Origin of the sequence: Zoogloea sp. (assembly GCF_030157465.1) — a bacterium.
In the GTDB taxonomy this organism is placed as follows: Bacteria; Pseudomonadota; Gammaproteobacteria; order Burkholderiales; family Rhodocyclaceae; genus Zoogloea.
This window is the reverse complement of the sequence record NZ_JAOAUU010000058.1, coordinates 111,063-167,168: the sequence shown is the minus strand read 5'-3', so window position 1 is coordinate 167,168 and position 56,106 is coordinate 111,063. Positions and strand designations below refer to the sequence as shown.

General features: G+C 68.1%; 47 protein-coding genes (2 of these 47 running past the window's edge). 14 read left to right on the top strand and 33 right to left on the bottom strand.

The annotated features are described in order from the left end of the window. On the top strand, positions 1 to 1,694 hold the 3' portion of the coding sequence (locus Q1W26_RS07370) for a nitric oxide reductase (protein WP_300437881.1). Its footprint begins 154 nt before the window's first position; 1,694 of the gene's 1,848 nt are visible here — the last part of the coding sequence; the start codon falls outside the window, past its left edge; its stop codon occupies positions 1,692 to 1,694. A 21-nt stretch (positions 1,695 to 1,715) separates the two neighbouring features. Here the strand turns inward: Q1W26_RS07370 and Q1W26_RS07365 are convergent, their stop codons facing one another. Beyond that, positions 1,716 to 2,564 carry a LysR family transcriptional regulator gene (locus Q1W26_RS07365; RefSeq protein WP_300437879.1) on the bottom strand — a complete coding sequence of 283 codons (849 nt, stop codon included), beginning with the start codon at positions 2,562 to 2,564 and terminating at the stop codon, positions 1,716 to 1,718. Between the two features lie 124 nt (positions 2,565 to 2,688). On the opposite strand from Q1W26_RS07365, the gene Q1W26_RS07360 reads away from it, so the two are divergent. Next, entirely contained in the window at positions 2,689 to 3,288 is a 600-nt protein-coding gene (locus Q1W26_RS07360; protein WP_300437876.1) for a cysteine hydrolase family protein, read from the top strand. A gap of 27 nt (positions 3,289 to 3,315) precedes the next feature. On the opposite strand, the gene Q1W26_RS07355 is transcribed toward Q1W26_RS07360, so the two are convergent. Both Q1W26_RS07355 and Q1W26_RS07350 read right to left on the bottom strand, forming a co-directional pair. Then, a complete protein-coding gene (locus Q1W26_RS07355; RefSeq protein ID WP_300437874.1) occupies positions 3,316 to 3,687 on the bottom strand; it encodes a hypothetical protein in 372 nt (123 codons plus the stop codon). Between the two features lie 23 nt (positions 3,688 to 3,710). Then, positions 3,711 to 4,043 carry a DUF1840 domain-containing protein gene (locus Q1W26_RS07350; RefSeq protein WP_300437872.1) on the bottom strand — a complete coding sequence of 111 codons (333 nt, stop codon included), beginning with the start codon at positions 4,041 to 4,043 and terminating at the stop codon, positions 3,711 to 3,713. A gap of 126 nt (positions 4,044 to 4,169) precedes the next feature. Between Q1W26_RS07350 and rarD the strand changes: the two genes are divergently transcribed. Genes rarD through Q1W26_RS07330 form a run of 4 tightly spaced genes read left to right on the top strand, consistent with a single transcriptional unit; the run spans position 4,170 to position 7,170 of the window. Continuing rightward, entirely contained in the window at positions 4,170 to 5,057 is an 888-nt protein-coding gene (rarD, locus tag Q1W26_RS07345; protein ID WP_300437870.1) for an EamA family transporter RarD, read from the top strand. 54 nt (positions 5,058 to 5,111) lie between these two features. Further along, positions 5,112 to 6,008 (top strand): ROK family protein, encoded by an 897-nt coding sequence (locus tag Q1W26_RS07340; RefSeq protein ID WP_300437868.1) that lies wholly within the window; start codon positions 5,112 to 5,114, stop codon positions 6,006 to 6,008. A 29-nt stretch (positions 6,009 to 6,037) separates the two neighbouring features. Further along, on the top strand, positions 6,038 to 6,691 hold the full coding sequence (locus Q1W26_RS07335; protein WP_300437867.1) for an MOSC domain-containing protein: 654 nt from the start codon (positions 6,038 to 6,040) through the stop codon (positions 6,689 to 6,691). 59 nt (positions 6,692 to 6,750) lie between these two features. Further along, positions 6,751 to 7,170, top strand: coding sequence for a hypothetical protein (locus Q1W26_RS07330; protein WP_300437865.1), 420 nt, complete (start codon positions 6,751 to 6,753; stop codon positions 7,168 to 7,170). Here the strand turns inward: Q1W26_RS07330 and Q1W26_RS07325 are convergent. The 6 genes from Q1W26_RS07325 to Q1W26_RS07300 form a co-directional block, all read right to left on the bottom strand. Further along, positions 7,154 to 7,483, bottom strand: coding sequence for a hypothetical protein (locus Q1W26_RS07325; RefSeq protein WP_300437862.1), 330 nt, complete (start codon positions 7,481 to 7,483; stop codon positions 7,154 to 7,156). The two genes, Q1W26_RS07330 and Q1W26_RS07325, sit on opposite strands and share 17 nt — an antisense overlap. Before the next feature lie 148 nt (positions 7,484 to 7,631). Next, the gene (locus Q1W26_RS07320; RefSeq protein ID WP_300437860.1) at positions 7,632 to 9,542 is read right to left on the bottom strand and encodes a PAS domain-containing hybrid sensor histidine kinase/response regulator; all 1,911 of its coding nucleotides are present in this window, start codon (positions 9,540 to 9,542) and stop codon (positions 7,632 to 7,634) included. Between the two features lie 34 nt (positions 9,543 to 9,576). Beyond that, the gene (locus tag Q1W26_RS07315; protein WP_300437858.1) at positions 9,577 to 10,875 is read right to left on the bottom strand and encodes an HD-GYP domain-containing protein; all 1,299 of its coding nucleotides are present in this window, start codon (positions 10,873 to 10,875) and stop codon (positions 9,577 to 9,579) included. A 72-nt stretch (positions 10,876 to 10,947) separates the two neighbouring features. Then, a complete protein-coding gene (locus tag Q1W26_RS07310; protein ID WP_300437855.1) occupies positions 10,948 to 11,586 on the bottom strand; it encodes a lactate utilization protein in 639 nt (212 codons plus the stop codon). A gap of 11 nt (positions 11,587 to 11,597) precedes the next feature. Continuing rightward, entirely contained in the window at positions 11,598 to 13,001 is a 1,404-nt protein-coding gene (locus tag Q1W26_RS07305) for a LutB/LldF family L-lactate oxidation iron-sulfur protein (protein WP_300437853.1), read from the bottom strand. Beyond that, complete coding sequence (locus tag Q1W26_RS07300; protein WP_300437850.1) at positions 12,998 to 13,780, bottom strand: (Fe-S)-binding protein; 783 nt, start codon at positions 13,778 to 13,780, stop codon at positions 12,998 to 13,000. The genes Q1W26_RS07305 and Q1W26_RS07300 overlap by 4 nt, the downstream gene beginning before the upstream one ends. 269 nt (positions 13,781 to 14,049) lie before the next feature. Between Q1W26_RS07300 and Q1W26_RS07295 the strand changes: the two genes are divergently transcribed. Further along, a complete protein-coding gene (locus Q1W26_RS07295) occupies positions 14,050 to 14,805 on the top strand; it encodes a sulfite exporter TauE/SafE family protein (protein ID WP_300437847.1) in 756 nt (251 codons plus the stop codon). A 6-nt stretch (positions 14,806 to 14,811) separates the two neighbouring features. Here the strand turns inward: Q1W26_RS07295 and Q1W26_RS07290 are convergent, their stop codons facing one another. From Q1W26_RS07290 to Q1W26_RS07190, 21 genes are all read right to left on the bottom strand, one after another. Further along, complete coding sequence (locus tag Q1W26_RS07290; RefSeq protein ID WP_300437845.1) at positions 14,812 to 16,458, bottom strand: diguanylate cyclase; 1,647 nt, start codon at positions 16,456 to 16,458, stop codon at positions 14,812 to 14,814. Beyond that, entirely contained in the window at positions 16,455 to 19,673 is a 3,219-nt protein-coding gene (locus tag Q1W26_RS07285; protein ID WP_300437842.1) for an ATP-binding protein, read from the bottom strand. Before Q1W26_RS07285 ends, Q1W26_RS07290 begins: the two co-directional genes overlap by 4 nt. Before the next feature lie 216 nt (positions 19,674 to 19,889). Further along, on the bottom strand, positions 19,890 to 23,267 hold the full coding sequence (locus Q1W26_RS07280) for a DUF4157 domain-containing protein (RefSeq protein ID WP_300437840.1): 3,378 nt from the start codon (positions 23,265 to 23,267) through the stop codon (positions 19,890 to 19,892). A gap of 13 nt (positions 23,268 to 23,280) precedes the next feature. Next, positions 23,281 to 24,675: an ATP-binding protein gene (locus tag Q1W26_RS07275; RefSeq protein ID WP_300437838.1), complete on the bottom strand. Its 1,395-nt coding sequence runs from the start codon at positions 24,673 to 24,675 to the stop codon at positions 23,281 to 23,283. Next, a complete protein-coding gene (locus tag Q1W26_RS07270) occupies positions 24,672 to 26,639 on the bottom strand; it encodes a contractile injection system tape measure protein (RefSeq protein WP_300437836.1) in 1,968 nt (655 codons plus the stop codon). Before Q1W26_RS07270 ends, Q1W26_RS07275 begins: the two co-directional genes overlap by 4 nt. 15 nt (positions 26,640 to 26,654) lie before the next feature. Further along, positions 26,655 to 29,408 carry a hypothetical protein gene (locus tag Q1W26_RS07265; protein WP_300437834.1) on the bottom strand — a complete coding sequence of 918 codons (2,754 nt, stop codon included), beginning with the start codon at positions 29,406 to 29,408 and terminating at the stop codon, positions 26,655 to 26,657. After that, the gene (locus tag Q1W26_RS07260; RefSeq protein WP_300437832.1) at positions 29,401 to 32,163 is read right to left on the bottom strand and encodes a hypothetical protein; all 2,763 of its coding nucleotides are present in this window, start codon (positions 32,161 to 32,163) and stop codon (positions 29,401 to 29,403) included. The genes Q1W26_RS07265 and Q1W26_RS07260 overlap by 8 nt, the downstream gene beginning before the upstream one ends. Then, positions 32,163 to 35,231, bottom strand: coding sequence for a baseplate J/gp47 family protein (locus Q1W26_RS07255; RefSeq protein ID WP_300437830.1), 3,069 nt, complete (start codon positions 35,229 to 35,231; stop codon positions 32,163 to 32,165). The genes Q1W26_RS07260 and Q1W26_RS07255 overlap by 1 nt, the downstream gene beginning before the upstream one ends. A 5-nt stretch (positions 35,232 to 35,236) precedes the next feature. Next, positions 35,237 to 35,662: a GPW/gp25 family protein gene (locus Q1W26_RS07250; RefSeq protein ID WP_300437827.1), complete on the bottom strand. Its 426-nt coding sequence runs from the start codon at positions 35,660 to 35,662 to the stop codon at positions 35,237 to 35,239. 7 nt (positions 35,663 to 35,669) lie between these two features. Further along, a complete protein-coding gene (locus tag Q1W26_RS07245) occupies positions 35,670 to 35,942 on the bottom strand; it encodes a PAAR domain-containing protein (protein ID WP_300437824.1) in 273 nt (90 codons plus the stop codon). Between the two features lie 12 nt (positions 35,943 to 35,954). Continuing rightward, positions 35,955 to 37,625 carry a type VI secretion system tip protein VgrG gene (vgrG, locus tag Q1W26_RS07240; protein ID WP_300437821.1) on the bottom strand — a complete coding sequence of 557 codons (1,671 nt, stop codon included), beginning with the start codon at positions 37,623 to 37,625 and terminating at the stop codon, positions 35,955 to 35,957. Between the two features lie 73 nt (positions 37,626 to 37,698). After that, positions 37,699 to 38,367 carry a hypothetical protein gene (locus Q1W26_RS07235; RefSeq protein ID WP_300437818.1) on the bottom strand — a complete coding sequence of 223 codons (669 nt, stop codon included), beginning with the start codon at positions 38,365 to 38,367 and terminating at the stop codon, positions 37,699 to 37,701. Between the two features lie 70 nt (positions 38,368 to 38,437). Then, positions 38,438 to 38,599 carry a DUF5908 family protein gene (locus tag Q1W26_RS07230; RefSeq protein WP_300437815.1) on the bottom strand — a complete coding sequence of 54 codons (162 nt, stop codon included), beginning with the start codon at positions 38,597 to 38,599 and terminating at the stop codon, positions 38,438 to 38,440. A 13-nt stretch (positions 38,600 to 38,612) separates the two neighbouring features. Continuing rightward, positions 38,613 to 39,056, bottom strand: a complete 444-nt coding sequence (locus Q1W26_RS07225) for a phage tail protein (protein WP_300437813.1) — start codon at positions 39,054 to 39,056, stop codon at positions 38,613 to 38,615. 17 nt (positions 39,057 to 39,073) lie between these two features. After that, on the bottom strand, positions 39,074 to 39,508 hold the full coding sequence (locus Q1W26_RS07220) for a phage tail protein (RefSeq protein WP_300437808.1): 435 nt from the start codon (positions 39,506 to 39,508) through the stop codon (positions 39,074 to 39,076). Positions 39,509 to 39,582: 74 nt separating this feature from the next. Next, complete coding sequence (locus Q1W26_RS07215; protein WP_300437805.1) at positions 39,583 to 41,541, bottom strand: phage tail sheath C-terminal domain-containing protein; 1,959 nt, start codon at positions 41,539 to 41,541, stop codon at positions 39,583 to 39,585. 22 nt (positions 41,542 to 41,563) lie between these two features. Continuing rightward, positions 41,564 to 42,571 (bottom strand): hypothetical protein, encoded by a 1,008-nt coding sequence (locus Q1W26_RS07210; protein WP_300437802.1) that lies wholly within the window; start codon positions 42,569 to 42,571, stop codon positions 41,564 to 41,566. Next, positions 42,568 to 43,137, bottom strand: coding sequence for a DUF4255 domain-containing protein (locus Q1W26_RS07205; protein ID WP_300437799.1), 570 nt, complete (start codon positions 43,135 to 43,137; stop codon positions 42,568 to 42,570). Before Q1W26_RS07205 ends, Q1W26_RS07210 begins: the two co-directional genes overlap by 4 nt. A 162-nt stretch (positions 43,138 to 43,299) precedes the next feature. Then, positions 43,300 to 43,854 carry a crossover junction endodeoxyribonuclease RuvC gene (gene ruvC, locus Q1W26_RS07200; RefSeq protein ID WP_300437797.1) on the bottom strand — a complete coding sequence of 185 codons (555 nt, stop codon included), beginning with the start codon at positions 43,852 to 43,854 and terminating at the stop codon, positions 43,300 to 43,302. Beyond that, on the bottom strand, positions 43,851 to 44,708 hold the full coding sequence (locus Q1W26_RS07195; RefSeq protein WP_300437794.1) for a DMT family transporter: 858 nt from the start codon (positions 44,706 to 44,708) through the stop codon (positions 43,851 to 43,853). Before Q1W26_RS07195 ends, ruvC begins: the two co-directional genes overlap by 4 nt. Before the next feature lie 44 nt (positions 44,709 to 44,752). Continuing rightward, the gene (locus tag Q1W26_RS07190; RefSeq protein WP_300437791.1) at positions 44,753 to 46,411 is read right to left on the bottom strand and encodes a mechanosensitive ion channel family protein; all 1,659 of its coding nucleotides are present in this window, start codon (positions 46,409 to 46,411) and stop codon (positions 44,753 to 44,755) included. A 191-nt stretch (positions 46,412 to 46,602) separates the two neighbouring features. Between Q1W26_RS07190 and Q1W26_RS07185 the strand changes: the two genes are divergently transcribed. Further along, on the top strand, positions 46,603 to 47,088 hold the full coding sequence (locus Q1W26_RS07185) for an EVE domain-containing protein (RefSeq protein ID WP_300437789.1): 486 nt from the start codon (positions 46,603 to 46,605) through the stop codon (positions 47,086 to 47,088). Next, the gene (locus tag Q1W26_RS07180; protein ID WP_300437787.1) at positions 47,085 to 47,897 is read left to right on the top strand and encodes a sulfite exporter TauE/SafE family protein; all 813 of its coding nucleotides are present in this window, start codon (positions 47,085 to 47,087) and stop codon (positions 47,895 to 47,897) included. Before Q1W26_RS07185 ends, Q1W26_RS07180 begins: the two co-directional genes overlap by 4 nt. Before the next feature lie 51 nt (positions 47,898 to 47,948). Here Q1W26_RS07180 and Q1W26_RS07175 read toward each other — a convergent pair whose 3' ends face one another. Then, on the bottom strand, positions 47,949 to 48,731 hold the full coding sequence (locus Q1W26_RS07175; RefSeq protein ID WP_300437784.1) for an enoyl-CoA hydratase-related protein: 783 nt from the start codon (positions 48,729 to 48,731) through the stop codon (positions 47,949 to 47,951). Between the two features lie 233 nt (positions 48,732 to 48,964). Here Q1W26_RS07175 and Q1W26_RS07170 point away from each other — a divergent pair, with 233 nt between their 5' ends. Next, positions 48,965 to 49,300 (top strand): DUF485 domain-containing protein, encoded by a 336-nt coding sequence (locus Q1W26_RS07170; protein WP_300437781.1) that lies wholly within the window; start codon positions 48,965 to 48,967, stop codon positions 49,298 to 49,300. Then, a complete protein-coding gene (locus Q1W26_RS07165; protein ID WP_300437779.1) occupies positions 49,300 to 50,964 on the top strand; it encodes a cation acetate symporter in 1,665 nt (554 codons plus the stop codon). Before Q1W26_RS07170 ends, Q1W26_RS07165 begins: the two co-directional genes overlap by 1 nt. A gap of 138 nt (positions 50,965 to 51,102) precedes the next feature. On the opposite strand, the gene Q1W26_RS07160 is transcribed toward Q1W26_RS07165, so the two are convergent. Further along, positions 51,103 to 51,642: a hemerythrin domain-containing protein gene (locus tag Q1W26_RS07160; protein WP_300437777.1), complete on the bottom strand. Its 540-nt coding sequence runs from the start codon at positions 51,640 to 51,642 to the stop codon at positions 51,103 to 51,105. Positions 51,643 to 51,822: 180 nt separating this feature from the next. Further along, positions 51,823 to 52,494, bottom strand: coding sequence for a GntR family transcriptional regulator (locus tag Q1W26_RS07155; protein WP_300437775.1), 672 nt, complete (start codon positions 52,492 to 52,494; stop codon positions 51,823 to 51,825). A gap of 279 nt (positions 52,495 to 52,773) precedes the next feature. On the opposite strand from Q1W26_RS07155, the gene scpA reads away from it, so the two are divergent. From scpA to Q1W26_RS07140, 3 genes are all read left to right on the top strand, one after another. Then, positions 52,774 to 54,936 carry a methylmalonyl-CoA mutase gene (scpA, locus tag Q1W26_RS07150; RefSeq protein ID WP_300437772.1) on the top strand — a complete coding sequence of 721 codons (2,163 nt, stop codon included), beginning with the start codon at positions 52,774 to 52,776 and terminating at the stop codon, positions 54,934 to 54,936. Positions 54,937 to 54,998: 62 nt separating this feature from the next. Further along, positions 54,999 to 55,997, top strand: coding sequence for a methylmalonyl Co-A mutase-associated GTPase MeaB (gene meaB / locus Q1W26_RS07145; RefSeq protein WP_300437770.1), 999 nt, complete (start codon positions 54,999 to 55,001; stop codon positions 55,995 to 55,997). A 34-nt stretch (positions 55,998 to 56,031) separates the two neighbouring features. Next, a protein-coding gene (locus Q1W26_RS07140) for an acyl-CoA carboxylase subunit beta (protein WP_300437768.1) crosses the window boundary here: on the top strand, positions 56,032 to 56,106 show its 5' portion. The gene runs 1,461 nt beyond the window's last position; only the first 75 of its 1,536 coding nucleotides appear in the window; its start codon is at positions 56,032 to 56,034; the stop codon falls past the right edge of the window.

Sequence of the window (56,106 nt, the reverse complement as noted above, 5' to 3'; positions counted from 1 at the left end):
CGGCGGCCGAAGTCGAGCACGGCGCCCGGCGCGGCTGGCTGGCGCGTATCGCCCACGCCGGTGAAAAGGTGGCCCAGTCGGCGCGGGATTCGGAAACCCTGCGCCTGCCGGCCGAGATCGCGCTGTTTCCCGAGCGCAGCCTCAACCGTGACCTGTATCTGTGGCTGATCGCCCAGGGCGCGGCGCTGCCGGCCGACGGGCTGACTGCCGACAACTGGATCGCCGCCAACCAGGAGGCCAGCGCCAAGACCCTGGCGGCGTTTCCAGGCTTTGCGTCGCGCTACCGGCGCCTGGTGGCGGCGGTGCTTGCCGAACGGCCCAACCCGGCCCGGCTGCCCGCCGACGAAGCCGCCGCCGAACAAGCCATTCGCCAGGCGCTGGCCGAGCCGGGCAGCGTGGCCAGCCTGCCCGCCGCGCGCAAGCCGCCCACGCCGGTGGCGCTGTGGCTCTACCCGGCCCCGGTGGCCATCGACCGCCGCGAGTCGCCGGCCACCCCCACGCCGGCCGAAAACCGCGAAGGCGCGGGTAAATCCACCGATGCCACCGACCGCCGCCGCCAGGCCCAGCGTGAAGACATGCCCGACGGCAGCAACGGGCTCAACCTGCCCTTCCGGGCCGAAAGCCTGCTGTCGTTTGCCGACTACGTGAAGGTGAACCGCGGCCACGACGACGATGCGGACGACAACCCGGCCCGCGCCGCCGCCGACATGGACCGCATCTCGGTGGCCCAGGACGGCACCGACACCGCGTCAAAAGTGCGCTTCGACCTCGACCTGCCCTCGGCCGCCCAGGACGATCGCCCGCTCGCAAGCGGTATCCTGCTCCCCGAGTGGGACTGGAAGAAGCAGGTGCTCAAGCGTGACGTGTGCAGCCTTACCGTGCTCGACCCGCGGGACGCCCCGCCCATCGCGCTGCCCTCGCGCCTGGTGCGGCCGGCGCGGCGCCTGCGCCACCAGCTCGAAGCCCTGACCCCGGCGCGGCGCTGGCTCAAGAACCAGCCCGACGGCCCCGAACTCGACATTGACGCCTGCGTACGCGCCTTTGCCGACCGGCGTACCGGGCATTCGGTGGGGGCCAGCGGCGGATACCTGTCGTGCGAACGTCGCGAGCGCGATCTGTGCTGCCTGGTGCTGGCCGACCTGTCGCTGTCCACCGACACCTGGGTGAGCGACGAGCAGCGCGTCATCGACGTGATCCGCGACAGCCTGTGGCTGTTCTCCGAGGCGCTCGGCGCCACCGGCGATCCGTTTGGCCTGTACGGCTTTTCGTCGAGGAAGCGCGAGCACATCCGCTTTCACCGCATCAAGGATTTCGACGAGCCCACCGACGACCGCATCCGTGGCCGCATCGGCGCGCTGAAGCCCGGCTTCTACACGCGCATGGGCGCCGCCATCCGCTACTCGACGCAGATTCTCGCCAAGCGGCCCGAATCCATGCGCCTGTTGATGATTCTTTCCGACGGCAAGCCCAACGACGTGGATCACTACGAAGGCCGTTACGGCATCGAGGACACTCGCATGAGCCTCAACGCGGCCCGCCAGCAGGGTGTGCGGCCGTTTTGCGTCACCATCGACAAGGAAGGCCAGGGCTATCTGCCCCATCTTTTCGGCCCGGCCGGCTACACCATCCTGCGCAACCCGGCCGAGCTGCCGGCCCGTTTGCCGCTGCTCTACGCCCAGCTCACCGGCGCCTGAACCCGTTTGCCCGCGGCGGCTTCAGCCGCGAAAGGCCAGCGCATCGGTGGCAAAGCATTCGCCCAGCCAGTCGGCAACGGCGGCGACGCGGGGCTGGCGGCGGGCGTCGGGATGAACCAGCAGCCACAGGTCGCGGCTGAGCACCGGTTGCGGCCCGCTGGTGCGGATCAGGCCGGGCGCCGAGTCGGCCAGAAAGCACGGCAGAACCGCCCGGCCGATGCCGCCGGCCACTGCCCGCAACAGCCCGGCGAGGCTGTTGGTGCGCAGCCGCACGCGCTGGCCGGCGAGCTGCGCGGCCAGCCAGCGCATCTCCGGCGTATGGGCCAGTTCGTCGTCGTAGGTCACCCAGTCATCGTGCTGGGCAGATGGAGCGGCATACACGGCAAAACCCACATCGGCCAGCTTGCGGATCAAAAAATCGCCGCTCTCGGGGCGGGCCAGCCGGATGGCGATGTCGGCCTCGCGGCGGGACACGTTGAGGTTGTCGTTGCTGGCGATCAGCTCGACGAGCAGCTCCGGGTGACGGGCGTAAAGGCCGTTCAGGCGCGGCACCAGGTAGTCGCTGGCGATGGCGCTGACCGAGGTGGTGCGCACCACGCCGCTCACCGTGCGGGTGCCGGTTTCGGCCAGTCGGGCCAGGCCGGCCACGTCCTCCTCGATGCGCGTAGCCCGTTCGAGCACGCTGGCGCCCACGGCCGTGGGGCGCCAATGCTTGTCGCTGCGCTCGAAGAGCGGCGTGCCGAGGGTGTCCTCCAGCGCCCGCAGGCGCCGTGCAACGGTGGTCTGGTCCACCTTCAGGCGGCGCGCCGCGGCAGCGAGGGTGCCTTCACGGCCAATCTCGACCAGAAAGCGCAGATCGTCCCAGTTCATGTGGGGTGTTCCGGTTTGAATGTGCTGCAATTTTGCAGGGTAGCGCTGCGCAGGTGTCGATTTACGCAGGGCTTCAGCAGGCTTAGTCTTGCCGTTCCGATTTCCATCCAGGAGTAAAACCGCCATGCCCGCATCCAAAACCCTGCGCGAACTGTCCGGCAAGCCCGCCGCGCCGGCGCCCTTGTCCGAATCCGTGCTGATCCTGGTCGATGCCCAGAACACCTATCGCAGCGGCGTCATGGAACTGGCTGGCATCGAGCCGGCCCTCGACGAATGCGCGCGGCTGCTCGGCCGGGCGCGGGCTCTGAAGGTGCCGGTGATCCACATCCAGCACGATTCCGGCCCCGGCTCGCCCTACGACATCACCGCCGAGATTGGCGCCATTGCCGACAAGCTGGCGCCGGTGGAAGGCGAGGCCGTGGTGGTCAAGCACTACCCGAATGCCTTCGTCGGCACCGATCTGGATGCGCGCCTGAAGGCGCTGGGGGCGACCCGGCTGGTGGTGGCCGGTTTCATGACCCACATGTGCATCAACTCCACCGCGCGGGGCGCCTTCAACCTGGGTTACGCGGTGAGCGTGCCGGCCAGTGCCACGGCCACCCGCGCGCTACCGGCGCCGGACGGTGGCACGGTGAGCGCCGCGGCGCTGCAGACGGCTGCCCTGGCCGCGCTGGCCGATCTGTTTGCGGTGGTGGTGCCAACGGCAGACGATATTCCCGATTGACGGGCGGGCGCTGCCTTCGGGTAGCGTTCAGGCGATGTGCCCGGTGGCCTGCTCGCGCCGCCGGGCGAGGTAGGTCGGGCCGAGCTGGCGGGTGAGCTTTTCGGCTTTCAGCCAGATTTCGGGATGGGGCCTGAAGCTGTCGCGCAGCTGCTTCCAGAGGGGCGAGGCCTTGTGCAGCAGTTCGTGGATCAGGGTGTCGAGCAGATCCAGCGCGTCGTCGTCCGACAGGCGGGCCAGGTAGCGCGGATTGAGGCGCAGGGTGTCGGAGTGCCAGCGGTACTGGCCGAACACCCGGCCGGCCGGCGACAGCTTGCGGGTGCACATGCGCCGGGGAATGCCCAGCTGGGGCAGGGATTCGCGCACCAGATCAAGGGCCAGGTCGATGTCGAGTTGGGTCATCGGATGCTCTCGCTGGACTGGCGTCAGACGCCCCAGGTCACCGGAACCTTGTCTTTCAGCGAGCGTTCGAGCAGCTCGAGGAGCGGCACCGCGCGCTGAAAGAAGCTCACGCCGCCGCCGGAGGGCTTGGCGTCGTTTTCGTCGGGGTCGGCGGCTTCGCTGGCCTGCTCGGCCAGCCGCGCCTTGTCGCTTTCGATGGCGGCCTTCACGGCGGCGATGGCGCCGGGCAGCTGTTCGACGGTCACGATTCCCTTTGCATCGGCCGGGTCCTTGCCGAGCACGCCCAGCATTTCCTTGCCGTTCTTTTCAAACATGATCACGTCGCCGCTGGCGGGAGATTTGAAGATGATCAGCATGATGCCTCGTCCTTGCAGTGGAATGTCGCCATTGTAATCTGCCGACGGCTTTCCACGGAAAACCCCAACAGCGTTGCAGGGTGGGCGGTGCTACTGTCGGCCTCCCGTCTTCCGTTAACGTCAATCGTGGATAAAGGCAAAACCCTCGCCGGCATCGGCTTTGGTCTGGGCGCCTATGGCATCTGGGGCTTCTTCCCGCTGTTCTTTCGCCAGCTCGGCCACGTCAGCCCGGCCGATGTGCTGTGCAACCGGGCCCTGTGGGGCTGCGTGCTGGTCAGCCTGATCCTCACCGTGCGGCGCGGCTGGCCCCAGGTGGGCAGTGCCGCGCGGCGGCCCGGTAACGTGCTGCGCCTGGCCTTTGCCGGGCTGCTGGTGGGGTCGAACTGGCTGGGCTTTCTGTGGGCGGTGGACCAGCGCCTGGTGATCGCCGGCAGCCTGGGTTATTTCCTCACCCCGCTGGTCAACGTGCTGCTCGGCATGCTGGTGCTCAAGGAGCGCCTCAACGGCAAGGAATGGGCGGCGGTGGGGCTGGCGGTGGCGGCCGTCGGCAACGAGTTCATCGCCCTGGGCAGCCTGCCCTGGGTGTCGCTGTTTCTGGGCGGCACCTTCGGGCTCTACGGCCTGGTGCGCAAGCAGGTGCCGGTGGATGCGGTGTCGGGGCTGTGGCTGGAAACCCTTTCGATGCTGCCGCTGGTGGGCCTGTACGCCCTGTGGCAGGGCAGCCAGGGGCACGCGGTATTCACCGGCCACGACGGCCTGACCGACTTTCTGCTGGCCATGTCCGGCGTGATGACGGCTTTGCCGCTGATGCTGTTTGCGGCGGCCACCCAGCGCCTCAACCTAGCCACGGTGGGCATGCTGATGTACATCAACCCGACCATGCAGCTCGTTACCGCGGTGTGGATCTTTGGCGAGGAACTGCAGCCGGCGCGGCTGGTGACTTTCGGGCTGATCTGGGCCGGGTTGCTGTGCTACAGCTGGGCCGGCTGGGAGAAATACCGGCAGGCCGCGTGAAACGGGGCGCTTTTCACGGCGCTATCATCCCTGTTTTTTGGTAGGGAGCGTCCCTTGCGCATCGGCATCGACCTTGGCGGCACCAAGATTGAAATCATCGCCCTTTCGGAGGGCGGGCAAACCCTGGCGCGGCGCCGCGTGGCCACGCCGCAGGGCGATTACGCCGCCACGCTGGCGGCGGTGGGCGGGCTGGTGGCGGCCGTCGAGGGCGAACTGGGCCGGCGCGGAACGGTCGGGGTCGGCATGCCGGGGGCCTTGTCCAAAGCCAGTGGCCTGGTCAAGAACGCCAATTCCACCTGTCTGATCGGCCGGCCGCTGCTGGCCGACCTGCAGCAGCAGCTGGGCCGCGACGTGCGCGTGGCCAACGACGCCAACTGCTTTGCCCTGTCCGAGGCCGTGGATGGCGCCGCGGCCGGGGCCGGGGTTGTGTTCGGAGTGATCATCGGCACCGGGGTGGGGGGCGGCATCGTGGTGCATGGGCGGGTGCTCGACGGCGCCAATGCAATTGCCGGCGAGTGGGGCCACAACCCGCTGCCGCTGCCTTCCGGCGCGGATCTGCCCCTGCCGGCGTGTTACTGCGGGCGCGCCGGCTGCGTCGAAACCTATTTGTCCGGCCCCGGCCTGGCGCGGGACCACGCCCAGGCCAGCGGCGCGGCGCTGACGCCGGAGGCCATCGTTGCCGCGGCGGCAGCGGGCGATACGCCTTGCGAGGCCAGCCTGCAGCGCTACGAGGCGCGCCTGGCGCGGGCGCTGGCGGGTGTCATCAACCTGCTCGATCCGGACGTGATCGTGCTGGGCGGCGGGCTGTCGAATCTCGGCCGGCTCTATGAGCGTGTGCCCGGCCTGTGGCAGCCCCATGTGTTTTCCGACCGGGTGCTGACGCGGCTGGTGAAAGCCGCGCACGGTGATTCGTCGGGGGTGCGCGGTGCGGCCTGGCTGTGGCCGGCCTGACAGCTGGGATTTCCGGATTGGGGATATGCATGAAGTCACGGATTGAAGCGGTGTTTGTCGGCGCGCTGCAGCCGCTGCCGCCCGAAGGCCAGCAGACCGGCATGTTCAAGCTGCCCGTGACGGGGCCGGTGGCGGTGGGGCGCGAGGGCCTGGCCGGCGACATGCAGGCCGACCTGCGGGTGCACGGTGGGCCCGAGAAGGCGGTGCATTACTACCCGGCCGAACACTACGCGGTGCTGGCGGCCCGGGTACCGGCGCTGGCCGGCGTGCTGATTCCCGGCGTGCTCGGCGAGAACCTGTCCGGCCGCGGCCTGACGGAAGATGCGGTGTGCATCGGCGACGTTTTCGCCATCGGCAGGTGTCGTTTGCAGGTCAGCCAGCCGCGTCAGCCGTGCTGGAAGATCAGCCATCGCCTCGGCCATGCGCCGATGTCGCGGGTGATCGCCGATGCGGGCCTGACCGGCTGGTATTTCCGGGTGCTGGAAGAGGGTGAGATTGCCGCCGGCGACGGGATTGAATGCGTCGAGCGTCCGGCGCCGGGCTTGACCCTGGCCCGGCTGTGGACCGCCCGCCTGGCCCATCGCCCCGATCCGGCCGAGCTGCGCTGCCTTGCCGCCGCCCCCGGCCTCAATCCGGACTGGGCGAAGCGCCTCGCCGAACGGGCCGTCTGGCTGGCGGGTTGACTCCCGTCCTTACTGGAGTAAAACGGGGTTTCGCCCTGTTTTTTCACGAGATCCAGACTATGCCGACGCCCACTCCTGCCGTGAATCCTGTTGTCCCCTTCTGCGAGCTGATCGGTCACCTGGGACTGGCCAGCATGGGGGTGTCCTTGCGTCTGCAATACCTCGTGTGCCGGCTGTCGATCGGCATCACGGAAAGCTGCGTTAAGAAGCAGCTCCTCAAAGTCGATCCTGTTGTGCACGCGGCGGATCATGCCGAACTCGAGGAGCGCGTCATGACTTTGCTTGCGGCCAGCGCCGAGGGGTGCGAGACGATCGTGCGCGGTTACATCGAAGAAATCACCCAGGCCCAGCACCGCTGCCTGCGCGCGGCTTTTGGCATGGAGGAGCGCGAGGCGCCGGCCCTCGGCCTGCCTTTCACGCCCGGTGTGGCGGTGCCCAGGGGGCGGGGCGCCGCCACAGTGGCTAGCGGAAGGGAATGACCAGCGGCCCGATGTCGATGGTGACGGCCGACTGGGCCGAGCGGGCCGGGTAGGCGTACACCGGCTGCGGGCTGTAAACCATCGGGCGTTCGTACACCACGCGCGGGGGTACTGCATAGACCGGCGGCGGGCTGTAGTAATACGCGCCCCGGTCGTGGTGGTGGCGGTGGTCGTGACGGGGGCGGTACTCGCCCCGATCGTAGCCGCCGTGTCGTCCATGACCATGTCCGTCGCCGGCGCTGGCGGGCAGGGACAGGCCCAGGGCTAGGCTGCCGATCAGGCTGGCGGCAATCAGGTGGCGAATATCAGACATGGTTTTTTCTCCTCGAAGGCCCGGTGTGGGTTCCGGTGGCCGCGAGGATAGCCGCAGCCAGGGTGGCCGGGCGTCGGGCATTTGTAAGCAAAAATAGGCGCTCCGGGCCGTTTTTCCGGCGGGGCCGCGGCGCGGCGGCCGCGGGTACTTACATTTTGTTGTCGTCGGCCGCCTTGGCGGCGATCAGGGTTTCGCGCCAGCGGCTGATGGCGGTGGCGATGGCGTCCTGGCTGATGGGCTTGGGCACGTAGTCGTTCATGCCGGACGCGAGCGCGGCGTCGCGCTCCTCGTTCATGGCATCGGCGCTCACGCCGATGATGTAGGCCGTGTTGCCCGCCGCGCGCAGTGCCCGGGTGGCGGCAAGGCCGTCCAGGCGCGGCATGCGGGCATCCATGAAAACCAGTTCGAAGGCGGTTTCGCTGCAGCGGGCGATGGCATCCTCGCCGTTGGCCGCAAAAACGATGTCGTGGGCGCCGAAGCGCTCAAGCATGCGGGCGATCACGGTGCAGTTGATCGGGTTGTCCTCGGCCACCAGGATGCGCGTGCTGCGGCGCAGGATGGGGCGCGTTGCCGGCGCCATTGCGCTGCTGTCGCTGGCGCTGGCTTCGAGCCTGACGGTGAACCAGAACTCCGAGCCGCGGCCTTCCTGGCTCTCCACGCCGATTTCGCCGTCCATCAGCCCGCACAGCATGCGGCAGATCGACAGGCCGAGGCCGGTGCCACCGTAGCGGCGGGTGGTGGACATGTCGGCCTGCTCGAAGGGCGTGAAGATGTGCCGGCATTTGTCCGGTGCAATGCCGATGCCGGTGTCGCTGACCGTACAGCGCAGGCCGATGTGCCCCGCGCTGCGCTCGCCCATGTCGATGCGCACGGCGATCTGCCCCTGGGCGGTGAACTTGAAGGCGTTGCTGACGAGGTTGACGAGGATCTGGCGCAGGCGGGTCGGGTCGCCGAGCAGCACGCGGGGGATCTCGTCGGCGACCTGCGTGGTGAAGCTCAGCGGCTGCCCGACGGTTTTCGGGCGGAACAGCTTGTCCACGTCCGACACCACCTGGCGCAGGTCGAAGCCGATTTTTTCGAGGCTCAGCTTGCGTGCTTCGATCTTCGAGTAGTCGAGGATGTCGTTGATGATGTGGAGCAGGGCTTCGCTGCTGCTCTGGATGGTGGTGATGTATTCGCGCTGCTCGGCGCTGTGCGGCGTCATCTCGAGCAACTGGGCCATGCCGATGATGCCGTTCATCGGGGTGCGGATTTCGTGGGACATCATGGCCAGAAAATCGCTCTTGGCCCTGCTGGCCGAGGTGGCGGCGTCGCGGGCGGCGATCAGGGCCTGTTCGGCCTTGTGGCGTTCGGTGACGTCGGTGATGCAGAACACCCGCCCGATCACTTCGTCGTCGTGGCGGGCGGGGCGCGAGCTGGCCTCGAAGATGCGCCCGTCGCACAGGGGCAGGGTGTCGAAGGTTTCGGAGAGATCCTGGCTGTGGTTGGTGAGCAGGCTCAGCAGCGCAGCGGGGTTTTCCACCGCGCGGCTCATGTGCTTGATGATGGCGTCGTCGTCGTGCTGGGCCAGCAGCTCTTCGGGCAGTGCCCACAGGCCGGCCAGACGGCGGTTCATATTGACGATGTGCCCGTCTCCGTCGAGCACCAGGATGCCGTCGGCGGTGGCTTCGAGGGTGGCCCGCAGGCGGGAGCTCATTTCGGCCAGTTCGTCCTCGGCGCGTTTCTGGGCGCCGATGTCGGTGGCCCGCACCAGCAAGCCTTCGGCGACGCGGCGCACCGTCTTGCGGGCGGCGAGCACTCTGCCGTCGGCACGCCGGTAGAGGCTTTCCATCGTCTGCTCGTCGGTGCCGCCGCCGCCACGCACTTCCTCCCAGAAGAACACGTCGGCCAGCGCGCATTCGATTTCGGTGACCGGCTGGCCGACGAGGCTGTCGCCCGGGTAGCCGAGCAGGCGCGAGGCGGCCGGGTTGGCGGCGAGGATGATGAGGCTGGCGGGGTCGACGAGAAGCAGGATTTCCTCGGCGCCGGCGAGCAGCGCGTTCTGGTAGCGGCCGGTCATGATGGCGTCCTGGTGCGTGCTGCCACGGGGCGGGTCATGGCGTGTGTCCCGGCCGCGAATCGGAGTCGAAGTAGTAGGTGACGCGCTTGCGCGGGCTCAGGTATTCATACACTTCGGGTGGCAGATGGATGGGGCGCAAGGCCTTGGCGATGTTGATGTCGGGCTCCTGCTCCAGGTCGAGCATGATCGCCTCGTCGCGGGGGATGCTCGGGTCGAACACGGTAACCCACGGGCGCAGCGGCCGCACCGGGTTGACCGACGACACCAGCGCCAGCGCGTCGTTGGACAGGCGCACCACCGAACCCGGCGGATACACGCCGAGGCTGCGGATCATCACCTGCAGCGCGCGGGCATCAAACTTGGCGCGGCGCTGGGCGAACATCAGCGACAGGGCTTCGTGGGGCGTCATGGCCTTGGCCAGATCGCTCGGGTTGCACAGGTTGTCGTAGTAATTGACGAGGGCGACGATGCGCGCCAGCGGGTCGATCTGGTCGCCCTTGAGGCGTTTGGGGTAGCCGCTGCCGTCGACCAGTTCGTGGTGCTGGGCGACGATGCGCAGCACCGCTTCGGGCAACCCGATCTGCTTGCCCAGGCGCACCCCGTATTCGCAGTGCAGCTCGCGCAGGTTGCGCTCGGGGGTGCTCAGTTCGTGGCGCGGGCGGGCGATGCGCTCGGGAATGTCGGCGAGGCCCATGTCGTGCAGCAGCGCCCCGACGCCCAGGATCTGGCTCTGGGGACGCGTGAAGCCGAGTTCCTTGGCCAGCATCATCGACAGGATGGACACGTTGAGACCGTGGAAATAGGTGTCCTCGCCGCCGGTGTGTTCGCCCATCACGTGCAGGGCCGCTTCCGGCTGATCGAGAAAGGCCGTGACCATCTGGTTCACCAGCTCATCCACCTCCTCGAGGCATTCCCTGGGGCGGGAGAACAGGTTCTTGTTGATGTTGCGCATCACGCCGGCGGCTTTCACGAAAGCCTTTTCCACTTCCACAACCTGGCGTTTTCGCTGGGCCAGGCGGGCGATGCGTTCGCGTTTGCAGGCCAGTGCCGCACAGGTGGCCGGGTCTTCGACGGGGGATTCGGGCGGCGCCGCAACGGGCGCCGGCCCCGCGGCCTGGCCCATGCCCCGCGGCTGCACGTCGGAGCGTTCGGGCTCGTAGCGGAAGTGCGTGACGCCCAGCTCGCGCAGGGTCTTGAGCTGATCAGCCGAGCGGATCTTGAAACTGTTGAAGCTGAACGGATGGCTGAACCACGGCAGGTCGATGTGCACGAACAGCCCGATGCAGAGCTGATCGGGCGTGACGACGAAATCCTGCGGTGATTTGGAAGGCATCGGAAGAGATGGCGAGAGCGAGTGTTTCTATTTCGGCCAGATCGCGCGGAAGTTTAGGCCGGTGCCTTGCCGTCAGGGCCGGACCAGAATCACCTGCACGCTGCGCGGGCCGTGGGCGCCGAGTTGCATCGTGAGCTCCACGTCGCCGGTGCGGGACGGGCCGGCGATGATATTGACCGTGCGCGGCAGGCCTTCCGGGCGGGCGCGCAGCCGGGCCCAGGCATCCTCGAAGTGGCGCACGATGTGCCCGGCGTGGAGCACCACGAGGTGGTGGTCGGGCACGAAGTTGAGGGTGGTCGGGCTGTCCGGGCCGGATGCCAGGATCACGCTGCCGATTTCGGCGATACCGGCGAGGCAGCCTGTGACCGACAGCGTTTCATCCTTGCCGGCGGGCCCCGGATGATGGGCGAAATCCGCCGGCCAGTTCAGCCCGGCGAGGGGCCGGGCCACCGCGGCGCGGGCCGGCAGGCCGTGCTGGCGGCGGTAGGCGGCCACGGCGTCGGGGATGGCGTGCAGGCCGTCAACCTGCACCACCGTGCCGGCGCGGCTTTCAAATTTTTCGATGAAGCGTTCGATCAGATCGCCATCGAAGCCGAGGCGGGTGTGCTGCGCGGCGCGGGCATCGAGCGCGGCGGCGGCGTCGGCACTCAGCGGGCCGCGCCCGAAGGCTGCGCGGATCTGGCCAAGAATGGCCTGGCGGGATTCGGACATGGGCGTTTTCCTTATTTTTTGCGGGCCTGCCACTGTTCGAGAAAAGTCTGGCCTTCCGGGGCCGGCAGGTCGCGCAGGTGGCTCCAGGCGGCGCCGCCGGGCAGATTGGCGATACGGCCTGCGCTGCCGCCCATCCTGTTCAGCAGCCGGGCGGCGAGGCGGTTGGCAAACTGGTACAGCCGCGGGCGTTCGGCCACGAAGCGCCAGGCACCGATGGCCCGGCCTTCGCCGGCGGGGCGCAGGCCCTGTTCGTGCTGCAGGTGGCGGATTTCGCGCAGCAGTTCAGGCAGCGGAATGCGCACCGGGCACACCGACTCGCAGCGGCCGTTGAGCGTGCACGCGTTGGGCAGGTCGCGGGTGCTGTCGAGGCCGACAAACAGCGGCGTGAGCACCGCGCCCATCGGGCCGGGATAGACCCAGCCGTAGGCGTGGCCGCCCACCGCGCCATACACCGGGCAGTGGTTCATGCAGGCGCCGCAGCGGATGCAGCGCAGCATGTCCTGGAAGGCGCCGCCGAGCATCTTGCTGCGGCCGTTATCCACCAGCACCACGTGGTATTCCTCGGGGCCGTCCACGTCGCCCGGCCGGCGCGGGCCGGTGGAGATCGTGGTGTAGGTTTCGGTTTCCTGGCCGGTGGCGCTGCGGGCCAGGATGCGCAAGAACAGCGCCACGTCGTCGAGCGTGGGGACGATGCGCTCGATGCCGCTGGTGACGATGTGCACCCGCGCCAGCGTTTGCGTGAGATCGCCGTTGCCTTCGTTGGTGACGATGATCGACGAGCCGGTTTCGGCCACCAGGTAGTTGCCGCCGGTGATCCCGACGTCGGCCTGAAAGTACTTTTCGCGCAGCACCTGGCGCGCTTCTGTGACCAGTTCGGCCACGCTGGTCTTGCGCGGGCCGCCGTGGGCCGCCTCGAACAGCTCGGCCACCTGGGCCTTGGTCTTGTGGATGGCCGGCGCGATGATGTGGGACGGCGGCTCGCCGGCGAGCTGGATGATGTATTCGCCCAGATCGGTTTCGACCACCTGGTAGCCCTCTGCTTCGAGGGCGTCGTTGAGGCCGATTTCCTCGGACACCATCGACTTGCCCTTGGTGATCACCCTGGCCTCCACCCGCTGGCAGATGCCGAGGATGATGCGCCGGGCGTCCTCGGAGTCCGCCGCCCAGTGCACGTGGCCGCCCGCCGCGGTGACGCTGGCCTCGAAGCGTTCGAGGTAATGGTCCAGGTTGGCCAGCACGTGGTTCTTCACGTCGCGGGCCTCGTCGCGCATCGCCTCGAATTCCGGCACGCCGGCCACCAGCGCCGCGCGGCCATTCACGAAGCCCTTGCGCGACTGGCCGAGGGCGTCGCGCAGGTTCGGGTCGGCCAGCGCCACGACAACTTTTTCCTTGAACTGCGGGCTGCTGACTTTCATTTTTGCGGCTCCTTGGCCCCGCCGATGCCCGCGCCATCGGCCATGCCGGCCAGCACTTCGGCGGTGTGGAAAACCTTCACCGGCGATCCGCAGCGCTGCATGCGCCCGGCCAGGTGCAGCAGGCAGCCCAGGTCGCCGCCCAGCAGCGTATCCGCGCCGGTTTCGGCCACGTGGGCGCGTTTGTCGTCGGCCATGCGCCCGGAGATTTCGGGGTAAGACACGCAAAAGCTGCCACCAAAGCCGCAGCACACCTCGGTGTCGGCCATCTCTGCGAGCTTAAGCCCGGTCACCGAGCCGAGCAGCAGGCGCGGCTGCGCCTTGATGCCCAGCCCGCGCAGGCCCGAGCAGGCATCGTGATAGGTGGCGGTGCCGGCGTAATCGGCCACCACCGCCTGCACGCCGCGCACGTCGGTGAGAAAGGAGATCAGCTCGAAACTCCTGGCTGCCAGCGCCTCGGCCCGGGGACTCCAGTCGGCGTCGTCGGCCAGCAGTCTGGGGTAGTCGTTGCGCAGCGTGGCCATGCACGACCCGGACGGCCCGACCACGTAGTCGAAGCCTTCGAAGGTGGCGATCACCTGCCTGGCCAGCGCCCGTGCGGCGTCGAAATCGCCTGCGTTGTAGCCCGGCTGGCCACAGCAGGTTTGCGCCTGCGGCACCTCCACCGTGCAGCCGGCGTCTTCGAGCAGTTTGACGGCAGCAAAGCCCACATTGGGGCGAAACAGGTTCATCAGGCAGGTGGCAAAAAGGCCGACCCGGGGGGCGTGTGATGCGGGGGGCATGCGGTTTCTCCAGCGCAGCGCCGGCACGGGCCGGCGCTCAAGCTCGGGATGCTAGGCGCGGTCGGGGATGGGGGCAAGCGGGCTGCTGCATTGCGCAACGCCTCGTTTTTCATGAGAGGGCCACAATCCGGTCATCAGCCATGTCGATTCAACAGGCAGCGCTGCGAGAGCCCTGAAGAAGGTGCCTGAAATTGGTGGCGAATCATCTACCATGCCTCGCCCTGTTATTCACGGACGCGCTCCACGCTGCGCGGCCCTCGGGAGATTCCATGGAAATGAACACCGCCGGCTGGCTCGTCACGGCGTTTGCAATTCTCGTCACCGGTATTTCAAAGTCGGGCCTGGGCGGTGCGCTGGGCGGGCTGGCCGTGCCTTTCATGTCGATGTGGCTGTCGCCGCGGGATGCCGTGGCGGTGATGTTGCCCATTCTCATTGCGATGGACATGTTCGGCATCCGGGCCTGGCGGGGCAAGGCCGACTGGGCCGACCTGCGCCTCTTGCTGCCGGCTGCGCTGGCGGGCATTGCGGCCGGCACCCTGGCTTTTGGCGTGATGCCGGATCGCATGGTCAAGGCGGTGGTGGGCTTTATCGCGGTGGCTTTTGCCCTCGATCGCCTGCTTCGACGGGGCAAACCGCTGGCGAGCAGCGGCCCGCTGCGCCACTTTGCGTGGCTGTGCGGCGCCGGCGCGGGTTTTACCAGCACCCTGGCCCATGCCGGTGGCCCGCCGGTGATGATCTACCTGCTCACCCGCGGCCTTCCGCGGGAAACCTTTGCGGCCACCTCGGTGTTCTTCTTTGCGGCCCTCAACCTGGCCAAGCTGCCCTTTTACGTGGGGCTCAACCTGTTTACCCGCGACACGCTGGTGATGTCGGCGCTGCTGCTGCCCCTGGTGCCGGTGGGCGTGTGGCTGGGCATGCGGATGCTCAAATGGATTCCCGAGCGCCCGTTCTACCTGATCGCCACGGCGGCGCTGGGCCTGTCGGGGGTCAAGCTGCTGTGGGACGGGGTGATGGCTGGCGCTTGAGCGCCCCTATGCACTGGCCGCCGGCTGCCCCTGAATGTCGCCGGAGTGGATGATGAAGCAGTTGCCGCCGCGTTTCTTGGCGCGGTACATGGCGTCGTCGGCGTGTTTGAAGAGCTTGAAGGAGTCGCCGGCGTCGGCGGGGTAGATGCTGACGCCGATGCTGGCGCTCAGTTTCATGCCGTTGCCGGCCCGGAAGCTGTCGGCGACGGCCTGCAGCACGCGGTTCATGATGTCTTCGAGCTGGCCGGTTTCGGTGAAGCCGTTGAGCAGCAGCACGAACTCGTCGCCGCCCCAGCGGGCCACGGTGTCGCCTTCGCGCAGCGAGTCCTCCAGCCGCCGGGCGACTTCCTGCAGGACTTCGTCGCCGGCCTTGTGGCCGAGGTGGTCGTTGATCGGCTTGAAGCCGTCGAGGTCGATGAGGCACAGGGCAACCCGGTTTCCGCTGCGCCGGGCCTGGGCGAGGGCCAGCGTGAGGCGGTCGTCCAGGAGGTTGCGGTTGGGCAGCCCGGTGAGGGCGTCGTGGTGGGCCATTTCGTGCAGTTGCCGGCGCGAGGCTTTCAGGTCGATGTTGAGGCGCCGGGTGCGGATGTAGAGCGTGCTGAGCGCGGCGAAGGCGAGCAACAGGCCGGAGAGGATCTGGGCAAGATACTGCTGGAAGATGAGTGTCAGGGAGATGGCTTCCGGCTTGTCGTAGGGGTAGATGCGGTGCCGGCGCATGATGTTCTGGACGCTCTGGTATTCCAGCGGCGTGGACCAGCGGTAGTAGCGGGCCGCGCGGGCGGCCGGGCTGTCGGGGGGCATCAGCAGCAGCGCCGCGGCAACCTGGTTGGCGATGTCGATCTGCACATGGGGCGCGGCGGCCAGCGGCCACTCGGGAAACAGCCCCGTGCTGATCAGGAAGGGAAAGTCGTGGCTGCGGGTCGGGTTGATGATGCGCAGCCGGGAGATGTCGATCTTGCCTTCGGCGCTCATGGCTTCGAGCACGCCGGTGCGCACGAAGCCCGCGTCGGCCTTGCCGTCGAGGACGGCGTTGACGCACAGATCCTGCGGGAAGCCGAGGAAGCGGACCTTGGCTTCGGTGTCGAGGTTGACGTTGTGTTGCTTGAGAAGATCGTATTGAAGCAGGAAGGCGGCGAAGGAGGTGTGGTCGACGGCGGCCACGTGCTTGCCCCTCAGGTCTTCGAGGCGGTTGATGTCCGGCCGGTCGCTGCGCGTGAAGATGACCCCGCCAAACTGGTTGACCAGCTTGCCGTCGGCGCTTTTGACCAGGGTGGCGAGCCGGGAGACGCCGTAGAGGCTCTCCATGATGATGTAGTGCTCGGGGTTGGTCAGCACGAAGTCGAGTTCCTTGCGGCCCAGCGCGAGCTGGAATTCGCCAAGGTTCATCGGCCTTGCCACGAAGCGCGAGCCGGGAATCTTCGAGGACAGGAAGTCCATCGTCGGTTGCCATTCGCGCGTGGTGACCGCCTTGTCGCGAAAGGCGGTGATGCCGACCTGGTAGACCGTTTCGCTGCGGGTGTCCGCCACCGCCGCGCCGGGCGCCACCGCGACCGTCAGCCACAGCAGCGCCATGCAGGCCGCCAGCCGGTGCAGCCACGACCACCCCGGGGTGGCCGGATCGCGCTGCGCGGGTGGGTGGCGGACGGGTTTCATGACGTTTTCTGTCGGGAGTCGTGCTGAAGCCAGCGCAGGATGGTGATGAAGAGCGTGTCGGGTGTGGCGGGCTTGGCGATGAAATCGTCCATGCCGGCCTCGGCACAGGCCCGGCGGTCTTCGTCGAAGGTGTTGGCGGTCATGGCAATGATGGGCACGTGGCCATGGGCGCCGGGCTGGGTGCGAATCGTGCGGGTGGCGGTGAGGCCGTCCATCACGGGCATCTGGATGTCCATCAGGATCAGGTCGTAGAGGGTTTCGCCGGCCATCTGCACGGCCTGTGCGCCATCGACCGCGAGGTCCACCTGCAGGCCGGCTTCGTCGCGCAGCAGTTCGAGGGTGACTTCCTGGTTCACCCAGTCGTCCTCGACCAGCAGGATGCGTTTATCGCGGCATTGGCTGCGCAGCCGTCGTTCGGCTTCTTCGCCGGAAACCTCGGAGGGCGCCTGCCCGGGGTCGCTGGTCAGCTTGCCGACCCGCACGGTGATGCGGAAGGTGCTGCCGAGGCCGGGGGTGCTGCTGACGCTGATGTCGCCGTCCATGAGGCGCATAAGGCGCTGGCAGATGGCGAGGCCGAGGCCGGTGCCGCCGAACTGTCGGGTGGTGGAGCTGTCGCCCTGCTCGAAGGGCTTGAAGATGCGTGCCAGGGCTTCGGCTTCAATGCCGACGCCACTGTCCTGAACCTCGATGGCCAGCAGCGCGCTGCCGCCGTCTTCTTCTTCCAGGCGGGTGCGTATCGAAATGCTGCCGCGCGTGGTGAACTTGATCGCGTTGTTGACGAGATGCTGCAGCACCTGCTCGATGCGCAGGGGGTCGCCGAGCAGGGTTTGGCCGCGGAGGCGCGAGTCCAGCTCGAGGAGGAGGCGCAGACCCTTGGCCTCGACGTTGGGCCTGACCAGTTCGCTGACCCGGCCGACCAGCGCCGGCAGCAGGAAGTCTGTCTGCTCGACGGGCAGCCTGTCGGCGTCGATGCGCGTCAGTTCGAGCACGTCGTTGAGCAGTTGCAGCAGGTGGCTGGCGGCGCTGGCAACCTTGCCCAGGCGCTCCTGCTGGGCCGGATCGGTGTTGTTGCGGCCGAGGATGTGGGTGATGCCGATGATGGCGTTCATCGGCGTGCGCAACTCGTGGCTCATGTTGGCCAGAAAGCTGGTCTTGGCCCGGTTGGCCGTTTCGGCGGCTTCCTTGGCTATCGACAGGTCGGCGGTTCGGGCGGCGACGAGTTCTTCGAGGTTGTGCCGGTGACGCTTGAGTTCGGCTTCGGCGAGCTTGCGATCGGTGATGTCGCGCACGCTGGCATAGACGTAGTCCTGGCCGTCGGCGCTGACGTGGCTGGCGGTGATGGCCACGGCGAGTTCGCGGCCGTCTTTCCTGCGGTGGATGGTTTCGAGTTTCTCGCCGCCGAGAGTGCCGACCCTGGCCTGGTGCGAATTCCAGGTGCTCATGGAGAACAGCGGGTCGATGTCGGGGACCGACAGCGCGGTCAGCTCTTCACGGGTGTAGCCGAGCATGTCGCAGGCGGCCTGGTTGACGCGCACGATGCGGGCGTCGGAGCGCATCCAGTAGGCGCCGTCGGCCGAGTTGTCGATGGAGATATTGGCCAGCGCCAGCTCGCGGTTCTTGGCGGCCAGGCTGGTGGTCTGGCGTTCGACCTGGCGTTCGATGAGGGCGGTGCGGCCGGTCATGCCGAGAATCAGGGTTTGCAAGAGGGTGGCAAAGAGCAGGCCGATGACGCCTACGGCCCAGCTGACCCACGGCCGGTTGGACTCCATGTAGGTGTCGTCGGCCCGCACGGTCAGCATCCATTCCCGGTCGCCAAAGACCAGCGAGCCCTCCCATCTGGAGCGTGCAGGTGCGCGGCTGGCCTGGCTTTCGGTGTCGTCGAGGTGCCGGGTTTCGCCGATGGCGTAGGGGTCGGTGAGTTCAACGTCGAGGCCCGGCGGAAGCTCCTTGCGGGTGGCCAGCTCGAGCAGCTGCCCCACCTTGATGATGGCCACCGCGAAGCCCTGGGTGGTGTGGTGGTCGCCCGGCCAGTGCGCCGGCGCGAGGGCCAGCACCGCGACCTTTTTTTCCTGGACCAGCCAGATCGGGGAGGTGACGGCGAAGCCGCCTTCCAGTTCCAGGCCGCGGTCGACGGCCTCGCGCCGCACCGATTCGGAGCGGATGTCGAAGCCGATGGCCGGCAGGTTGGCTTGGCGGGGGGCGATGTAGGTGACGACGAGATAGCTGTTGCGGCGCGCGGCGGGTTTCAGCCGGCCCTCGTCGTCCCTTTCGGAAATCCGGAATCCCGGCATCCCCAGCCGGCCGGCCATGTCCGCCTCGAAGGCGGCCCGTTCGGTATCGGCCACCTGGAGGTTGAAACCGAGGGCGGAGATGTCCGGGTTGTCATGCAGCGTGGACAGGGTGAAGTCTTCGAAGCGGCTGGCGTTGAGTTCAGGGCTGACCTCGATGAAGCGGCGCAGCGACAGAAGTGCTTCCCGATGGGCCAGCAGGCGGTCGGAGATGCGCTTGTGGATGAGCTCGGCATCGGTTTCGAGGCGACGCTGCTGGTCTTGTTGCTCCCAGCTTGCGGTGGCGAAGAAGGCGGCTCCGACGAACACCAGGGTCAGCGCCATCGGCAGCGCCAGGCGGCCCTTGCGGCTTTGCCACAGGGGGCTCTGCCGGATCAGGAAACACAGGCACAGCGGGGCGAAAGTGAGCACGCCCAGGGTGTCGCCGACGAACCAGTTCCACCATGCGAAGGCGCTGACCGGTTGGCCGATGACACCCATCAGGTGCAGGGTGAGGACGCCGACGCTCGCGGACACCAGGCAGGCCAGGGGCCCGCCCAGCAGCAGGAAGTAGATCACATCCCGCTCGTGTTCGAGGCTGGACCATGAATCGCCCCGGAAGCGCCGGATCAGGGCCTGGCCCACCCAGGCCTGGGCCGCCGCGCCGCTGGCAATACCCAGGGACACGACGACTGTCGTGGGCGACAGGTTGCCGTTCAGCCCGGCCAGTGAGAAATTGAGCGCCGCCGATCCCAGCCAGATGCCGGGCAGGGAGCCCGGGCCGAAGCACAGGCTTACCGCCAGGGCGAGGCCCGCCGCTGGAAAGATCGGGCTCGAATAGCCCTCGGCAATGGCGAAAGACAGCCCCAGTCCTCCAAGCACCAGATAGGCGAGGGCAATCAGCAGGTTGCGGGAGATAAGGGCAGATGTGTTTTTCGGCAGTGACATGGTCCGGTGTGGTGGTGCAGCGGATCGGATGGTGCCCGGACGGCGATGACGATTGTCCGGGCGAACTTACGAAGGGTATGTGCTGTTCACGGCTGAAAGGGCGAAAATCTTTATCACCCTGACGTAAAAGCGCGAGCCACTTTGCTTGTGGACCGAATGGTAACCCCTTGTGCGAAAAGCGCATGTGGCGCTCTGCCGGCGTAGCCAGGCTTTACATTACATGTGATTGTCGAAGGGTTGCGAAGCGGGTAGCGCGCTGCCCTCCGGTGCCTGCACCACTTCCAGGCTGACCCCGAAGCCGCGCGGGGTGAAATGCTGCAGCAGCGCGTCGCGGATTCGCCCCTGCCGGGCGGCGATCACGTCCGGGGCCACGCCGGGCAGCGCGCGGGCCAGGCTGGCGGCATCGAGGGGCGCATTCGCCTGGGCCAGCTCGAACAGGCGCCGCCCTGCGCCGGCCACCGGGGCCGGGCCCAGCAGCGTGGCGAGTTCGGCTTCCAGCCCGCCGGGTGAGCCGGGGTACTGGCAGCGGATGGCGTAGGTGACGATCCAGGGCGGAAAGTCGTCCCGCCGCAGCGCGGCCCGGAGCGCCGTTTCGAAGGCCACGATGCCGCCGCGCTGCAGGTTGGTGCCGCGGGACATCGGGGCAAAGTTGCGGGGGTCGGCGTTCGCGCCGCCCAGCGACGCGGCCAGCAGGTGCCCCCCGTGGTAGCCCGCGATGGCCGTGCCGGGCACGGTCAGGTCGGGGTCGGTGCTGCGCATGTGGGGCCGGGTGTTGAAGCTGAGGGTGGCCCGCATGCCCTGGGCCCGGCCGTAGGTCGTCAGCGCGTCGTAGGCCGGCGCGTGGGGCGGGGGCTCGCGGTAGTTGGAGACGCCCTCGACGCGCAGGATCTCGTAGCGTCGGCAGATGTCGCGCAGGCGGGCGGCGAGCCGGTTGATGGCCTCGTTCATGGCCTGGCTGCGGCCGCGCTCGGTGCGGCGGCGGTTGGCGTCCACGACAAAACGGGTGCCGTCCTGCGCCAGGGTGTCCAGTTCGGCGCCCAAGTTGCCTGCCGGGTGGTTGCGCCGCAGCGGCGCCCATTCGGTGCGGATGCGCTGGAGGCGATCCGAAAACTCCATCACCAGCTCGCTCGACATGCGCAGTGCCAGCCGGCCGCCCTGCACTTCGGTGCGGATCGAGTGCTGTTCGCGGCCGATGCCGAAGGGCACCAGCACGTTTTCGTTGCCGGCCGGGGCGGCGCCGGGCGTGGCGCTGCCGCCGCCGCCGGCAAGCAGGCGCCCGACGCGCCGGGCCATGCTGACGATCCAGCTCACCACCCGGTCGAGGGCCCGGTCGATGGGCGCGCGGATGCGGTTGATGATGTTGGTCACCGCGTCGCTGACCCGCCCGAGGCCGACCAGCCGGGCCAGGAAGCTGATCACCAGCGTGAGCAGCCCGGCCATGGTCTGCTCCACCCGGTTGGCGGCGGCGCCGAGGGCCCCGCTGGCAATGGCGGCGATCGAGTCGATCACCGCGCCGGCCACCTGGGCGATCTGGCGCATGCGTTCGATGAAGAACATCACCGTGTTGTAGATGGCGATGATGGCCTGGATGAAGGCGCCGGCCGGGTTGAGGCTGGATACCAGGCGGGTGATGGCGGCGGTGACGATGTTGTCGCGCACGAAAGTCATCACCTGCTCCATCACCATGTCGCGCAGGTTGCCGATGCCCTCCTGGATCTGCTGCCAGGCGGCGGCCGGGCCGTCGCGCACCAGGGTCACCACGATGTCGAAGCCGGTTTCGAGTGCCCCCACGGCGGGCTCGCCGATCACCCGCGCCAGCTTGCCGCGGATGTTCTGCCACGTCAGCCCCAGCACGCTGAGCACGAACTTGAGGATTTCGGTCAGGCTGAAGGCTTGCGGAATGTAGATGTTGGCGCCGCTCATCGCGCCGGTGAGCCAGCCGATCAGCGAGGCGCGCAGGTGGGTGAGGATGCGCCCCGCAAACTGGCGCAGGCCCTGCACGGCGGCGCGCACCAGGTTGCCGATGAAGCGGATCGGGTCGCCGATGATGGTGCGCAGGGCCCCGGCGGCGCGGCGCAGATAGGGCATCACGCTGGGCGCGACCACTTCGAAGATGATTTCGAGGAGGCGCATCACCTGCTGCCCGGCCCAACTGAAGAAGCTCAGCGCAAAGCTGCCGAACACGCCGGCAACGCGCGCAAAGGTTTGCGGCAGGCGCACCAGATCGCCAATGCCCAGGCTGCGCAGCACCGCCATGAATTGCCCCGGCAGCGCGGTGACAAAGCCCATCAGCCCGGCCAGCGTGCCCTGGAACCAGGCCCAGGCCCGGCCGACGGCGTTGCCGCGCTGGATGTTCTGCCACACCTCTTCCTGCCCGATCAGGCGCATGAAGCCGCCGATCAGGTTGGCCGCGCTGCGCGCCACCGGCTCGCCGGTAATCGGGTTGCGGCCAAGCACCGCGCACAGCAGATCCCAGCCGCGGGTGCGCGAGGCCAGCTGCGCCAGCGGGCGCAACACCGCGTCGCGGATGAACTGCAGGATGCCGGACACCAGATTGCCGACAAAACTGCGGATACGCGCGATGGGTTCGGTGACGATGCGCCGGGCGCGATCCCACACGTCGCCGAGCCGGAAGATGTCGCGCCAGCCCAGCGAATCGAGGAAGCGGTTGATGGCCTGGCGGATGCTGCCGCCCACCATGCCGAGGCTGGCCAGCTGTTGCTGAACCCAGCCGGCCACCCGGTCGATGATGCCGTGGTTGTCCAGCGCCTGGGTGATCAGCGCGCCGCCGGGCATCAGCTCGACCACCGCCCGCAAGAGGTTGCCGGCCGAGCGGTCGACGGGGCGCATGTTGATCGGATTGACGCCCAGCACCAGCGTGAACATCCGGAAGCCGGGCAGGAAGTTGGCGTGCTCGGCGAAATAGTCGATGGCGTCGCCAATGCCCAGGCGCTGCACGGCGGGCGCGCTGTGTTCGCTGATGGCCGGCAGCAGGCTGCGCCGGGCTTGCGGCGGCGCCTGGGGCGCGGCGCCCTGCTGCACGGTGTGGGTGAGCTCGTGGGCGATCAGCTCGCGGCCGGCGCTGCTTTCGGGCTGGTAGGCGCCGGCGCCGAAGAAGATCTGGTGGCCCACGGTGAAGGCCGCGGCGTTGAGCTGGCGGCTGGCCTGGGCGGCCTGCGGGCCGGTGTGGATGCGCACCGCCGAGAAGTCGGCGCCAAAGCGCGGCTCCATGAAATCACGCAGGGATTTGGGCAGCGGCTGGCCGCCGGTGGGCAGGCCGGCGATGGCGGGGCTGGCGCGGGCCGGGGCGGCGCTGCCCGGCACGGATCGCATTGCGCTGGCCGCGCGGGACGGCACCAGGCCGGCGAGCCGGGCGCTGCTGGCCGACACAGGTGCCGGCGGCAGGCTCACCACCTGGCGGGCAACACGGCTGGCCTCGTGCTCGGCGGCGTCGTGGGGGCTGGAAACCCTGAGCCCGCCCGGGGCCGCTGCGGCTGCGCGCATCGGCAAGACCGGCGTGCGCACGCGCACCGGGGCGGCGACGGCCTGGTGTTCCGGCGCGCGCAGGGCCTGACGACTGAGCGGGGCGTTCATGGCGATGCCGGCCTCAGCTGGCGCGGCCCTCCTTCAGCAGTTCGCGGCGAATGCCTTCGTCGACGGCGGCGGCGCTTACGCAGCCCGCGCCGTGGCCGATAGCCTGCAGGCAGGCGTAGCGCACCACGTCCATGATCGTGCCGCCGGAGAGTTCATGCTGGCGGGCCAGGCGTTCCAGGTCGAGGCCGGCTTCGAGGCGGGCCGCGGCGGGAAAGGCTTCGCGCCACAGGCGCAGGCGTTCGGCCGCGCGCGGCATGGGAAAAGCCACCACCGACTGGAAGCGCCGCAGAAAGGCGTCGTCGATGTTGTGGCGCAGGTTGGTGGCCAGGATCACCACGCCGGCAAAGGCCTCGATGCGCTGGAGCAGGTAGCTCACCTCCTGGTTGGCGTAGCGGTCGTGGGCGTCGGACACGCTGGTGCGCTTGCCGAACAGCGCGTCGGCTTCGTCGAAGAACAAAATCCAGCCGGTGTCCTCGGCGGCTTCAAAAAGGCGGGCGAGGTTCTTCTCGGTTTCGCCGATGTACTTGGAGGTGACCTGCGACAGGTCGACCCGCAGCACCTCGCGCCCGCAGCGCTGGCCGAGCAGGCAGGCGGACAGCGTCTTGCCGGTGCCGGAGGGGCCGTGAAAGAGCGACACGAAGCCCGGCGCGATGCGCCGCCCGAGGCCCCATTCGTGCATCAGCGTGGCGCCGTGGGTGAGCCACAGGCCAATGTCGTCGAGCTGGGCGAGGGTTTGTGCGGGCAGCACCAGATCGCCCCAGCCGAGCCCGCTGATCACCCGCCGGGCCGGAATGCCGGATTCCGGGCGGGTGGCGTGCGGCAGGCCGGGCAGGGCTTCGGCGAGAAAGCGCGGCGACAGGGTGAGCGCGCCGCTGAGCGGGGCATCGTCGCTGGCGGGCGTGGCCACGTGCAGCACGTCGGCGCGGGCCAGGCGGCCTTCGGGGGCCAGGCGGCGGATCGCCGCAAGGCGCGCGCCGAGTGCGTCACCGGCGAGCAGGAAGCAGGCGGTTTCTGCGCTGGGCACAAAGCTCGCGCCGTTGCTGGTGCCGCCGAATTCGGTGAAGGGGCGCTGGGTGGTTTCGTTGCGGGTGCACAGCACGTCGAGCAGTTGCGGGCGCAGCAGCGGGGCGAGGGCGAGGGCCACGACCAGCCGTTCGGCGGCGTCGAGCCCGTAGCGCGCGATGGCGGCGCTGTAGGGGCAGCCGGGCTGTGTGAGCGGCGGCGGGGCGATGTCGCCGGGCAGCGGGGGCGCCGCCGGTGGCTGGCCGAAGTAGCTGGCGAGGCGGGCCTGCAGGCAGCTCGCCAGCCATTCCAGCTCGGCTTCGAGGGCGGGCGCGGCGGCCTGGAGCAGGCTGTCGGCGAGTTCAAGCTCGTCGCTGACGGGCCAGGGGATGTCTTTGCCGCTCATGGCGTGGTCCATTCGGTGCACAGCGGCCGGCTCATCCACGGCAGGCGCACCAGGCCGATGCCCCAGGGCAGCAGGCCGAGGAGGATGTCGAAGGATTCGGGCTCGACGCGCAGCAGCCAGGTGTCGTCGCGTTTTTCCAGGTGCCCGCGGCGCTGCAGGAAGCTGGTGCGCAGGCCCGCCACGCTGGTGCCGCGCAGGGCCTGCCAGTGAATGATCACGGCGTCGAGCAAGGCGTCGGCTTCGGTGCGCTGGCTGTCGGTGAGGGGTGGCGGGGCGTGGGGCAGCGGGGTGTCGGGCGCGTGGCCGAGGAGCACCTTGATGAAGCCGAGTTCGAATTCGTGTGGCCTGCCCTGCCCGCTGGCGAGCCCGTGGAGCAGCGCGGCGGCGGCGGGAAGCGCCGCGTTGGCAAGCGGGCCACGGCTGCCGGCCGGGTAAAGGCCGGTGGCGTCGAGCAGGCGCGGCAGATAGGGGTGGAGCAGCACCAGCCCGGCAGCCGGCACGACGAAGCCGGCGGGGTCGGGGCGGGGCGGATGCGCGTCGAAGGCCGGCCGGGGCGGGGGCGCGGTGGCGCTGGCCGGTGCCCCGGCTGGCGGGGTGAGATGGGCCGATGCCGGCGCGGGCTGCGTGGCCGGCGGGTGGGCGCGGGCGGGCTGCGGGCGGTTTGGGCCAAGTTTGGAGTCTGGCGCTTCGGCATCGTCTGCGTGGGCTTCGGCAGGCGCGCGCAGCAGGGCGAGGACGGGCTGCCACGGGGCTGGTGTGGTGCTGCCGGCGAACAGGTTTTCGAGCCCGCCGAGCATGGCGTCGCACCACGCGGCGTGGGCTGCCGGGCTGTGCTCGGGTTCCATCGTCCAGGTGAGCCACAGGGCCAGGGCGTAATCGGCGTTTGGGGTGTGGGCCGCGAGCAGGCGGCGCAGCGCGGTGCTTAGCGGGCGGCGGGCGTTGGCCGGCGCCGGGGCGAGGGCGGCAAGCGGGCGGTATGCGTCGGGCGGCAGCAGGGCGAGCCAGCGGGCCAGGGCGCCGGGGCGGGCGGCGGACGGCAGCGCAAACAGGCAGGCCGGCAGGGCGCCGAGGCGGGCCCACACGAGGGCTGCGTCGCGCAGGATGGCCAGCACACGTTCGGGCGCCAGCCCGGCGAGGGTCCAGTCGAGGCTGCCGCTGTGCAGGTAAAGGGCCAGGCTGGCCTGGGCGTGGAGCGGGAGGGCGTCGGGGGCGGGGTTTGGTGCCGGGTTTGCCACTTCTGCCTTGCCGGCACGGGCCGGGCTGCCCGGATCAGCGGCGGGCCTGGCTGTGGGCGCAGGGCGCGCCGACGCGTGGCGGGGCGCGGGTTCGGCGGCGAGCGTGGCGGTGAGGTTGATGAAAAGCGAATGCAGGGTGGCCGGTGGCAGCAGCCAGCTTTGGTCGCGCAGGCGCAATTCGATGGGGGCGGCGATGGGCGCGGGGTGGGCGCCGGTGTCGATACCGGCCTGCTTCAGCGCGTTGGCGATGGCGGCGTGCAGTTCGGCCGGAGCGCTGCGGCAGAGGGCGTCGAGGGCCAGCGCGGCGGCCACGGGCAAGGGGGCGACGGCGTTTGAGGGCGGCGGTTGGCCGGGGATGTTTCGGGCGGGCGCGGAGGAGTATTCGGTGACAAACCCGGTGGCCACTCCCGTGGCGGGCTCGGCCGGCGGCGTGGTGGCCGTGTCCAGGTCGGCCAGCGCTGCGGCGATGGCTGCGGTGGCGGCGGCAAACACGCGCTCGGGCAGGTCGTCGGCGCTATCTGCCGGGTTGAGCCGCAGGTGCAGTTCGAGGCGCGGCAGGTGGATCAGCCGCGTGTCGGGTACCTGGGCCGAGAGGCTGCGTTCCAGCGCGGCCAGCACCGCGTCGCTGCCTTCACGCAGCAGGCTGCGCAGCGCGAAGGCGGCGTCGGGCGTGGGGGCCCGGGCCTGCCAGTGCAGGCGCCGGATGCGGTGGGGCAGCGGGGCGTTCATGCGTGTTACCCCGCTTCAGCGCTTGAGCCTGCCGAAGCTTTGCAGGTTGGTGATGAGCACGGTCTGGGTGCCGGTGCTGCCCGTTTTAAGGGTGTCGAGGCGGGTGCCTAGGGTGCTGGCGGCGGTGGTGTCGGTGACGTACATCGTGCCGGTGGCAAGGATGGAGGCGACGCCGGCCGTGGTGCCGGTGGTGGTATCCACGCCCTGCTTGACCACGTGCTCGGTGGTGTCGGCAACGGCGCTGCCGAGTTCGGCCTGGGCCTTGGTGAGCATGGCCTGGGCCTGGGTGCGCGAGGTTTCTGTGAGATCGCCCCGCGAGGTGAGTTCGACGAGGGTTTGCACCTGCTGGCGCTTGTAGTCCACGTCCCGGACCATCTGGTCGAGCACGGTGTCGCCGGTGGCGACGGTTTTGCCGGGCAGCACCACGTCGGAGCCGGTGGCGGCGCGGGTGCTGAACACGCCTTTCACCAGGCCTTCGACGCTGGCCGTCTGGTTGGCGAGCTGCTTGGTGACTTCGGCCTGGCCGGCCTTGACGGTGGCGTCGAGCTGCTGTCTGGCCACCTCGAAGCGGCTGGTGACGCTTTCGGTGACCAGCGAGCCGACCACCAGATCGACCGGCCGCACCACCTTGATCGGTTCGAGGATGGGGGGCGGGCGGCGCTGGGGCGGCCGTTTGAGGGGCGGCTCGACGGGTTCGGGCTCGTCGATTTCGGCGCAGGGGTAGGCCACGGTGAAGTCGCCCACGACGCGGGCGGTGTCGTCGTACACCAGGATGAAGGTGCCGCCGCGCCAGGCGCCGCCCAGGTGGTCGAGCCCGGGGTGGTCGGCGGCAAAGCGGGACAGCAGCAGCTTGTCGTCGGCCTTGTCGTCCTTGGCGACGATGAGATCGTCCAGCCAGTCCAGCCACAGCGGGTGGGTGGTCTGGATCAGCGAATCGAGGGGCGAGGCGAAGTCGCTGCGGGCGAGCTTGCCCAGGTCGGCGCGGGTGTTGCCCACCGAGCCGAGGGTTTCGGCGATGTCGGTGTTCCAGCGGGTTTCTTCGGTGCTGCTGCGGTAGGCGCTGTAGGTTTGCTTTTGCAGCGAGAGCTTGGCCTTGTCGTTGAGGTTGAGAACCGCCTTGCGGGCGGTGTCGGCCGAGCCGAGCACGTTGATGCCGGTGTCGGTGCTGGCCGGGATGTCCTTGCTGTCCACGGCTACCTTGAGGTTGGCGACGAACTTGTCGGCGTAGAGCTTGCTCTCGTCGAGGCGCAGGTCCACGTCCTGCCGCAGCAGGTAGTGAAAGCGGTGGAGGTCGGTGTAGCGGGTGCCGAGGCGCGGGATCAGGCGTTTTTTCTCGGTGTGGGCGAGCACGGTGTGCACTTCGAAGGGCAGGTTGCGCGCGGTGATCAGCTTTTGCAGTTCGGCTTTGACTTCGGCAACAGGGCGGCCGAGGTGGCCTTCGACGCGAAAGAAACTGTGGCCGGCGATGCTGCCGGCGAGGGGGTCGAGGGCGCGCGGGCTGCCGCCGTAGTCGATGGCGCGGTAGCCGAGGTTGTGGTGGGCGAGACGGCGCTCGGAGAGCCGGCGGTTCCAGCCGGCGTGGACGGCCGGCAGGTAATACCAGGGGATGGCCCGCTCGCCCAGGGGGCGGTCTTCGCCGTGGCTGGGGGTGACGCGGACCTGGGGCTCGAGGGGCGCGGCGTACTGGCTGATGAGCAGTGACATGCGGCGCATCAGGAAGCGGGCTTCGGCGGCGGCTTCGCGGGCGTGGGCGTCGCCGGCGGCCGGGTGGAAGGGCGTGCGGGCGGCTTCCGGGTCGGCGAGGGCGCCGGCCAGCAGGTGTTTGGGAAAGGCGCCGGGGGCGGGCAGCGGCACGCTGTTGTCGGCAAGCAGGGCCTGGCGCAGTTCGTTCCAGGTGGTGACGACATCTTTCAGGAAATCATGGCAGGGCTGGGCCGCCGCGGGCTCGGCGGCGGCGACGATGTCGGCGAGGCGCCGGGCCCAGGCGCCGGTGTGGTCGGCGCCAAAGACGTCGATGAGCAGATCCTGGAAGTTTTCGGAGAAGGCGGGAAGGGCGGCGTCGAGGCCCTTGAGAGTGCGCCGGGTGGCCTGGATGAAGTGCTTGGCGAGTTCGTCGGGGGAGGTGACGGCGGTGTCGATCTGCGGCCGGTAGGCCATCAGTTCGTCGAGCTTGGTGGCGGCGTCGGCGTGGCTGTTGAGGCTGCCGAGGGCGTCGGCCAGCTGGCGCGGGATCAGCAAAATGCGCAGGCGGTGCTGGCTTTCGCGGCCGAGGTTGTCGCAGTCGTCGCCGGTGCAGAGATCCGGGTCGCTGAGGGTGGATTCCATCAGCAGCAGCACGACGCGGCCATCGAGGGCGCCGGGCTGGGCGGCGATGGGCGTGCCGAGGGGGTCGTCGGGCGGCACGAGTTCGAGGATGTCGATGGGCGCGCCGGCGGTTAGCAGGGGCGCGTAAAGCGGGGCGGTGGCGTCGTAGGGGCGCACATGGCTGCGCTGCACGGCTTGGGGCAGGCGGATCAGGTCGCCGTCGGTGGTGATGCCGAGGCCGGCCGACACCGTAACCGAGCGGGCGTCGAAGGCCATTGACGCCTTGAGGCCGGTGGCAATGCCCGTGCCGAACAGGCTGGTGCGCGACAGGCGATCCTGCTGGTCGAGCCAGGTGCCCACTTCGTTGAGCTGGGTGTGGGTGAGAACCTGGTCTCGCTCGAATACCGCGTACTGGGTGGCGAGGGCGGAACCAAGACTGTAGATGACCTGTTTGGGATCAGCCATGGTCGGTCTCCTGGGGGGTGTCGTGATGATCGGGGGTGCTGCCCAGCGAAGTGCGGCCCAGCACGAAGGGCGGCGGCGGGGCCTGGTCGGGCTCGGGCAGGCAGTTGTAAAGGTGGCGCTGGGGATAGACGTTTTTGATGCCGGTGAGGGCGTCGATCATGGCCTGCAGCTTTTCGGGCCGGTTGGCGCGGGTGTGGCCGGCGTGGAGGCTGAGCCAGTCCCGATAGGCGCGCTCGAAGCGGGCCATGTCGTCGGCGTTCACCCAGCAGATCTTGGGCAGCAGGTGGGCGGGCACTTCGCTGCGGATGGTGTGCTCGACGAAGTGGCGGAAATCCAGGTTCTGGAAGCGTCCGGCGTAGGCCGGCAGCACAATTTGCAGGCGCCACGAATAGGGGTCGGCGTCGGCGCAATCGGTGCAGTCGCCATCGAGGCAGATGGGCATGAGCGGGTCGTCGGTGATGGCGTAGCTGCCGTCTTCGTTTTGTTGCAGGGCCGGGCGGAGCAGGATGTTCTCGAAAACGTAGAGCCCTTCGCCGCTGTAGTGCTCGCGCAGGTAAACCGTGAGGGCGGACATTTCGGTGCGGGCGGCATCCGCGCTGGCAAAGCCTTCGTTGCGGCGGGCGAGCACGTGGCCGTCGGCGGCGGTGACGCGGAAATAGGCCTTGCCGTCGCGGCCGTCGATGATCTGGTAGTGGTCGAGCTGCTGGCCGCGTTCGATGGCCTGGATCATCGCGGCGCGGGCGGTTTCGCGGCTGGGGTAGTGCACCGTGGATGAAAGCAGGATCTTGTTGTCGCCGGCGCGCAGCACGCGGAAGCGGTATTCGTCGTGGGGGTTGTCGCCGGGGCGGCTGTCCACTTCGGCGTAGGTGTCGTACGAAACCGCGCCGAGGTTGCGGCGGGTGAAATCGGCAATCCCGAGCAGGCGCGCCAGGCGCCGTTCGAGGCCGCTGACCTTGTCGGTGTTCCAGAGATCGGCCGGATCGTCCGGGCGCTGGGGGTAGGCCTGGGCGCGCCTGGCGGTGAGGCTGGCGGCTTCAGCCAGAAAGGCGCATTTGTCGGCGATGACTTTGGCGTCGCTGTGGTCGAAGGCCGAGGCCATTACGGCGGCGTATTCGGAGAAATCTTCGCCAAGGCGCGCCAGCAGGTGGTCGAGAAAGCGGTTTTGCTGGGCGATGGCTTCGTCGGCGCTTTGCTGGAGCACGCTGAGCGACTGGGGCGTGACGCCTTCCGGGTAGAGCCGGGCGTGGTCGGGCACGCTGTCGACGATGCGCGCGCTAAGGGTGCGGGCGCCGTGCAGCGGGTCGGCAAAGCGCTCGGCAACCCGCTGCAGATCGCCGGGGTGAACGGATAGCAGGTTGCGGCCGCGGGCGAGCTGGGCGAGATCGTTGGCGATCTGCTGGTCGAAGAGCAGCAGCCAGGCCTTGAACTGCAGCAGCTGGGCCTGGCGCTGGGCATCGGGCTGGCCGCCGAGGCCGGCTTCGCCGAGGCCGTAGAGGGCGGGAAAGTCCAGTTGCAGCGAACGGTAGGCCGCGAGATCACGCCAGCGGCCGTCGGGCAGGGGCAGGTCTTCGCGTTGCGGGGTTTCGACGGCGCGGCGGGCGTCTTCGCGCAGGGCGTCGAGGCGGGCGCGCACGCCGGGGGGCATGTCGGCGAGGTTCCAGCCGGCCACGGGCAGGCCGCGTTTTCTGAACACCAGCCGGCCGGCGGGGGTTTCGCCGTCGAAGTCGATGGCGAGGCGCGGCAGGTGGCCGGGCTGCACCGGCACGCGCCAGCGGTTGGCGAGGGTTTGCGGGTTGCCGGACGCATCAAGCGGGTTGAGGGTGATGTCGGTGATCGCATGCACGCCGGGCACGTCCATCAGCACGCCGATCAGATCAGACAGGCGCAGGGTGTCGGGCAGTTCGGAGCGCACGAGGTCGGCTTCGTCGATGAAGCCGTTGGTCAGCGCGGGGCCCTCGAAAATGTCGGCGATGCTGCGCGGCTGGCCGTTGGGGCCGGGGCGGGCGCGCATCTGGGCGAGGCTGTAGCTGGGCACCGGCGGCGCAATGGTCCGGGCGGCGTCGAAAAGTAGCTGGGCGGCCACTTCGGTGACGCTGGCGCTGGCGTCCAGGTCGAGTTCGGCGCACAGGGCGAAGCGCTGGGTGGGCACCGGGTCGATGGCGATGAAATCTTCGGCGAGGTTGCGGTGGGCTTCGAGGGCGGCGCGCACGCGGGAGAGCACGATGTCCTGCTCGGCCAGGGTGTTGTCGTCGTCCATGAAATCAATGGCGACGCGGTACAGGCCGCCAAGGCGGACTTCCTGGTAATGGGCGTGGGCCGGCGGGCTGCGGCCGAGCTTGCGCGCCAGCCGGTCGGCGTAGAGCGGCGGCGGGGTGACCGGCGTGATCCAGGCGTTCTTGACGCCTTCGAGGTCGATCAAGAGCTTGCGCCAGTCGAGGGCGGTGAGCGGCGCGCTGGGCAGCACGTCGCGGGCGCGGTGGAATTGCCCGCCGATGGCCGGGCCGGCGTCGGCCGGGGCGGCGAGCAGGTCGGTGAGCGGCAGCGCGGCCCGGTAGCCGAGTTCGGCCTGGGCCCAGGTGACGAGTTCGAGGGTGGTGATGCCCGGATCGTGGATGTTGTGGTCGGTCCAGGTCTGGCCGGCGAGGCGGCGCAGGTGTTCGAGGCCTTCGGTATAGAGCGCGGCGGCGTTCTGGCCGACGGGCTCGGGCGTGCGTGGCAGGGTGGCCGGCTGGAGCGGGCTGGAGGCGGTGGCCATCACCGGATCTCCTCGATCAGGTGTTCGGGTGCCGAGACGAGGATGGCGTCGGGGGCATCGGGGGCGAGTTCCGGGCTGTCACCGGCCGGGTGGGCGGCGAGGGTAAGGCGGAAGTCGGTGACGTAATCCACCCATTCGAGGCTTTCGACGAAATCGACCAGCGCCGAGCGGATCACCCGGCCGCCGAAATCCAGCGGAAAGGCGCTGTCGAAGGCCCACGGCGACAGGGCGCGCACCAGCGCGGCGTTGATGTCGCGGCGGTAGTAGCTGAAGGCGTAGCCGGGGCGCATGGCCACCTTGAAATCGAGCAGCACCGGGCGGTAGCCGGGGTTTTTTACCGTGAGGGTGGCCTCGGACAGGCCCATGGTCGCGCGGGCCAGGATGTGGCTGCGGATGCGTTCGAGGGTGTCGAGGTCGACCCGCGGCTGCAGCGGGTCGACGGCGTTGCGCTGGCGCAGGTCGGGCACCACGACGAGGGTGGTGTGGCCGGGGGCGAACCACGAATCGGGGCGGGCGTGGGGAATGCACTTGACCCGGTCGACGCCGGGAAAGGCCTGCAGCACCAGGCGTTCGAAATCCCGCGGGCTGATGGCGCGGCCCCGGTGGCGCAGGCGCTCGGTGGCGCGTCGGGCAAGGGCGGCGGCGTCTTCGCGCAGCGCCCCGCCGAAGGAGGCGTAGGGCTGGGCAAGGCCCTTGAGGCCGGCGGGCGGCACCAGAAAACGCGTGATGCTGCCGGCCGGCAGGGCGCTGGCCAGGTGGCTGGCGGCGTTGCCCCGGTGTTCAAAAGCCACCTCGACGGCGTTGGGATGCACGCCGACGAGCCGGCAGGCGGCCCCCGGCTGGGCCGGAATGGCGGCGCGCAGCCACACCAGCCCGGACGGCATGCGGGTGTTGTCGGTGGTGGTTTCGGCGGGCAGGTTGATGGCCACGATGCCGCTGGTGCGCAGCGAGCGGGTGGTGTCGAGGGTGAGTTCGGTGCCGCTGGCGAGGGGCCGCCAGGCGTTGTCGGCCAGCACCGACCAGGCGAGGGTCTGGCTCGCGGCCTGCGGGTCGGCGCTGCCGTCGGCCACCTGGAACAGCAGGCTCAGGGGCGCACCGGCGGCGCTGCCGGCGATACCGATCAGCAGTTCGCCGGCGGCCGGGTGGGGCGGCAGCAGGCTGGGGGTGCCCTGGTCGGCCCAGGGGCGGGCGCGGTTCAGCCACAGGTGTTCGCGGGCCACGCCGAAGGCATCCACATGGAAGAACTCGACGGCGGCGTCGCTGAAGGCGGCGGGGCGCTCGTCGTCCAGGTGGGCGGTGCCGGATTGGGCGGTGTAATTGAGGCTGATGGATTGCAGCTTGGGCGTCCACGGTTCGGCGAGCGCCGGCTGTTTGGCGATGAGCGCCGCCACGGCTTCGCTGCGCCAGGCCACGTGGAGCAGGTCGGTCTTGAGGCTGAGGGTGATGTAGCCGGCGCGGGGGTCGAGGGGCCGCGATTCGTCGTCGGGCTGCATCGGCTGCTGGTGCCGGGCGTAGCCGATCTTGCGGCGGGCGGCGGTGCTGTCGGCGCGCAGCATCTGGCGTTTGGCGGAGGGTTTGCGGGCGGTGTGGGCGTGAGCCGGGTCGAGGTTGGGGCCGAGGTCGATCTTGCCATCGCTGCCGGGTATCAGCGTGACCACGCGGCTGCGCGTGCTGCGCAGGTCGGCCCAGCCGGCGTCGGCCTTTACGCCGAAGGCGAGGCTGCTTTGGCCGCTGTAGCGGGCGTAGCGGGCGGTGAGATCGGCCTGGGTGGCGGGGGCGTTTTGCCAGACGAGTTGCAGCGACAGATCGGACAGCGGCTTGCCCAGCGCTTCGGGGCAGCCGATGTAGAAGCAGGTGCCGGGCGCCGCCTGCGGGCCGAAGGGCAGAAAGGCCTTGGTCGGGTCGAGCTTGCCGAGTTCGCTTTCGAGCTGCAGCCCGTGGATGCCCGATACGGTGACCTTGATGCTGGCCTGGCGCAGGCGCAGCCCGGCGGCGAGGTCGAAGCGGGCGCTGTCGTTGAGCAGCAGCTGGATGACCGGCAGCCCGGCCGGGAAGGGCTGGCCCAGGGCGGCGGGCTGCGCGTCGACAACCGCCGCGGTGCCGGCGGGAACGGTGACGCTGAAGTTCCAGGCGCCGCCGCTTACGCTGGAGGCGTCGAGCGTGAAGGGGCCGAGCCAGCCCTTGGGGCCGCTGAGGCGGGCGCTGAAGGCGGCGGCGAGGGCCGCGCCGGTGTGGATTTCGGGGTTGAGCCCGGCGAGGCCGAGGCTGAGCGTGATTTTGCGCTCGCCTTCGGCCAGGCGCAGCACGGCGGCGGCAAAGGCGAAACCGACCGGGGCGTCGGGCAGCATGGGCTGGCCGGCGGGGGTGAGGCCGAAGGGCGACCAGTCGGGGGCGTCGGCGGGCAGTTTTTCGCCCAGGCCGTTGGCGGAATCGGCCACCGGGGCAAAGCCGAGGCGGCCGGCGTGGTGCAGGGTGGCGCACAGGCGGGCGATGCTGGCCTGGCCGGCAACCACCGGGCGCACCGGGCGGTAGATGCGTTCGGTGTTGCTGGCGTCCTTGCCGGCGGAAAGGCTGTGTTCGGGGCGGATTTCGACGGGCGCGGCGCCTTTCTTGAGCTGGACCAGCACGTGGGCGTGGTCGGGCCGGGGCGGCCGGGCTTCAAAGCCGAGGGCGGTTTGAAGCTGGAATTCGAGGTGCCGGCGGGTGAAATCGTCCAGCAGCGCCCGCGGGTGGCGGGCTACGCGCAGCACCGCCAGCAGCAGGGCGAGGTGGGGGGCGAGGCTGCCGTCGGTGGTGTCGGCCAGCGCGGCGAGGCGGGCGCGGTAGTCGTCGGGGCGCTCGCCGGGTTGGGGCGCGGGAAAGAATTCGCTCCAGTTGCCGTCGGGCGTGTCGGGCGTGTGGCCGTAGTAGCGCAGCTGGCCGGCCAGCGCGCGGGCCGCCAGCAAGAGCGCGGTTTCGTCGCGGCCGTCCAGCGGGGCGTGGGCCGGGTCGAGCTGCGGCGGGTGGCGGTCGGCCTGGCGGGTGCCGGGGGCGGCGATCAGCGGGGCGAGGAGGGTGTGCCGGCTCATGGCGATTATCCGCGGCGGGTGGCGCGCAGGGCTTCGGTGGCTTCGCCGAGGTAGAAGGGGAAGACCAGGTTGAAGCGGGAGTTGGTGCTGCGGATCAGGTAGTCGAGCCGGATCGCGAGCACGCCGTCGAAGATGCGGCTGTCGTCGATGACGAGTTCGAGCACTCGGATGCGCGGTTCATACACCAGCACGGTGGTGAGGATGCGGTCTTTGAGCACGCTGCGCAGGGTGGTGCTGAGGGGCTCGAACATCAGTTCGTGCATGTCGAGGCCGTATTTGGGCTGCAGGAAGCGCTCGCCCGGCGTGGTGCCGAAGAGGATGCGCAGGCTGGCGTCGATGTCGGCTTCGTCCTCGGTCATGCGGGCGCCGCCGCTGGCGAAGGCGGGCGGAAAGGCCCAGCCGCGGCCAAGGAAGGATGAGGGCTCGCTCATGGCTGCTTCATCCGATGATGACCGTGGGTTCGCCCACCGCCGCCGCGGCGCCGCACACGCAGGCGTCGCCCACCCGCAGGGCCGGTTTGCCGCCGATCAGCACGGTGGCGCTGCCCATCGGGAAGGGGCTGACCGGCGGATGGGGTGGTGGAATCACGCAGGCGTGCATGTCGCCCACGACGGCGGCGGGCATGCCGCCGATGAGCACGGTGGGCTCGCCCGGGCCGGTGAGGGTGCCGCCGTGGTTGGAGAGGTCGGTGACGCGGGCTGCGCTGGGCATGGTGGTCTCGCTTCAGTTGATCTGCACGAGGGAACCCTTGAGCTTGGCGGTGCCGCCGCTGCTGACTTCGATGCCGGCGCTGCCTTCCAGCTTGAGCTGGGAGCCGGCGCTGACTTCGCCGCCACCGCCGAATTCGAGCTTGGCGTCGCCGCTGGTCTTGAGCTTGAGTTCGGCGCTGCTTTCGAGGGTGATGCCGGCGCTGGAAAACTTGAGGCTGTTGCCGTTGCTGTCGGTGAGCACCACTTCGCCGTTCTTGTCGTCGAGCACGAGGCTGTGGCCGCCGGGGGTGGAGAGGGTGATCACGGTGTCTTCGTCGTTCACCAGCACCTGGATGCCGCTGCGGCTCTTGAAGGTTTTTTCGTGGTTGTCGTTGCTGGGCGTGAGCGGCGCGGCGTGGGCGCTGCTGTGGAGCATGCCGAGCAGCACCGGGCTGCGCGGGTCGTCGTCGAAGAAGCCGACCACCACTTCGTCGTCGATCTCGGGGCGGATCATCACGCCGCGGTCGCTGCCGGCATCGGAGCAGACCACCCGCGCCCACACGCCGTCGCCGGCCGGGTCGACCAGCGGCAGGCGCACGCGCACGCGGAATTCACCTTCCGGGTCTTCGTTGTCGGTGACGATGCCGGTTTGCAGGCCATGCACCGGGGCCAGCAGGCTGCTGCTGCGGCCGGATTCGAGGCGCTGGCGGCGGGCCGGGTCTTCGGGCACGCCGCCGAATTGCAGGTGGGTGCGCCAGCCCTGGGTGGTGTCCATTTCGTGGCGCACGCCGGTGACCAGCACCTGGCCGTTGAAGCGATCGCCCACGCCGGCCAGCTCGACCACGTCGCCCGGCAGCACCTGGCCGAGCCCGGCGCACATGGCGCGGCCGCTCACCTTGTCGAGGCGGGCACGGGCGAAGCGGGCGTCGGCGACAGCGGTGGCTTCGGCGTCGGGGAGCATGGCGTGGCGAAGTTCCAGCGCGTCGATGCCCATGGCGCCGGCAAGGTCGTCGGCGGCCAGGTTGCCGGGGCCGGTGAAGCCGGGCGGGCTGGCGTCGAGGGTGTGCACGGCCTGGTCGGCGGCGTTCCAGGTGAGGGTTTTGACGGCCTGGGTTTGCTCGCGGGCGTCGATCTCGGCGTCGAGTTCCATCAGCGTGGCGCCGAAGGCGAGGGTCGCGACGGGCGAGCCGGACAGCGCCGGGGCGCGGGTTTCGAGGTCGGCGCCGCGGGTGAGCACGATGTGGCCGCAGGCCTGGGCGCGGGTGACGAGAAAATCCCAGTCGGTGCTGTCGAATTGCACCAGATGCGGGTGGCTCAGGCTGGTGCTGGCGATGGTGGCGTTGATGCCGGCGTCGGAACAGAGCTGGCTGATGACATCGCTGTCGGTTTTGTCGAGATGGATGGCGCCATGCCGCTTGAGGCTCATTTTGGTGGCGGCGTGACGGCATTCGACGACGAGCTGCGGCGGCGAGCCTTCGCGCACCTTGAGGCGCTGGCGCACCACCAGGCCTTTGAACAGCAGGTCGGGGGCGTTGCCGCTGCCGGCCAGGATTTCGACTTCGGCGCCCGGCACGAAGAGGCTGCCGTTGCTGAGTGCAAAGGTGCCGGTGGCCGCTTCGCCGTCGCGGTAGGCCAGCCGCGCGGTGGCGATGTGGTTGGCGCTGCTGACCACGCTGACCGACAGCAGCTGGTCGGTGCGGGGCACGGCGCTGCCGTTCACCTTGATGGTGAACTCGCGTTGTTCGGCATCGATGGGGAGCGTGCGCGGGGCGGGAATTTTATTTCTCCAGCGGAGGCAGCACCACGCGGGTGCCGGGGGCGAGCTGCCGGAAGCCGTCGAGGCCGTTGGCGCGGGCCACCCGGGATGCGTAGTGGGGATTGTTGTAGATCTCGGTGCACAGCGCGGCCAGGGTGTCGCCGGCCTTGGCGATGCGCACGTGGGTGAGGTCGGGCGAGGCGTCCTGGGCCAGCGCGACGCGGGTCTGGTCGTCGGCGGTGTCGGTGAATACAGCGGTGATCACCGCCCTGAGCGGTACTCCGCTGGGTTTGAAGAGCTTGTAGACGATCGAGGCGCTCTTGAGCACGCAGCGCTTGATCTGGATGCGGCCCCAGGCAATCTTGAGGTAGTTGGGGCGGTGGATGTCGCCGTTGTAGCCGGTGACTTTCTGGAAGGATTCGACCTTTTCCTGCACGTCGAGGGGCCGCCCGTTGGCGCCGGTGCCGTCGATGAAGAAGGCGAGGGTCATGTCGCCGGGTTTGACCTTCTTGAAGTCCATGCGGCTGCCGGTGGTGCCGGCGCCCTGCCCGCTGTCGTACTCCATTTCGTAGGCAAGGGTGATCTCGGCCGGGTTGACGTAGGCCTCGAAGGTTTCGATGGCCGAGCCGCTGTAGTCCGGCGCGGTGAAGGCCTGAATCTGCAGGCGTTCGAGCTGGCCGCGATCAGTCATGAGTGCTCCCCTGGCGCTGCGCGCCTCCCCGCCAGGCGGGGGATTTCGCGCTTGGGGCGGCCCGGCGCGCTCATGGCTCACGCTCCTGACGCAGGATTTCAAGCACCTGCTCGACGCATTCGGCGATCAGGGCCTGGCGCTCGGCGTCCGGCGCGGGGGGCGTGCCGACGCCGCCGGAGCTGGCGTTGCCGACTTCCACCGAGATCACGACTTCATCGACGATGATGGGCATGGCGGGCTCCGGTTCAGGATTTATCCACGGTGAAGTACTGGTAGGCCAGCTGCAGGCTCTCGACGACGATGGCGTTGTTGGTGGCGTTGAGGTCGGTCACGGCCCATTTGACGGGGTAGGCGCCCACCAAATGCCAGGTGATCAGCGGTTCGTGGTTTTCGTTGAGCAGCTTGACGTCGACATTCTTGGGCTTGATGTCGAGGTTTTCGATGCAGTCGCGGGTCCAGTCCCAGATCGCCGAGCTTTTGAGCAGGCCGCGCTTGAGGACGAGGTCGGGGTACTTGGCGCGCAGCGGGTAGCGCTGGATGAAGCGGTTCTCGCCGCCCTCCGGCACTTCTTCGGTGGCGACCTCGAAGCCGAGGCCGCCCACTTCGCTGAAGCGCACGTCGTCATCGACGGCGCGATCAAGGCCAAGGACTTCCACCTTGAAGTGAAATCCGACGGGCGGGGTGTACATGGCCGGGCCTCAGCCGATCACTCGTTCTGCACTTCCAGACCTTCGTGGGCCAGCTCGATGGACTCGATGGCCACCTCGTTGCCGCTGGCCTTGAGCTGCGGCCCCTCGACCTTGACCGGGAAGGCGTTGTGGATCTTCCAGACCATCACCGGCTCGTGGGCTTCGTTGAGCAGGCTGATGGTGAGGTCGCGCCGCTCTACGGTGTTGAGCTTGATCGTCGATAGCCACTTGAAGAAGTCGTTGTCGGACTTGATGACGCCGCGCTTGAGGGTGACGTTGCTGAACTTGCGCAGCCCCGGCATCTTGATCGACGAGTACTCGGGGAAGGAGCCATCGCGGTATTCGATGGCCTGGTTTTCCTGGGTCAGGCCGGTGACTTCGGAAAAACCAACGCGGGTGCCGCCCCACTGGACGGAGAAGTGGAAGACGGGCAAGGGATACTGGGCAGGCATGTCGGTTCCTTTCGGTGTCTGGTCACGGGCGGGCCGGCTTCACGCTTGGCGAAGGCCGCGGCCCGGCGGCGGGGTCAGGACGTCTGCAGCTTGTGATAGAACTTGAGGATGATGAATTCGGCCGGCCGCACCACGGCCATGCCGATCTCGACGTACATGCGCCCTTCGAGGATGTCCTGGCTGCTCATGGTGGTGCCCAGCCCGCAGCGCACGAAGAAGGCTTCCTTGGTGGTGGAGCCGGCCAGCGCGCCTTCGCGCCATTTCTGGGTGAGATAACTTTCGATCATCCCGCGCACCTTGACCCAGGTGTTGGCGTCGTTGGGCTCGAAGACCGCCCAGTAGGTGGATTTCTTGACGGACTCTTCCACCATGTTGAAGAAGCGCCGTACCGAGATGTAGCGCCATTCGTTGTCGTTGCCGGCCAGCGTGCGGGCGCCCCAGATCAGGGTGCCCTTGCCGACGAAGCTGCGGATGGCGTTGACCGACTTGCCGGCCACCGGGTCGATGTTGAGGTTGTCGGTGTCGTCGCTGTCGAAGTAATACGTGGGCTCGATGACGCCGGTGAGGCTGACGTTGGCCGGGGCTTTCCAGACGCCGCGCTGGTTATCCACGCGGGCGTACACGCCGGCCACCGCGCCGCAGGGTGGGCAGGCGGTGAGCAGGCCATTCACGCCGCGCAGGATGGCGCGGTAGGCGCTGAAGTTTTCGGTGAGGTAATCCTCGTGGTTGCTGCGCCAGGTGGCGGCTTCGGCGGTGAGCCGGTTGAGGGCGGTGCTGGCGGCGGCGAAGGTGGCATGCACGGTGGGCAGGGCCGCATCGAGCTGGGCGGCCAGCGGCGTGGCGGGCGCGGTGGGGATGGTGCCGGTGCCGGCATCCGGGTCGTTGGCGCCAAAAATATCGCCCCACGCGGCGGCGCTGGGCGCGGTGCCGATGCTCCACTGTTCGGTGTAGGTGCCCGCGGCGGCGGCGAGTTCTTTCTCGACGGCGATCATGCGGGTGTAGGCGGTTTTCAGCGAGCCGCTGATCTGGCTGGTGAGAAAGGCCGTGAGGCTGGGGTTGGTCAGCTTGGCTACTGCGGTGAGCAGCCCGTCGATGGCGTGGGCGAGGCCGGTGAGCGAGCCGAACAGGGCCTGGGCGGTGGCTTCGCTCTTGCCGCCCTGGTAGTCGGTGAGCAGCTTGTCCTGGTGGGCGGCAAGGCTGCGCTGCGGGCTGGCCAGCCCGGCAAGCGTGGTGGCGATGAGGGCGCTGTCGGCGATCACCGAATCAAGCAGGGCCATGCGGGCGTTGAGGCCGGCGTCGCCCGACAGGCTGGTGAGGCTGACCGGTGCGCCGCCCTTGAAGAGCTTGCCGGCCAGGTCGGCGTAACCGACGTTCTTGGGGTACTTGAGCTTGAGCCAGGGGGCGTAGGCCGCGCCGTATTTGAGGTTGTTGACGCCGTTCTTGCCGCGGAAGCTGGCGATGGCGGCGGCGTGGTCGGTTTTGTTGGTGTAGAGCGCGGTGTCGAGAATCGCCACCCGGTCGCCCAGCTTGCCGCATTGGTCGAGGGCTTCCATCTGCACGGCGGCCAGATCGTCGGCGCCGAGCGCCGCGGCGTCGGGCACGACCAGCATGGTGGGTTCATCCACGGTGGACACCCGGCGCAGCCCGGCGATGAGTTCGTCCTTGTCGGTGGCGGCGGTGTGCAGGCCCACCGAAACGATGTGGCAGGGGCCGCCGCCGTTGTCGAAGAACAGGCGCAGGCTGGTGTAGAGATACTTGGTGTTGCCGGCGCCGAGCTGGGCGTCGACAAAATTGCTGGCGTCGTCGAGATTGACGCGGGCTACGTCGAGCCGCGGGGCGCCGCCGAACAGGCCCTCGAATTCGAGCAGCGAGACGATGCGGGTCGGGACGTTTTTGAGGTCGCCATCGACCGCGCGGGTGGCCTTGGCGGTGTAGCCGACAAAGGCCGGAATGGCGGTTTCCACTTCCGCGACCGAAGGCGGAAACACCGAGATTTCTTCGACATACACGTCGGGCGTGCGGTAAGTGGGCATGGCGGATTCGCTCCTCTAAGGTCTATCTCAGGTGGACGACGAACTGGGCGTCTGTGCGTTCGGCGCCGGGTTGCGGCAGGTTGCCGATGAGCAGCTCGCCGTTGCGGTGCAATTCAAAGCCGTGGGGGCCGCGGGCACGGCGGGCGACGGCGGTTTCGGCTTCGAAAAGCACGATGCTGCGGGTGCCGCCGGCGTCGAGCAGGGCCGGTGAAAGCCGGCCGCTGCCAAAGGGGGGCAGCACGCGTTTGAAGGTGACGGGGGCGTCGCGGCCATCGTCGGCGGCGCCGGTGTCGAGGATCTCGATGCTGTTGAAATCGGCGTTGTTGGCGGGTTTGACCACGATGTAGTAGCGCAGCACGTCGCGGCGGGCGGCCAGGTGCAGTGTGAAGGCGTGGCCGTTGGCGACATGCCCGGCGCTGGCGGTGAGGGCCACAATGCCCCAGCAGCCGCTGGCGGCGAGGCCGGGCTCGATGAAGATCCGGCGGCGGGCGGTGCTGCTGTCGGCGGCGATTTCGGTAAGGATGTATTCGCCGGGGCTGAGGCCGGCGCTGAACGGCCAGCTGGCGTCGCTGCCGTCGAGCCGGCCGAGGGCCACCTGGGCCCCGGCGGGCGTGGTGACGCGCAGATCGAGCGGCCGGGCCGTGAGTTGCGGGGTGATGGCCGGTGCGAGGCCGCAGAGTTCGACGCCGCGGGGCAGGGCATCGAGGTTGTCGCGGGAGGCGTCGTTGCCGAACAGCGGCCGCTCGCTGGCGCCGATGGCGTAGGCCGCGGTGTACTGGGCAAACCACGGGCTGCGCGGCACGAGGCCGAAGATCAGCTGGCGCCCGGTGCATTCGCCGACAGGCTGGCCGCCGTCATCCACGGCAATCAGCACATGCAGCACGCCGTCCCGCTCGCGCAGCTGGGCGCGCATGTCGGTGAGGGCGGCGCGGGTGGCGGGCGGCACCACAAAGCTGAATTCGTCATACGCCCCACCGCGAAAATCATGGCGCACGGCCAGGCTGAACAGGCTGCGGTGGGTGGTGTTCATGTGCCCCTCGCGCGGATGTCGATGTGGCTGACGGGCGTGCCGGTGGCAAGGGGCTCGACATCCTGAATGAGCAGCATGCGCAGCCGATACACCACCGAGGGCAGGTGCTTGGCGCCCAGGCAGGCCCACATCTGGTTGGTCTGCTCGGGGCCGTAATTGACGAGTTCGAGGGTCAGGCGATCGAGGCCGGCGGGCATGGCGGGCTGCTCGGCCGGGGTGAACAGCGGATGGGCCTGAAAGTAGGCGAGCACGTAGGCCAGCAGGCGCAGGCCTTCGGTGTAAACGTCGAAACGGGCGGAAATCAGGATGACGAGGTTGATCGCCAGCGGCGGCGGCAGGCTGATGTCGCGCCCCTCGAGCATGACCCGGTCGGGCATCTGGGCGCGGGTGATGCGTTCTTCCTCGATCTGGAAAACCGTGAGGCAGAGGGAGTTTTTGGGGGCGACCCAGTTGCCCTTGTCATCGACGACGGGGCCGATGTCGAGTTCGCCAAAACCCGCGTCTATCCTGCGATGCAAATAATTGTTGAACGCGTCTTTCAGGAACTTCAGCGATACATCGATCATCAACGCCCCCCTGCGCTCGACCGGGAAAAATATGCCTCTTGTGTCGAAGGCAATTTAATCTTAGGTGTCAGTCCGGGGGCGGGCGATTAAATACTTGATGCGTTTTGCGTGGCGGCGAGAGCTTCAGGCTATGACAAGAGATATAGGTATGGGCGGCTGCGTTCAGCGGCTCAGGCGCCCGCCGCGCTTGCGGGTGCCGACTCCGGCCATGGCCGCGAGGCCGCTGCTGGCGTGGGCGTGGCAGATTGCGCAGGCCAGCGCGTCGGCGGCGTCGGACGAGGGGCTGGCGCTGAGCGTGAGCAGGCGTTCGACCATGTGGCAAACCTGCTCCTTGGCGGCCTTGCCGTGGCCGACCACCGCCTGCTTGACCTGCAACGCGGTGTATTCGGCCACCGGCAGGTCGCACGACACGGCGCCGCAGATCGCCGCGCCGCGCGCCTGGCCGAGGAGCAGCGTGGATTGCGGATTGACGTTCACGAAGACGATCTCGATGGCCACCTGGTCGGGCTTGTAGGTGGCGATCACCTCACGCACGCCGTCGAGGATGATCTTGAGGCGCTCCGGCAGGCTGCCTTCGCCGCTCTTGATGCAGCCGCTGGCCACGTAGCGCAACTGGCTGCCGAGGGTGTCGATGACGCCGAAGCCGGTTTTGCGCAGACCCGGGTCGATGCCGAGGATGCGCGTGGCAACGGTGGCGGAGGCGGCGTTAAGTTTCATTTGCGGGCCAGCCACACGCCGAACACGGTGATGGCCATGCCGGCCAGCGCCAGGCCGGTGAGGGTTTCGCCGAACACGCCCCAGGCGATGAGCGCCGTGGTGGGCGGCGTGAGGTAGAACAGGCTGGCCACGTTCACCGCGCTGCCGCTCCGGATCAGCAGGTTGAGCAGGCTGATGGCGCCCACCGACAGCACCAGCACCAGCCAGCCCAGCGCAAACACGAACTGCCCGCTCCAGGTGATGGCCATGGTTTCGGTCTGGCTGGCAACGAGGGCGCTGACGATGAGGCAGGGCACGAACTGGATCACCGAACCGGTGCGCAGATCAAAGGCCGGGCAAAAGCGTTTTTGATACAGCGTGCCGGCGGTGATGCCGACGAGGGCCACCAGCACCGGCGTGAGCATTGCGGTGAGCTCGGGCGCGCTGGCGGCCGCGGCGACCTTGTGGGAAACCACCAGCCCGACGCCGCCAAAGCCCAGCACCAGCCCGGCCCACTGGCGCGGCAGCACCTTTTCGCCCAGCAGCACGCCGGCGCCCAGCGCGGTGAGCAGCGGCTGCAGGCCGACCACCAGCGAGGCGATGCCCGCCGGCAGCCCGTGGCTGATGGCCATGAACACGCCGCCGAGATAGGTGGCGTGCACCAGCAGCCCGGTGACGCCGATGTGCAGCCACTGGCGCGGCGCGTGCGGCCACGGGGCGCGGGTGGCCAGCGCCACGCCGCCCATCACGGCAATCACCAGCAGGTAGCGGACGCACAGAAAGGTGACCGGCTCGGCATACGGCAGGCCGAACTTGGCGCCGATGAAACCGGTGCTCCACAAGAGCACGAAGAGAAAGGGGTAGAAGCGGGTCAAGGCGGGTTTTTCGGGGTGGGGTCGGCGCGGATGATACACGCCGCCTAAGGCCGCGGCGCCTTGGCGGGCGGGGTGAACCAGTGCGAGGGCGGCACCACTTTCTCGTTGGCCGGGTCGTCGATGTAGTGGGGCGACATGATCTGCACGCCGTATTCGTTGAACACATCCTGGATGTTGGCGTGGAGCCGGCTGAGGATGTCGGCCCGCGGGTTGGCGCCGGCGGGGGTGGCCTGGGCCACGAGGCAGTATTCAGGGTAGAAATCCGACAGAGCCGTCTGGAAAACCCGCGGGGCAGGGTCGGGCAGCACACCGGAGGTGCGCAGGGCCGCTTCGACGAGCATGGCCTCCACCTGCCGCCACGGGGTGTCGTAGCCGATGGTGACGGTGGTGTCGATCATGAAGCCGCGCCCGCTGGAGGTGCGCGAATAGTTGCGCGTGGCACTGCCCACGATCAGCGCGTTGGGCAGGGTGATTTCGGCCCCCCGGCCCGTGCGCAGGCGCGTGGTGAACAGGTTGATCGACACGATGGTGCCTTCGTGGTCGCCGATGCGCACGTATTCGCCGCTGCGCAGGGTGCGCGAATACATCAGGATCAGCCCGCTGGCGCCCTGCCCGACAATGCTCGATGCGCCCAGCGACACCATCAGGCCGATCAGCACCGACATGCCCTTGAACGCCTCGGTCTGGGCGCCGGGCAGGTAGGGGTAGGCCATCACCAGCGCAAAGATCCAGATCAGGATGTTGGCGATCTTGCGGGTGGGCTCCACGGTGTCCCGGTCCAGCCAGGCGGTTCCGGCCTCGCCAGTGGCCACGTGGTCGAAAAGCGGCTTGAGCAGGCCGACCACACTGCGTGCGATGAGAAAGGTGAGGCCGACGATGAGCAGGTCGGGCAGGGCGCCCAGGATGCCGCCGCCGATATGGGCCGCCACCCCGAGCAGGTAGCCGTTGAGCTGCTCGCCCCAGGCGCGGGTGTAGGGAAAGCGGGCCAGCACGAGGCCGAGCCAGGTGTTGGCCAGCAGCGCGAGCAGCAGCCAGTACACGGCATTGACCAGCCAGCCCAGCGCAGAAAGGATGCGTTCGCGGCGGATCAGCTCGGTGCCGGCCAGCTTGAGGCTGGCCGCGCGGCGGTCCACCTCCACCACAAGGCGCGCGCCCGCCCAGCCACGCAGACGGGCCAGGCCGAAGGCGAGGGCGAGAGCCACGCCGGTTTCGGCCAGCGCGAAGCCGAGGCCCTTGAGGAGCGCCTCGCTATCCCGGCTTTCGCGGGATTCGGCGATGACGATGCGCAGCCGGGCCAGCGTGGTGTCGGTGAGGGCCGCGAGGGTCTGGCCGGCTAGCTTGTCCGTGTCGTCCGGGCTCAGCACGAAGGCCATCTGGCCGCCAATGAGCACGATGTTGCCGAGATCGGTGGGCCTGACCGTGATCGTGTCGTCCCCGCGCTGGAGCAGTTCCGCCAGGTTGCGCTCGCCGCGGGCGGCCCGCTGCTGTGGCGTGGCCCCCAGCAGGTTGCCGCGAAAGCGCACCACGTGGCGGTTGAGGAGGGTCAGGTCGGCGCCGTCGTCGATGGCTTCGGACTGCGTCGTGGCGATTTTTTCCGGCCCGTCGGCCGCGACGGCCGGGCCCATGCCTGCGAGCGTGCAGATCAGGGCCAGCTGAAAAAACAGCCGCGCCAGAAAATCGGGTGAAAACCGGGAATGCCGCATCGTTGTCTCCATCGGCCGGACGGCCGCTCGCGGGCGCTACTCTGGCCCGGACGACGGCTTGTGTGCAAGGGGGGATGACGCTGTTCTGGTGTTGATGGCCGGGGCGATGCCGCGGGAGGCTGCCGGTGAGGCGCCGGAGCCTCTAACATTGACCCCTCGCGCCCGCCGGGCGCCGCCAAAGGAGGCTGCTGATGCGCTACTGGCTGATGAAATCCGAGCCGGCCGACTGCTCGATCGACGGTCTGGCCACGCGCCCCGGCCAGACCGTGCCCTGGTATGGCGTGCGCAATTACCAGGCGCGTAATTTCATGCGCGACGCGATGCAGGTGGGCGACGGCGTGCTGTTCTACCATTCCGGCTGCGCCGAGCCGGGCATTGCCGGCATTGCCCGGGTGGCCGCCAGTGCCTATCCGGACGCCACCCAGTTCGATCCGGCGAGCCCTTATTTCGATGCCAGGGCCACGCCGGAAGCGCCCCGCTGGCTGCATGTGGATGTGCAGTTCGTGAAGAAGACCCGTCTTGTGGGTTTGCCCGAGTTGCGCAGCCACCCGGAACTCGCGAACATGCGCGTCCTTGCCCGCGGCAACCGGCTGTCGATCACGCCGGTCGAACCGGCCGAGTGGCGCTTCATCGTCGGGCAACTGCTCGGCGCCAACGATCTGCAGGACTGGAAATGAATATTGCAAACGAGTGGCTGCTCGCCTACCTCGCCCTCGGGGTTTTCGTGGGCTTTTTTGCCGGCCTGCTCGGCGTTGGCGGCGGCGCCATCATGGTGCCGATGCTGACCACGCTTTTCGCCGCCCAGGGGTTTCCGAGGGAGCACCTGGTGCACGTGGCGCTGGGCACCTCGATGGCCGGCATCGTCATCACCTCGATCTCCAGCCTGCGCGCCCACCATGCTCACGGCGCGGTGCGCTGGGATATCGTCAAGGGCGTTGCGCCGGGCATCCTGGCCGGCACCTTTGCCGGCACTTTCGTCGCGTCGCGGGTGCCGACTGCGCCGCTGGCGGTGTTTTTCTCGTGCTTTACCGCCTACGTGGCGGTGCAGATGATCCTCAACGTCAAGCCCAAGCCCTCCCGCGAGCTGCCCGGCGTGCTGGGCCTGGCCGGTGTCGGGGCCGGCATCGGCGGTATCTCGGCGATGGTGGCGATTGGCGGCGGTTCGCTGTCGGTGCCTTTCATGACCTGGTGCAACGTGAAGATCCAGCACGCCATCGGCACCTCCGCAGCCATCGGCCTGCCCATCGCCGTGGCCGGCGCGCTGGGCTACCTGATCAACGGCTGGGGCACGCCCGATCTGCCGGAATTCACCGTCGGCTTCATCTACCTGCCGGCGCTGGTGCTGGTGAGCGCGATGTCCAGCCTTACCGCCCCGATCGGCGCCAGACTCGCCCACCGGCTGCCGGTGGCCGTGCTGAAAAAAGTGTTCGCCGGCGTGCTGATCGTGCTGTCGGCCAAGATGCTGCACACGCTGATGGCGGGGTAAAACCGGCCGTCGGATGCCACAAGGCCCCGGGTGTTCCGGGGCCTTGTGCGTTTACCGCCCCTTGAACACCGGGGTGCGCTTGGCCAGAAAGGCATCGAGACCTTCCTGGTAATCGTCGGTGGCCAGAAAATCGAAGGCGGCGCGCTTTTCTTCCAGGGACAGCGGCGTGCCCCGGGTGAGCCGATGCACCCACTGCTTGTGCCAGCGGGCCACCAGCGGGGCGCCCTTGAGAATGCGGGCAGCGGTGGCGAGGGCTTCGTGCTCGACTTCCTCGTCGTCGACCACGCGGGTCAGCAGCCCCTTGGCGAGGGCTTCGCGGGCGACGAGGATGCGTCCTTCGAGCAATATTTCCAGCAGCACCGCCGGGCCCACCAGTTCGAGCAGGCCGGCCATTTCGCCCGGATACATCGAAAATCCCAGCTTGTTGATCGGCGCGCCGAAGCGGCTCGATTCGCCTGCGATGCGGATGTCGCAGCAGCCGGCAATCTCCAGCCCGCCGCCGATGCAGGCGCCCTGGATCATCGCGATGGTGGGCACCGGGCAGGCGCGCACCGCGTCGAGGGCGGCGGCGACCAGGCCTTCGTGATAGTGCAGGGCGTCGTCGACGGTGGCGCGCACGGTGATGAATTCCTCGATGTCGCCACCGGCCGCGAAGGCCTTGTCGCCTGCGCCGCGCAGCAGCACGCAGCGCAGATCGGGGTTGGCGTTGAGGGTGCGCATGTGGCGCTCGAGGGCGCGCCACATGTCGGCGTCCACGGCGTTGAGCTTGGCGGGGTTGGAGAGCGTCAGGGTGGCGACGCCTGCGTCCTGGCTGAAGAGGATTTCACCGGGCATTTTCGAGGGGGCTTCCGTTGAAGGGCGGGGGACTGAAGCAGGATTGTTGCGCTGCAAAAAAATCCGTACGTGTTGGTATGGAGTCTTATATATGTTATATCATCCGGTTGGGCGTTGTACTGGCGCGGCTTCGCCCTGCGTTTTACCTATAAAGACGACCAACCGGGTCGTTGCCAAAAATACCAACAGGCAGATCGCGCCGCATCCACTGACTTTCTCAAGGGAGGGAAATCATGTCGAGCTCTTCGTCTCAGATTGCGGTTTACGCACGCATCAGGCGCAATCCCCGCTTCACCGAACTGGTCGCCAAGCGACAGGGCTTTGCAACCCTGCTGTCGGTGATTGTTCTGGTGATCTTCTATGGCTTCTTCATGGTGGTGGCCTTCAACCCCAGCGTGATCGGCAAACGCCTCTCCGAAGGCTCCTACCTCACCGTGGGGATCGCCGCCGAGTTGTTCATGTTCATCTTTTTCTGGCTGCTGACCGCTTTCTACGTGAAGCGCGCCAACGGCGAGTTCGATGCCATGACCACGGAGATCATCCGCGACGCATCCAAGGAGGTTAAGTAATGCTGGCCCGTCTGAATCTTGCACTGCTGGCGCTCCTGGCCCCGGCTCTCGCTGTTGCCGGTGATGCAATCTCCGCCACCGAAAAGCAGCCGCTCAACCTGCACGCCATCGGCATGTTCGTGCTGTTCGTCTCGATGACGCTCGGCATCACCTACTGGGCGGCCGGCCGCACCAAATCCACCGCCGACTTCTACACCGCCGGCGGCGGCATCACCGGCTTCCAGAACGGCCTGGCGATTGCCGGTGACTACATGTCGGCCGCCACGCTGCTGGGTCTGACCGCACTGGTCTACACCAAGGGCGTCGATGGCTACATCTACATGATCGCCTTCTTCGCCGGCTGGCCCATCATCCTGTTCCTGATGGCCGAACGCCTGCGCAACCTGGGCAAGTTCACCTTCGCCGACATCACCTCCTACCGGCTCAACCAGAACCGGGTGCGCACCATGGCGGCAGTGTCGTCGCTCACCGTGGTGTGTTTCTATCTGGTGGCCCAGATGGTCGGTGCCGGTCAGCTGATCAAGCTGCTGTTCGGTCTCGACTACAACATCGCCCTGTTCGTGGTTGGCGCGCTGATGATGGTCTACGTCACCTTCGGCGGCATGGTTGCCACCACCTGGGTGCAGATCATCAAGGCCTGCATGCTGCTGGTGGGCGGTACGCTGGTGGCCATCCTGGCCATGTCCCAGTTCGACTTCAGCTTCGACAAGATGATGGGGCAGGCGGTGTCGCTGCACAGCCTGGGTGAGAAGCTGCTGTTCCCGGGTACCCTGATTCCGGATCCGATCACCGCGCTGTCGCTGGGCCTTGGCCTGATGTTCGGTACGGCCGGCCTGCCGCACATCCTGATGCGCTTCTTCACGGTGACCAACGCCAAGGAAGCCCGCAAGTCGGTGCTCTACGCATCCGGTTTCGTGGCCTACTTCTTCAACGTGATCCTGCTGATGGGCTTTGCGGCCATCATCATCGTCGGCCAGAACCCCGAGTTCTTCGAAGGTGGCCAGGTCGGCGGCAAGATCATCGGCGGTGGCAACATGATCGCCATGCACCTGGCCAAGGCCGTGGGCGGCAACCTGCTGCTGGGCTTCCTGTCGGCGGTGGCGTTTGCGACCATCCTGGCCGTGGTGTCCGGTCTGGCGCTGGCCGGTGCGGCTGCCATTTCCCACGACATCTATGCCCGCGTGATCCGCAAGGGCAAGTCCACCGAGACCGAAGAGCTGCGCGTGTCCCGTTTCGCCTCCGTGGGCCTCGGCCTCGTGGCGATCGTGCTGGGCATCGCCTTCGAGAAGATGAACGTGGCCTTCATGGTTGCGCTGGCCTTCGGTATCGCGGCTTCGGCCAACTTCCCGGTGCTGATCCTCTCCATGTACTGGAAGGGCCTGACCACCCGCGGCGCCATTATCGGCGGCTATTCGGGCCTGATTGCGGCAGTGCTGCTGGTGGTGCTCTCCAAGTCGGTGTGGGTGACGGTGCTGGGTAACGCCCAGGCGATCTTCCCGTACGACCAGCCGGCCCTGTTCTCCATGCCGCTGGCCTTCCTGCTGACCTACATCTTCTCGAAGCTGGACAACAGCGCCGAGGGGAATGCCGAACGCGCCATGTTCGACGATCAGTACGTTCGTGCGCAAACCGGTTTCGGCGCTTCCGAAGCCAGCTCGCACTAATCCCCATGCGCCCGAAAGGGCGCGCAGGGCTGAAGGAAAAACCCCCGACGGGCTGGCCCGGTCGGGGGTTTTTGTTGGCGCGAGGCTTTGCCCCGCCAGCATCGGCTCGCCCCGCGGCTGGCGGGGCAGGCCGCGGTGTCAGAACGGCATTTGCGTCAGCGGGGTGTGGCGCATGTGAAGGCGCTGGCCGAGGCTGGCCATGTGGTCGCTTTCGCGGCCGAGGATCGCCTTGGACATGGGCAGGAAGCTGTCTTCCTCATACTTTGCATGGGCCTGGTAGTTGGTGACCAGTTGCTCCAGCGCCGCAAGGTCCACGTCCGCATGGCCGCCGGTGGCGACTGCGCTGAGTTCGGGTTCGAGCTTGAGCCACACGGCCTCAAGGTGCCGGTGCTCGCGCACGAGGCGGTCGACGATGGCCTGCACCTTGTTGCGCTCTTCGCCTTCGCTGGCGTTTCTCAGTACGGAGGGGAACAGCTCGCGCTCTTCCTCGTTGTGGTGCTCGAAAACCGCGCTTCTGAAGAAACGCACGGCCTCGGCTGCGATCTTGCGAGCCTGCATCGCCGGTGCGAGCAGGGCGGGCAGCGTGTCGAGTTCCTTCAGGTGGGAAACGATGCCGGCGTGGCATTCCGAAAAACTTTCGATGGGATTGGTTTCGATGTTGTCGTCGATCGAGCTCATGGGGTTCTCCTTGGCATGGTTGGGGTTGTTGGAGCGACGTTGCGCTCCTTGCTCAAGCAAGCCAAGCTTATGTCACGCGAGGTGCCGGGGGTTTGAGCAAGCTCAAGTCGGAGCACCCGGATCGACTAGGGAAAACCCTTGTGCCGTCTCGGCTGAAGGCCGATGGCGGCGCGGTTCCGGTCAGGCCGTGGCCTCTCTCCGGGCCGCGATTTTGGCCAGTGCCCGGCGGCCGCTGGAGATGTGTTCGCGCATCGCCTGCTCGATACCGGCAGCGTCGCGGCGGCCAAGGGCTTCGAGGATTTCACGGTGCTCGGCGAGGGATTGCTTCAGTCGTCCGTCGCTGAACAGCGAGTGGTGGCGCGACAGCTTGATGACCTTGCGCAGGTCGGTGATCGCCTGACTCAGCCAGCGGTTGTCGGCGATCAGCTGCATTTCCTGGTGGAAAGCCTGGTTGGCCTCGAAGTAGCCGTCGATATCGTCGGCCGCCGCGGCCCGCTCGAGATCGTTGTGGATGGAAGTCAGGCGGGCCAGGTCGCCATCGGTGGCCTTGCGGGCCGTGTCGGCGGCGCACTGGCCTTCGAGCAGGGCCATGACGGTGAAGATTTCGTCCAGGTCGCGCTCGGAAATCTCCGTCACGTAACAGCCGCGCCGCGGCTTGAGGGTGACCAGACCTTCCGAGGCGAGCACCTTGAGCGCTTCCCGCAGGGGGGTGCGGGAGATGCCGTAGTCAGCCGCCAGGGCCTGCTCGTCCACCCAGGTTCCGGGCTGCAGCTCATGGGAAAAGATGCGCTGGCGCAGGCGTTCCGCGACTTCCTGGTAAAGGGCGACAGGGGCGATGCGGCCGGCGTTCATGGGCGGATCTGAAAGGAAAGTGGACAAGGTTGATTTGGCTATTGCATCCATAATTATGGATAAAGTATTATCCCGCGGATAGCAAGTCAAGTTCCTGCGCAGGAAGTAAACCTTGTCAGGGCACGGGGGCTTTTGCCACCCATGCCCAAAAAGAACAGAGGGAGGGAGAAAACTGCCCTGCGCAGGGCACGGCAGCCGGTCGTGGCCAGGGGTCACGACCGGTACTGGCGTCACTTATTACCAAAGGCCGCATAACGGCCGGTTACCGAGGGTAGAAACATGGCGAACAAGAACGAACCGACCTTCCCCCAACCCGATCTGGGCGTCTGGAACAAGGCTGCCGCCAAGTCGGCTCCCGAAGGCGATGTCGCCAAGCTCAACTGGGTGACGCCTGAAGGCATCACCGTCAAGCCGCTGTATACCGCGGCCGACCTCGAAGGTCTCAAGTACACCAACACCCTGCCCGGCTTCGAGCCCTTCCTGCGCGGGCCGCAGGCCACGATGTACGCGGCGCGCCCCTGGACGATCCGTCAGTACGCCGGTTTCTCCACCGCTGAAGAATCCAACGCCTTCTACCGCAAGGCGCTGGCCGCCGGCGGTCAGGGCGTGTCGGTGGCCTTCGATCTGGCAACCCACCGCGGCTACGATTCCGACAATCCCCGCGTGGTCGGTGACGTCGGCAAGGCCGGCGTGGCCATCGATTCCGTCGAGGACATGAAGATCCTCTTCAACCAGATTCCCCTCGACAAGATTTCCGTGTCGATGACGATGAACGGCGCCGTGCTGCCGATCCTCGCCGGCTACATCGTCGCTGCCGAAGAGCAGGGCGTCAGCCAGGACAAGCTGTCCGGGACCATCCAGAACGACATCCTCAAGGAGTTCATGGTCCGCAACACCTACATCTACCCGCCGACGCCGTCGATGAAGATCATCGCCGACATCTTCAACTACACGTCGTCGTACATGCCGAAGTTCAACTCGATCTCGATTTCGGGTTATCACATCCAGGAAGCGGGCGCGAACCAAGCCATCGAACTGGCCTTCACGCTGGCTGACGGCGTCGAATACGTGCGCACCGGCATCAAGTCGGGCATGGATGTCGATACCTTCGCCGGTCGCCTGTCCTTCTTCTGGGCGGTGGGCATGAACTTCTACCTCGAGATCGCCAAGATGCGCGCCGCGCGCATGCTGTGGTGGCGCCTCATGAAGCAGTTCGAGCCGAAGAGCCAGAAGTCGATGATGCTGCGTACCCACAGCCAGACCTCCGGCTGGTCGCTGACCGAGCAGGACCCGTACAACAACGTGGTGCGCACCACCATCGAGGCCATGGCGGCGGTGTTCGGCGGCACGCAATCGCTGCACACCAACGCGTTCGACGAGGCCATCGCGCTGCCCACCGAGTTCAGCTCGCGCATCGCGCGCAACACCCAGCTCATCATCCAGGAAGAGACGCACATCACCAACGTGGTCGACCCCTGGGCCGGCAGCTACATGATGGAGAAGCTCACGCAGGACATGGCCGATGCCGCCTGGGCGATCATCGAGGAAGTCGATGCGATGGGCGGCATGGTCAAGGCGGTCGACTCCGGCTGGGCCAAGCTGAAGATCGAGGCCAGCGCCGCCGAGAAGCAGGCGCGCATCGACTCCGGCAAGGACGTCATCGTCGGCGTCAATAAGTACAAGCTCGACAAGCAGGATCCCATCGACATCCTCGACATCGACAACCACGTCGTGCGCGAAGCCCAGATCGAACGCCTGGCCCGTATCCGCGCCACCCGCGATCAGGCGGCGGTCGATGCCGCGCTGGCTGCGCTCACCGCCTGCGCCAAGGGCGGCGAAGGCAACCTGCTCGACCTGGCCGTCAAGGCCGTGCGCCTGCGTGCCACCGTGGGTGAAATCTCCGACGCGCTGGAAGTCGTGTTCGGCCGCTACCGCGCCAACCCGCAGGCCGTTACCGGCATCTACAACTCGGTGGTCGAAGGCGACCAGGACTGGCAGGCCCTCAAGGCCGACATCGAAGCCTTCGTGGCCGAAGAGGGCCGTCGGCCGCGCATCATGATCGCCAAGCTCGGCCAGGACGGTCACGACCGGGGTTCCAAGGTGGTGGCTTCGGCCTTCGCCGACCTCGGCTTCGACATCGACATCGGCCCGCTCTTCCAGACCCCTGAAGAAGCCGCGCGTCATGCCGTCGAGAACGACGTCCATGCCGTGGGCTGTTCAAGCCTCGCCGCGGGTCACAAGACGCTGGTTCCGGCCATCATCAAGGCGCTCAAGGACCAGGGCGCCGACGACATTATCACCTTCGTCGGCGGCGTGATTCCGGCCCAGGACTACGACGCCCTCTACGCCGCCGGCGCCAAAGGGATCTTCGGACCGGGCACCCCGATCCAGACCTCGGCCCGCGAAGTGCTCAAACAGATCCGCGCCGCCCGCAAGGCGTAAGCGGAAACCGTTGAGGACAGGCGCGCCGGCTCTGGTCGGCGCGCACGCCATTCATGACTTCCATGAACACTCCTGCCGAATTTCCGCAACGGGACGCCCTCGACCAGGCGCTGGTCGATGGCGTGCTCACGCATCAGCTGCGTCCGCTCGCCAAGACCATCACGCTGATCGAGTCCCAGCGGACGGACCACAAGCAGCGCGCGCGCAGCGTGCTCGAAGGCCTGCTGCCGCACACCGGCAAGTCGATGCGGGTGGGGATATCCGGAGTGCCGGGGGTGGGCAAATCCACCTTCATCGAGGCGCTGGGTCTTTACCTCATCGAGCAGGGCCACAAGGTGGCCGTGCTGGCGGTGGATCCGTCGTCCAGCGTCACCGGCGGCTCGATCCTCGGTGACAAGACGCGCATGGAGCTGCTGTCGCAGAACACCGCCGCCTTCATTCGCCCGAGCCCGTCTGCCGGCAGTCTCGGCGGCGTCGCCGAGAAAACCCGCGAGGCCATGCTGGTCTGCGAAGCGGCGGGCTTCGATGTGATCATCGTCGAGACGGTGGGCGTCGGCCAGTCGGAAATCGCCGTGGCCGGCATGACCGACATCTTCTGCCTGCTCCAGCTCCCCAACGCCGGCGACGACCTGCAGGCGATCAAGAAGGGGATCATGGAAATCGCCGATCTGATCGTCGTCAACAAGGCCGACATCAATCCCCAGGCCGCCAACGTTGCCCGCTCGCAGATCAAGAGCGCGCTGGGCATGTTGCGTCACACCTCGCCCCACTGGACGCCGCCGGTTCTGATGATGTCGGCGTTGCAAAAGCAGGGCATCGCCGAATTCTGGAATACCATTATGAGTTACCGCGAGGCGATGCAGGCCAGCGGTGAATTCGACGCCCGCCGCCGTCACCAGGCGCGGGCCTGGATGTGGGAACTGATCGACCAGGGTCTCCGGGCCCGGTTCGCGGATCACGCCCGGGTGCAGCAGGATCTGCCCGGTTTGCAGGCAGCCGTCGAGGCTGGCCAGACGACGCCTTCGGCAGCTGCAGCACGGCTGCTCGGCCATCTGGGCTGAAATAACAATTCGGATTATTGACTGGAGGCTGTAAATGCACGACATCATCCACCAGCTGGAAGAAAAGCGCGAAGCGGCCCGCCTTGGTGGCGGACAGAAGCGTATCGAC

Excerpts from the sequence above, each read along its gene's own strand:
- Q1W26_RS07295 (WP_300437847.1), top strand. The coding sequence starts at position 14,050 with ATGGAAATGAACACCGCCGGCTGGCTCGTCACGGCGTTTGCAATTCTC.
- Q1W26_RS07170 (WP_300437781.1), top strand. The coding sequence starts at position 48,965 with ATGTCGAGCTCTTCGTCTCAGATTGCGGTTTACGCACGCATCAGGCGC.
- Q1W26_RS07350 (WP_300437872.1), bottom strand. The coding sequence starts at position 4,043 with ATGCTGATCATCTTCAAATCTCCCGCCAGCGGCGACGTGATCATGTTT.
- Q1W26_RS07180 (WP_300437787.1), top strand. The coding sequence starts at position 47,085 with ATGAATATTGCAAACGAGTGGCTGCTCGCCTACCTCGCCCTCGGGGTT.
- Q1W26_RS07315 (WP_300437858.1), bottom strand. The coding sequence starts at position 10,875 with ATGCCTTCCAAATCACCGCAGGATTTCGTCGTCACGCCCGATCAGCTC.
- meaB (WP_300437770.1), top strand. The coding sequence starts at position 54,999 with ATGAACACTCCTGCCGAATTTCCGCAACGGGACGCCCTCGACCAGGCG.
- Q1W26_RS07225 (WP_300437813.1), bottom strand. The coding sequence starts at position 39,056 with ATGTACACCCCGCCCGTCGGATTTCACTTCAAGGTGGAAGTCCTTGGC.
- Q1W26_RS07230 (WP_300437815.1), bottom strand. The coding sequence starts at position 38,599 with ATGCCCATCATCGTCGATGAAGTCGTGATCTCGGTGGAAGTCGGCAAC.
- Q1W26_RS07160 (WP_300437777.1), bottom strand. The coding sequence starts at position 51,642 with ATGAGCTCGATCGACGACAACATCGAAACCAATCCCATCGAAAGTTTT.
- scpA (WP_300437772.1), top strand. The coding sequence starts at position 52,774 with ATGGCGAACAAGAACGAACCGACCTTCCCCCAACCCGATCTGGGCGTC.
- Q1W26_RS07300 (WP_300437850.1), bottom strand. The coding sequence starts at position 13,780 with ATGCCCCCCGCATCACACGCCCCCCGGGTCGGCCTTTTTGCCACCTGC.
- Q1W26_RS07175 (WP_300437784.1), bottom strand. The coding sequence starts at position 48,731 with ATGCCCGGTGAAATCCTCTTCAGCCAGGACGCAGGCGTCGCCACCCTG.
- Q1W26_RS07265 (WP_300437834.1), bottom strand. The coding sequence starts at position 29,408 with ATGGCTGATCCCAAACAGGTCATCTACAGTCTTGGTTCCGCCCTCGCC.
- Q1W26_RS07250 (WP_300437827.1), bottom strand. The coding sequence starts at position 35,662 with ATGAGCGAGCCCTCATCCTTCCTTGGCCGCGGCTGGGCCTTTCCGCCC.
- Q1W26_RS07355 (WP_300437874.1), bottom strand. The coding sequence starts at position 3,687 with ATGACCCAACTCGACATCGACCTGGCCCTTGATCTGGTGCGCGAATCC.
- Q1W26_RS07335 (WP_300437867.1), top strand. The coding sequence starts at position 6,038 with ATGAAGTCACGGATTGAAGCGGTGTTTGTCGGCGCGCTGCAGCCGCTG.
- Q1W26_RS07235 (WP_300437818.1), bottom strand. The coding sequence starts at position 38,367 with ATGACTGATCGCGGCCAGCTCGAACGCCTGCAGATTCAGGCCTTCACC.
- Q1W26_RS07280 (WP_300437840.1), bottom strand. The coding sequence starts at position 23,267 with ATGAACGCCCCGCTCAGTCGTCAGGCCCTGCGCGCGCCGGAACACCAG.
- Q1W26_RS07285 (WP_300437842.1), bottom strand. The coding sequence starts at position 19,673 with ATGTCACTGCCGAAAAACACATCTGCCCTTATCTCCCGCAACCTGCTG.
- Q1W26_RS07275 (WP_300437838.1), bottom strand. The coding sequence starts at position 24,675 with ATGAGCGGCAAAGACATCCCCTGGCCCGTCAGCGACGAGCTTGAACTC.
- Q1W26_RS07210 (WP_300437802.1), bottom strand. The coding sequence starts at position 42,571 with ATGAACACCACCCACCGCAGCCTGTTCAGCCTGGCCGTGCGCCATGAT.
- Q1W26_RS07310 (WP_300437855.1), bottom strand. The coding sequence starts at position 11,586 with ATGTCCGAATCCCGCCAGGCCATTCTTGGCCAGATCCGCGCAGCCTTC.
- Q1W26_RS07165 (WP_300437779.1), top strand. The coding sequence starts at position 49,300 with ATGCTGGCCCGTCTGAATCTTGCACTGCTGGCGCTCCTGGCCCCGGCT.
- Q1W26_RS07270 (WP_300437836.1), bottom strand. The coding sequence starts at position 26,639 with ATGAACGCCCCGCTGCCCCACCGCATCCGGCGCCTGCACTGGCAGGCC.
- Q1W26_RS07255 (WP_300437830.1), bottom strand. The coding sequence starts at position 35,231 with ATGAGCCGGCACACCCTCCTCGCCCCGCTGATCGCCGCCCCCGGCACC.
- Q1W26_RS07330 (WP_300437865.1), top strand. The coding sequence starts at position 6,751 with ATGCCGACGCCCACTCCTGCCGTGAATCCTGTTGTCCCCTTCTGCGAG.
- Q1W26_RS07155 (WP_300437775.1), bottom strand. The coding sequence starts at position 52,494 with ATGAACGCCGGCCGCATCGCCCCTGTCGCCCTTTACCAGGAAGTCGCG.
- Q1W26_RS07245 (WP_300437824.1), bottom strand. The coding sequence starts at position 35,942 with ATGCCCAGCGCAGCCCGCGTCACCGACCTCTCCAACCACGGCGGCACC.
- Q1W26_RS07190 (WP_300437791.1), bottom strand. The coding sequence starts at position 46,411 with ATGCGGCATTCCCGGTTTTCACCCGATTTTCTGGCGCGGCTGTTTTTT.
- Q1W26_RS07290 (WP_300437845.1), bottom strand. The coding sequence starts at position 16,458 with ATGAAACCCGTCCGCCACCCACCCGCGCAGCGCGATCCGGCCACCCCG.
- Q1W26_RS07325 (WP_300437862.1), bottom strand. The coding sequence starts at position 7,483 with ATGTCTGATATTCGCCACCTGATTGCCGCCAGCCTGATCGGCAGCCTA.
- Q1W26_RS07220 (WP_300437808.1), bottom strand. The coding sequence starts at position 39,508 with ATGCCTGCCCAGTATCCCTTGCCCGTCTTCCACTTCTCCGTCCAGTGG.
- Q1W26_RS07305 (WP_300437853.1), bottom strand. The coding sequence starts at position 13,001 with ATGAAAGTCAGCAGCCCGCAGTTCAAGGAAAAAGTTGTCGTGGCGCTG.
- Q1W26_RS07365 (WP_300437879.1), bottom strand. The coding sequence starts at position 2,564 with ATGAACTGGGACGATCTGCGCTTTCTGGTCGAGATTGGCCGTGAAGGC.
- Q1W26_RS07205 (WP_300437799.1), bottom strand. The coding sequence starts at position 43,137 with ATGATCGATGTATCGCTGAAGTTCCTGAAAGACGCGTTCAACAATTAT.
- Q1W26_RS07320 (WP_300437860.1), bottom strand. The coding sequence starts at position 9,542 with ATGACCGGCCGCTACCAGAACGCGCTGCTCGCCGGCGCCGAGGAAATC.
- Q1W26_RS07215 (WP_300437805.1), bottom strand. The coding sequence starts at position 41,541 with ATGCCCACTTACCGCACGCCCGACGTGTATGTCGAAGAAATCTCGGTG.
- Q1W26_RS07360 (WP_300437876.1), top strand. The coding sequence starts at position 2,689 with ATGCCCGCATCCAAAACCCTGCGCGAACTGTCCGGCAAGCCCGCCGCG.
- ruvC (WP_300437797.1), bottom strand. The coding sequence starts at position 43,854 with ATGAAACTTAACGCCGCCTCCGCCACCGTTGCCACGCGCATCCTCGGC.
- Q1W26_RS07260 (WP_300437832.1), bottom strand. The coding sequence starts at position 32,163 with ATGGCCACCGCCTCCAGCCCGCTCCAGCCGGCCACCCTGCCACGCACG.
- Q1W26_RS07185 (WP_300437789.1), top strand. The coding sequence starts at position 46,603 with ATGCGCTACTGGCTGATGAAATCCGAGCCGGCCGACTGCTCGATCGAC.